Raw genomic sequence first — 57,671 nt, 5'->3', positions numbered from 1 at the left:
TGAGGGGACAAAATGTTTTACCCACAAGTTGATCAAGATGATTCATTAATTTTACATACTGATTTGTATGAAATTAATATGATGTATACCTATTTTAAAAAGGGAATAAGTGAAAGAAATTCTGTATTTGAAGTGTTCTTCAGAAAAGAACCTTTTGGTAATGGCTACGCAGTTAATGCTGGTTTAAGTCATGTTATCCAATACTTAAATAATCTTCGTTTTAAAGAGAGTGATCTAGAATATCTCAAGGAAACTTGTGACTATGATGATGACTTTATCGATTATTTACGTAATTTAGAATTGAAGCTAACTATTCGAAGTGCTAGAGAAGGTGAATTAGTTTTTGCCAACGAACCAATCATGCAGATCGAAGGACCATTAGCTCAAGCACAATTAGTTGAAACTGCAATTTTAAACATTATTAATTTCCAAACTTTGATTGCTACTAAGGCAGCTAGAATTAAGGTCGCTGTTGGTAATGATGGTTTGATGGAATTTGGTTCACGTCGTGCACAAGAAACCGATGCAGCTATTTGGGGAACACGAGCAGCATACATTGGTGGCTTTGACGCTACTAGTAATGTTAGAGCAGGAAAATTATTCGATATTCCTGTCGCTGGTACTCATGCTCACTCTTTGGTTGAAGCATTTAATAATGAATATGATGCTTTTAAAGCATATGCTGAGACTCATAAGGACTGTGTATTCTTAGTTGATACCTATGATACTTTAAGAAGTGGTGTACCAACTGCTATTAAAGTTGCTAAAGAAATGGGCGACAAGATTAATTTCCAGGGAGTTCGAATTGACTCAGGTGATATGGCATATATTTCTAAGAAAGTGCGTAAGCAATTAGACGATGCTGGCTTTCCTGATGCAAAAATTTATGCTTCAAATGATTTAGATGAAAAGACTATTCAAAACCTTAAGATGCAAGGTGCAAAAATTGATGTTTGGGGAATTGGTACTAAATTAATTACAGCTTTTGATCAACCTGCTCTAGGTGGGGTATATAAGTTAGTAGCAATTGAAGATAAAGAAGGCAATATGCGCGATACTTTGAAAATTTCTTCAAATGCCGAAAAAGTATCTACCCCAGGTAAAAAACAGGTATGGCGGATTCAAGCAAACTCTGAGAAGAAAAATGAGGGTGATTGGGTATCACGCTATGACGAAGATCCAAGAGAGTTTGATGCGCTTTTTATGTTCCATCCGCAATACACTTACATTAATAAGGTTGTTACTGATTATACTGCTCGTCCTTTACTACAAGAAATTTTCCATGAAGGAAAACTTGTTTATAAAGAACCTACTCTTAAAGAAACAAAAGAATTCGCAGCTAATAACTTAGACGGATTATGGGACGAATATAAACGTAGTTTGAATCCACAAGATTACCCAGTGGATTTATCCCAAAAGCTATATGATAACAAGATGAGCTTAATTAATGATATTCGTAGTCGAATTGTGAAAAGAGGATATTAAGATGCGTCCATTACAAGAAAAAATTGTTGCGTATGAACACGTATTACCAGAAATAGACCCTAAGAAAGAAATTAGAAAGTCAATTGATTTCTTAAAAGATTACCTAAAAGAAAATCCTTTTTTGAAGACTTATGTTTTAGGGATCTCTGGTGGTCAAGATTCAACTTTAACTGGTAAACTTTGCCAAATGGCAATTGAAGAAATACGTGAAGAAACTGGGGATAATTCTTACCAGTTTATTGCTGTTCGTCTACCTTATGGCGTTCAAGCAGATGCAAGTGATGCTGCCGATGCAATTGCTTTTCAAAAGCCTGATCAAGATCTAATTGTTAATATTAAAGAACCAGTTGATGCAATGGTAAAAGTAGTTGAAGCAACTGGTCAAAAGATTACTGACTTTAACAAAGGTAACATCAAAGCTCGTCAAAGAATGGTTGTTCAATATGCAATTGCTGGTGCTAATAACGGAGCTGTTGTAGGTACTGATCATGCAGCAGAAAACTTTTCTGGCTTTTACACTAAATATGGTGATGGTGCTGCTGATATCACTCCGTTGTTTAGATTAGATAAGCGTCAAGGGAAGGCAATGCTTAAGGAACTTGGATGTCCTAAGCACTTATATGAAAAGGCACCAACTGCTGATTTAGAAGAAGATCGTCCGGACTTACCTGATGAAGTAGCATTAGGAGTAACTTACAAAGATGTTGATGATTACTTAGAAGGTAAAGATGTAAGTGAAGAAGCAGCTGAACAGATTGAAAAGTTGTGGAAAAAGAGTGAACATAAGCGTCATTTGCCAGTAACTATTTTTGATGATTTTTATAAGCAAAATTAAGTAAATTCTTTTCTTGGGGGAAATATGACGGTTTTTGTAGTTGGACCAGATGATCGAGGTTTTTTCAAAAAGCAGCGTACTACCTGGGAATTTGAAGATGCATTAAATCAAGCTTCAGATGGGGATGATATTTTAATCAAAAGAGAGTATCAGTTCCCACTTGAGGATCAAAATTATGTAATTAACAAGAGTCTAAATATTTCTGGCGAAGATAATACTTTTATTTTAGGCGGCTTTATCATTAAAAATGGAGCCCAGGTAAAGTTAAATAATCTGACTCTGCAACACTATCACGATAAGAATAATTCTCTTCAAGTAACAAATAATAGTCAGTTAATTGCGACACATGTGTCAATGGTTAATGAGGCTACGACTGGCCAAAATTATCCAATTATTTATGTAGATGATGGTGCTACTGCTCAATTTAATGATTTGTACGTTGAAAAGGATAAAATTGGTGACGGTGCACATAGAATTTATGTTGAAAAAGGAAATCTAGAGATAAAAAATAGTACTCTTAATTGTAAAATTACTTCTATTGAAGCGAATTTAACTCTTCAGAATACTACGCTTAGCTATGGTGAAAGTAATGTACTTAGTTTATCTGCGAATACTATTGCTACATTACAAAATGTAACTGTAACGGGTGGAGTAAAAGAAAAAGATTATCCTTGCGTTTTTAGCAGCGAATCTACTCTCAATATTATCTCGTCAATTATTAAAGAACCTAATTATTCTGGTGCCCTCTATTTACAAAAAGCTGCTCAGGCAAAAGTAGATAATTCAATGATTGATTCGATATCTATTTGTGACCAAAGTAAGATAGACATAGGAAATAGTAGTAGAATTATCGAGTCAATTGCCATCGAAGATCATAGTATTTTAACTGCAGAAACTCTTTTACTTGACGGTAGAAATAACGGCAAAATCAATATTTTTGCAACAGATGAAAGTACTATAAAGGCAGACTGGATTGGCCTAGCATTTGAAAGTTCACCTAATATTAAAATTGAAGATAATGTAACTTTTAATGTTCCTGACGTTTATGTGTTGAAATTTGATTCTACTAATGATGAGTATGATTTGGATGAAAACAATCAATACACAATAGTAAAAGGTAATTTACAAAACAATATTGAGTACTTTACTACCCAGAAAAAAGAATCTAACTCTAAGCAGGCACATAAAGTAGAAAAAGACCAAAAGGATCTACAAAAAGGTTCTCAAAAATCAGGTATGCAGCAGCTTGATGAAATGATTGGTCTAGAAACGGTAAAGCAACAGGTCAAAGAATTTATTGCAGTTACCGTCTTGAATAAGAAACGAAAAGAAAAGGTTTAAGTACTAATTCTCAAACTTTGCACTCATTGTTTTTAGGAAATCCAGGAACTGGAAAAACAACGGTTGCTCGTATTGTTGGGCATGTTCTATATGAAAAAGGTGTAATAGCTGAAGATAAGTTAATCGAGACATCTCGAGCTGATTTAGTAGCAGGATATGTTGGTCAAACAGCTGAAAAGACTAGAAAAGTTCTTGAATCAGCTTTAGGTGGAATTTTGTTTATTGATGAAGCATATACCCTAGCTAGTGGTGGTCAGAATGATTTTGGTAAAGAAGCAATTGATGAAATATTAAAGTTTATGGAAGATCATCGTTCTAATATTATGATTATCTTTGCTGGCTATACTAACGATATGGAGAAGTTTTTAGAAACTAACCCAGGCTTGCGTAGTCGTATTCCGAATAAATTTGATTTTGAAGATTATACAGTTGATGAAATGGTTCAAATTGGTTTGTTTTCTCTAAAGAAACAACAATATCATGTAAATCCTTCAAGTTATGCAGACTTATTGAAGAATAATTTAAGTAAGGATAACGATAACAGTAATGGACGTTGGGTCAGAAATCTAAATGATAAGATTATAAAGAAACAAGCAGTACGCGTAGCCCTAAGTGATAGTTATTCAGAAGAAGACTTGATAAATATTACTGATGCCGATTTAGATGCTGTTAGACTTTAGTTTTATAAATTTTAACTACTATTTTTGATGATTTATGTAAAAAGAACTAAACTTGTATCGGACTAGATAGTTTAACATACTATAGATGCATAAGAGAGTAACGGCAAGTTATTGCGATAAGTTCAACAACCGAGATGGATACCTCTGGACTTATCTTAATTAGTGAGACTTATGACTGATAACTGGTCATAGGTCTTTTTTGTTTATGGGAGGATGTTTTACGGTGAAAGAGAAATACTATGCTCAAGAGATTTCTCAAATTGAGAAAGAGCTGAATACATCGTTAGACAATGGTTTGTCTGATAATGAAGCTAAGAAGAGACTAGCTTCAGATGGGCCAAATTCTTTAGCTTCAAAGAAAAAGCGTAGTATGTTTATGCGCTTTATCGATCAATTTAAGGACTTTATGATTATTGTCTTAATTGTGGCTGCCATTTTATCTGGTGTAGTTGCTAATGAATGGACTGATGCTGCAATTATTATGATTGTTGTTTTGCTGAATGCAATTTTAGGAGTAATTCAGGAAGCTAGATCAGAAGCTGCGATTGATGCTTTAAAGGAGATGTCAACACCAAATGCCCATGTAAGACGTGGAGGCGCAATTTTAGAAATTCCAAGTACAGATATTGTGCCTGGTGATATTGTCTTGCTTGAAGCAGGGGACGTTGTGCCAGCTGATATGCGACTAGCTAAGACTGCAAGTTTAAAAGTTGAAGAGTCAGCTTTGACAGGTGAGTCAGTACCTGTTGAAAAAGATAGTGACGTGTTAAAAGCTGATGATGTAGCACTAGGTGACCGTGTTAACATGGCTTATGCAAATACTAATGTAACTTACGGACGAGCAGAAGGTATTGTTGTTGGCACTGGTATGAATACCGAAGTCGGTAAAATCGCAACAATGCTTAATAATGCAGATGAAACAGCTACTCCATTAAAGGAAAACTTGAATCAGCTTGGTAAGACTTTAACGATTATGATTTTGGCAATTTGTGTGATTGTCTTTATCGTAGGAATGTTTACCAAACAGGGAAGTGAGCCAACTAATAAATTAATTATCGATATGTTTCTAGTTGCTGTCTCATTAGCTGTTGCTGCAATCCCTGAAGGATTACCAGCTATCGTAACTATTATTTTGGCTTTGGGAACACAAACAATGGCTAAACATAAGGCAATTGTTAGAAAATTGCCGGCTGTTGAGACCTTAGGAGCTACCGATATTATTTGTTCTGATAAGACTGGCACTTTGACACAGAACCAAATGACTGTTGAAAAAATTTACTATAACGGCGAGCTTCATAATGATGAAGCACCAATTAATAGTGATAATCCGGCTATGATGTCAATGATTTTAGCTAATGATACAAAGATTGAAGACGGTGGTCGGCTTTTAGGGGACCCAACTGAAACGGCCTTGATTCAATATGCTTTTGATCAAAATATTAAAGTTGAAGATCTTCTTAAGAAAGATAGCCGCGTTCAAGAAGTTCCATTTGATTCAGAAAGAAAATTAATGTCTACGGTTAACCATTATGGTAATAAATTTTTTGTTGCTGTAAAGGGAGCCCCAGATGAATTATTAAAGCGAGTAACGAAAATTGAAAAAGATGGTCAAGTAGCGCCAATTTCAGATAGTGAAAAAGAAACAATTCTTGCATCAAATAAGGGGATGGCTGAACAAGCTTTACGTGTCTTAGGACTGGCTTACAAGATTGTGGATAAGGCCTATGATGATCCAACGACTAATAATGTTGAACAAGATCTAATTTTTGCTGGTTTAGTGGGAATGATTGACCCAGAAAGACCAGAAGCAAAAGCTGCTGTTGCCGAAGCAAAAAGTGCTGGTATTAGAACAGTTATGATTACTGGTGACCACCAAATTACAGCTGCTGCGATTGCTTCTCGTTTGGGCATTTTAGAAGAAAGTTCAGATAAAAATAAAGCCGTAATTACTGGTGCAGAACTTGATAAGTTATCAGATGACTACTTTAACAAGCATGTTCAAGATTATAGTGTTTATGCTCGTGTATCTCCTGAAAACAAGGTTAGAATTGTTAAAGCATGGCAAGCTAATAACAAGATTGTCGCCATGACTGGGGACGGTGTTAATGATGCTCCTAGTTTAAAGCAAGCTGATATTGGTATTGGTATGGGAATTACTGGTACTGAAGTATCAAAGGGTGCAGCCGATATGGTTTTAGCTGATGATAACTTTGCGACAATCGTTGAAGCAATCAAGCAAGGGCGTAAGGTATTTGCTAATATTCAAAAGGCAATTCTTTATTTGATGAGTTGTAACGTTGGCGAAGTTTTAACAGTATTTATGATGACTATGCTTGGTTGGGATATCTTAATGCCAGTGCAATTGTTGTGGATTAACTTGGTTACTGATACTTTGCCAGCAATTGCTTTGGGTGTTGAACCAGTAGAGCCAGGAATTATGAAGAAGAAGCCACGTGGTAGAAAGTCAAACTTCTTCAGTGGGGGCGTTGCAAGCTCGATTATTTACCAAGGTATTTTAGAAGGTATTTTAGTTTTAGGTGCATATCAATTTGGCTTGCATGTCGGTCCTCATGTTGGAAATGCAGCTATGCAGCATGCTGACGCCTTAACGATGGCCTTTCTTACTTTGGGATTAATCCAATTGTTCCATGCCTTTAACTCTAAATTTATTCATAAATCTATCTTTAGAGCACAGATATTTGAAAATAAATGGTTTAACGGAGCAATTCTTATTTCTGCTTTGATTATGGCTGCTGTAGAGATTCCATTTTTGACTAAGATTTTTGATGTGACCGAATTAGATGGAATGCAATGGTTAGTTGTAATTGTTGCAGGACTTTTGATGATTATCATTGTTGAAATTGTTAAATTCTTTGAAAGAAGAACTGCTAGAAAATAATAAATATTATCTTCTAGAGGTAGAATAAAAATGCATGTAAAAAGGCAGCTAGTTTAAATTTTCTAGCTGTCTTTTTTACAAATTAAAATATACGTTCTAATTGCTTGTCGTGAAGGGTATAATGATGATTAAACATTTCCATAATTTTTGGTGGAATATGATGATCTATTTCAACCACAGTTAATGGCGAATTCAAGAACATTTCATGTATCTGATTTGCGGTAGTAGGATCAAGTGAAGCTGTCCCCTCGTCAACAATTAAGAAATCTTTTTCATAGAGAAAAGCGCGTGCTAATTCTATTCGTTTCTTTTCACCACCAGATAAGTTTTTTCCATTTTCTTCTATAATTGCATTTAATCCATACCGCTTAACATATGGCAATAATCCGGCCTTTTTGATAGCTTCTGCAATTTTGGAATCACTAAACTTTTTACCTAAAGTTAGGTTGAAAAGCAAAGTATCATTAAATATTTGAGAAGTCTGTTGTACCTCACTAAATGTAAAACTTTTATTAGATAATCCATTGATAAGAATATTTCCGTTAGTAGGTTTTAGTTGACCAGTTAAAAGATTAAGGAGAGTAGACTTTCCCTGACCAGATTTACCGGTAAGTAATAGCTTATCGCCTTTTTTAATTTCTAAATTGACTTTGTCTAAAACTAATTCTTCTGCCTTATATCCAAAACTAATATTGTTAAGTATTAGTGTATCTAGGTTAGAATTAGAAACATCTGTATTAAATTTTTCTGGTTTAAAGGAGTTCAGCTTATCTATCATGGGTTTTGCCGAAGACATTTGATTACGGCAGCTATTAATACTGTAAAAACTGTTAATAATCCAAGTACTGGAATATTGAACTGCCACAAATGAGGCTAGAGTGAGCATCCCTTTGATGACCATAATTATTCCTATTCCAATAGGTAAAAAGCTAAAAGAATAAACGAATATATTAACCCAAAAATTACTTTTGGCAATTGTATTATCACGTAATCTTTTATTTTCAGTAGATTGAGTAATAATTTTTTGCCCTTTTTTAATAAAGGTATCCAATGCATTGTAATTTAAAACAGTCTTAATATTCTTTAGAAAATCGGACATAAATGTTATGTAAGTTCCTGTAGAATTACTCCAATTATTTGATTGTTGAGCCGTTTTCTTGCTAAAAAATTTAGGAATAATACTTGAAAAAATAGCGAATGAAATAAAAACTAAAGTTAATAAAAAACTATTGCCAACTGCAACTATTGAAGTACCGACAATTGTTACAATCATTGAAATTAATTGAAAAAGTTGCTTAAAATAATTCTCTTCTATTAAGTTAAGATCATTTGATAGAAAAGAAATTTGTTTTGATACCTTATTTTCGCTGATTTCAATAAAGTTACTTTTCATTAGATATTCACGCACATTTTGACTAAAACAAGCAATATTTTTATTGAGCATCCTTGTATTTAAATATTTGATGACAACCAAAAAAACTTGAGCAGCAGTAATAATTGTTATCATCTTGATAGTATTAGGAATATTTTTTTCGGTAATTAGAGCGAAAATCTCTGAATATGACCAAGTTCCGAAGGGTAACTCTAAGCCACTTAAGCATGCAAGCAAGATACTTAAGATAAAATATTTTTTGTTGATAAATTTCTTCATTGTTGATCCTCTTTTCATTTAAGATGAGATAAATGATAAAAGATGCACGTAATGAAGAAGCTTTTTTTGCATAATTGATTAGCAAGTTGCATATATGCAGTTTATTGAGGCAAGATATCTATTGTTTTACTTAGATTACTTTTCTTTAAAATAGTAATAATGGTCTTTAATTGTTCTTTTTGATTTGTAAAGTAACAATGATAGTAATAACCAAGGATTTTATCGATACCTAATTCAGGATATTCTACTAATTGAGTTAAGAGTTGAATAGCTTTATTAGCTGAGCCAATATCTTGATTTTGGGATGCTGAATATAAGTAATTAATACAAAAAGATGCGACGCTTTCTTGAATTTGTAGAGTTTGTTTGCCAAGATTATTTTGATATTTATGATAAATTTGATTTAAGAAAAAAGGTAAGTCGAGAGGATTAAGAACTTCAATAAAAGTAGACAATATCGAAATTTTATTAGAATCCTTGAGCCAATGATTACCTGAAAATATTTTTTGTATAATTTTGTCTTTATTTTTAGGAAATTTATGACGACCTGATTGTAGAGTATTAAGAATAAGTTGAGCTTGTAGTTTGAGCAGATCATCATTAGATGTATTAATTTGAGTATAGATTTCTTTTGCTTTATCGAGATCTCGATCATAGTAAGCAGATAATAATTGATTGCTAAGTTTTTCATCTGAGACGTTTATATTGCTTTGATCAAGGGATGAGAAAAAGTCTGAATAAGGTATTTTGTTTTGATTCAAAAGTTCTAGAAGATCGTTTGCCGAAATTTCATGTAGATTACGTTCTATTTTTGAGTAATGTGCTGGAGACAGGATATTTTGAGTGAATTCTTTCTGAGTTAGTCCTGCACTAGTACGATATTGTTTTAATGCTTCGCCAATGTTCATTTGGTAATCTCCAATCTATAAAGCTCTATCTAGTTATGAATTATATGAAATTTTAAATGGAAAATATATAAATAAAAATAGAATAAAAGAATGTAAGAAAATAAAATTTTATCAAATAATCAAAAAAAGCTTGAGTTTACTCAAGCTTTTTTTATACCCTTAGTAATGAGTATATAATTGACAAATGTTAAATATTTGTCAACAAATCCATTTATTTAAGGAACATTTAAATGAAAAGTTTATTTTTTCGCTTATACTTATGGGGAATGAGTTTCCTTGCAAGTCTTCGACCAATTAAAGAAAAGAATATTGTAGTTTTAAATGGCTCAGGTAGATCCGGTTCAAACGGCTATTTATTTTATAAATATATTAAGGCAAAACATCCTGACTATAACATTACTTTAGTTGAGCCTTGGCCATCTTCTCACTTATCTTGGGAAACTTGGAAAAAAATTGGTACTGCTAAATATGTGATCACCACTCATCAACCTTTTAAAGTGCGACGAGATCAAGTTAACATTCAATTCTGGCATGGCGTACCTTTAAAGCGTATGGGCTTTATGGCGCATAATACACGCTATCGTGATAATAAGCGTAACCAAAAGCTATGGCATAAAAATGCGGACCTGGTAACTTCAAGCTCCGATCTCTATGAAAGTTTAATGAGTGCTTGTATGGCAATTGAAGGTAAAAAATATCAAAAACTTGGCTTTCCTAGAATTGATTACATTGATCAACCAGCAATTTCTAAGGAAAAATTACTAGCAGATTTATTTAAAACTAAGGATGATCAAGCACAAATAGGAATCTATATGCCAACTTTTCGCTATGAGTTAGAAGATAAGTTCGTTATGGAAGAAATAAAACAAGGTAATTATTTTGCTTTTCAAGATTTTGATCCTTATAAATTAAATGATGCTTTAAAAGCAAATCATCAGTATTTAATCGTGAAACTTCATCCTTATGAAATGCGGATGTTTGAAGATTTAAATAGTTACTTCTCAAATATTGCGTTCTTAAATAATAGTTATTTATTTGAAAATAATCTTGATTTATATGAACTGCTCGGAAATACAGATTTCTTAATTACAGATTTCTCATCAATTTATTTTGATTACCTGCACTTGGATAAACCAATTATTTTTATTACTAATTATTTAAAACAGTACGAGAAAGTACGTGGCTTATTGTTAAGTCCATACGAAGATGTTACGCCGGGACCTTGTGTTAACTCACAAAAAGAACTTCTGCAAGTTTTGAGACATCCTGATGATCATCAATACAAAAATCAGCGGTTTGATTGGCGTGAGTTAATTGATGAAGTTGAAGATATTGATTCTTGCGAGCCTATCTTTGACTATATGACGAAGAATTTTTAGAGGAAAAAGTAGTGAAGCGAACTTTTCTTAATATTTTATATAATGCGGTCTACCAGATTTTTCTAGTTTTAGTACCGTTAATTACCGTTCCATATTTGTCTCGAGTTTTAGGACCTAAGACTTATGGTATTTATGGCAGTGTTAATAATACTGTGCAGTTTTTAATGGTATTTTGTACTTTGTCAGTTTCTTATATTGGAATACGAACTGTTTCTCGAACTAGAACTTATGGAACACCGCAAGAATTGACTGATGCTTTTTGGGGCCTATGGTATTTTCAGGCAATTGCCGGATTAGTTACGATTTTAATTACGTTGTTAATTACTAACATTTTTCATATTCAATATTGGAACTATTTGATCTTAATGGTGCCATATTTAATCTCGGCACAAGTTGATATTTCATGGTTCTTTCAAGGATTGGCTGATTTTGGTAGAGTTGTATTAAAAAATACGATTGTTAAATTAGCCAGTGTAGTTCTGATTTTGCTCTTAATTAAATCACCTGCAGATCTTTGGAAATACTTCCTAATTATGTCAGTTTCAACGATGCTAGGATCTTTTGTATTTTGGCTTGATATTCATCGGTATGTAGGAAAACCAGTAGGACATATTTATAAATATAAGACCACTATTATTTCGATTATAACCTTGATGATTCCTCAGATTGCTACACAGATTTACACATCTCTTGATAAGCCAATTTTAGGATTCTTCAGCAATTCAACTCAGGTGGCTTTTTATGATAATTCACAGCGAATTTCAAATATGGTATTGGGAGTAATTACAAGTATTTCTTTGGTGATTATGCCGAAGATGGCTAGTGAAGAAAAGGAGACTCAAAAAGTTGTTTTAAAGAAGTCGCTTGAAGCAACTACAATGCTTGGAACTTTATTTGCAGTAATTATCATGGCAAATACTAAGCAGTTTGTACCTTTCTTCTTTGGAAAACAGTTTATTCCGATGACACCACTAATGTTCTTCTTTGCACTAACGATTATTATGATTCCGATGGGTGGGGTCTTTGCTAATCAATTTGCACTTGCTAATCGAAGAGATAAAGAATATGCGATTCCAGTTGTAATTGGGGCCATAATTGAATTGATTTTAGCAGCTATACTAGATCGACCATATGGAGCCGTCGGTGCTACAGTTGCAATTTTAATTACAGAATTTGTAGTGTTAATTTTACGCCTATGGATTGTTAGAGATGACTATAATTTTAAAGATGCCTTTTGTGATGTACCTAAATATTTCCTAATTGGAATAATTACCTTGATTGCTGGCATGTTAATGCCAAATTTAATTAAGTCAAGCTTTTTAAACATGGCAATTAAGTCAATTTTGATGCTAATCATTTATGCAGGAATTATGTTTATGATGAAGTTAAACTTTAATCAAGATATGATTGAATTTGTTACTCGCTTTTTTAGAAAGATTAAAAGATAAAAATGATTCCTAAAAAAATCCATTATATTTGGGTGGGAAGTAACCCTAAATCACCTTTAATTGAAGAATGCATTGCAACCTGGAAAAATAAATTACCGGATTATGAAATTATTGAATGGAATGAAAATAATTTCAACGTACATGGAAATAAGTATATTGAACAAGCCTATGAGGCCAAAAAGTGGGCATTTGTTTCTGACTATATTAGAGCCCGTGTGATTTATGAACAAGGGGGTATTTACTTAGATACAGATGTTAGAGTACTTAAGAAATTGGATCCGCTTTTGAATAATCGGGCGTTTATTGGTTTTGAAAACAATGATTACTTGTCGGCTGCTATTTTTGGTGCTGAAATGAATCATCCTTTTATGAAAGATATTCTTAATTATTACAATAATCGAGATTTTACTTTTGATAAGAATGATCAAATGGCAGGCGTAAATAGTATTTCAGTAACTGATATTTTAAAAGAAAAATACGGTTTAAAGACAGGCAATAAGGAACAAATATTAAAAGAAGGGCTCCATGTTTATCCGGATGGATTTCTGTGTAATCCAAGCAAGAATTCGTATTCCATTCACTTGTTTACTGGAACATGGATAGATGGGAAACAGTCTTTAAAACAAAAAATTGTGACTGATTTAAAGAGAAGGATATCTTCTCCAAAACAAGCTGGGATATATCAAAAATTAATACGAAAATAATGAATCAAGCAGAGTTACAAAAATTAGTAGAAGAAATTTCTTTACAGTATTTTCATGTTCCGTTTAAGCATGAAGTTAAAATCAATAATCGAATGACAACGACGGGCGGAAGATACTTTTTAAATGACCATCATATTGATATTAACGGCCATTTTTTAGAGAAAAAGTATCATGCAGATTTAATTGGAATAATTAAGCATGAGTTAACACATTATCATTTGCATTTAGCGGGTCGCGGTTATCAACATCGTAATCGTGATTTTAAGAATTTGCTTGCGGCTGTTGGAGGTAGTCGCTATACACCAGATATTGGTTTAAGACGAAGCCAAAATCGAAACTATATTTATGAATGCAAAGATTGCCATTTTAAATATCCTCGTGTTCGCAAAGTAAATACAAAAAAATATAGGTGCGGCAGATGCGGCGGAAGACTAACATTAATCAGAGAAAAGAAATAAGTAGAGGAAAATAATGATAACAATGAAAGATGTGGCTCAGAGAGCTGGGGTGAGCCTTGGAACTGTTTCAAGAGTTATTAATCATGCAAAAGGTATTAAACCAACAACTTTAGAAAAAGTTAACAGAGCGATTGAAGAATTACATTATGTACCAGATGAATATGCACGTGGACTTAAAACTCAATCTTCAAGAACAGTTGCTTTAATTCTGCCTTCAATTTGGTATCCATTTTTTTCAGAATTTGGTTATTATGTAGAAAAGGCTTTGGATGAAAAAGACTATAAGTTACTACTTTGTAATTCAGACGGTGATCCACAAGAAGAAAACAAATATATTAAGATGGTTAAGCAAAATAAGATTGATGCTATTATTGCCATAACTTATAGTGATATCGATCAATATATTGATTCAAATATTCCTTTTGTAAGTTTAGACAGGTACTTTAAACAAAAAGTATCATACGTAGCTTCAGATAATTATCAGGGTGGACGTATTGCAGCTCAAGAACTGGTGAAACGTGGTGCAAATAATTTAGCTTATATTGGAAGTCATAGTCGATATCCTAATGATACTATGCGTAGAAGAAAAGGTTTTTTAGATTATTTAAAAGAAAATAATATTGAAGTTCATGACGTCTTTCTACAAGAACCGGTAAAAGATTTTACACCATATGTGAAAAAATTATTAAAAAAGAATTCGCAAATCAATGGAATATTTATGCATAATGATGCCTTACTATTGAAAATAATGCCAGTAATAGAAAAACTAGGGTATCGTGTTCCAGAAGATATTCAGTTAATTGGATTTGATGGGATGGATTTAGCGGCTGATTTGCCCTTAGGTGTTAGTACCATTGTTCAATCTATAAGGGATTTAGCCTATGGAGCAGTGGAGTTAGTAGTTAAAAAAATAAAAGATCCTACAAGAGAGAATGAAGTATATACATATCCAGTTAAATTTAGGAAAGGAAATACAACAAAGTAATATTGACAAAACCGTGTAAGCGGTTTTATTATATAGATAGTAATTGAAACGTTTCAAAAAAAGATAAAAGTAACTATATTATTTTTTGAGATATAAATGAAACGTTTCAAAAAAGGAGGAAAATTATGAAGAAATGGAAAGTAGGCTTGGGAATCTTAGCAGCTTTTTTAGCAATTGGATTAACAGGATGTAGCAATAATGCTAATAAAGGTACTAAACATGTAACAATGTGGGTGCATGTTTCTAATGAGGATCCAGAAGGAAAAGCTTTATTGAAAAATATTCATGATTTTAATAGAGAAAACAAACATGGATACAAAGCTAGTGTTCAATTTATTCCACGCTCTGGTTCAGGTGGTGGCTATGAAGATAAAATCAATGCTGCGCTTAATTCAAATAGCTTACCAGATGTTTTAACTTTAGACGGGCCAAATACGGCAGCATATGCTAAAGCTAAAATTATCCAGCCAATTGGAAAATATATTACTAATCAAGATGATTTCTTAAAAACAATTAGAAATCAAGGTACTTATAATGGCAAGTTATATGCTATTGGATATTCAGAATCAAGTATTGGTTTTTACTATAACAAGACAATGTTTAAAAAGGCAGGTATTAAAGATTCAGAATTACCTACCCTTAAAAATCCGTGGGATTGGAATCAATTTGAAACAATTTGTAAGAAGCTAAAAGATTATTATCATGAACCAGTTATTAATATGAGTTTAAATGATCACTCAGAAATGTCACTTTATTCACTAGCGCCATTCATGTGGTCTGCTGGTGGAAACATCTGTAATCCAGCTGGAACAACAGCAAATGGATATTTCAACTCTAAAAAGATAGCGTCAGCATTTCAGTTTATTCAAGATATGGTAAAGAAAGGCTATACTACTATTTCTCCTAAGGATAAAGGTTTTGAAACTGGATCATATGCAATGATGATGACAGGAACCTGGGAAGTTCAAACTTTAAACAACCAATATAAAGATTTGAAGTGGGGTGTTTTACCTTATCCAGTTTCACCCAAGACTCATAAAGCTGTTTCGCCGACTGGCTCTTGGCAATATGCTATGACTAACGTTGCTAAGAATAAAGAAGCGGCAGGGGCCTTAATTAATTTCTTAGTAAATAGAAAATGTATGTATAGAAGTGATATGGCCAATACAGTTTTGCCAGCACGTAAGAGTGTTTCTAAGATGATGGTCCCGAAAGTTGATCCAGCTATGAGATTCTTTATTAAACAAAATCAAACTACTGGTAAAGCTCGTCCAGTTTTAGTAAATTATCCACAAATTACGAGAACTTTTGCGGAAACAGTGCAAGATGTAACCTTATATCAAAAAAATCCAAATGTACAAAAAGTATTAGATGCTCAAACTAAGGTTATGCAAAAGTATCTAGAAAACTAAAGGTAGGTGAGATTTTATGCAAACTAAAGGAATAAAACGTCAAATTGGTTGGCTATACGTAACACCAGCATTGTTAATTCTATGTGCATTTCTAATAATTCCATTTTTAATGTCATTTGACTACTCATTTACTGATTACAATATTTTAACTCCATGGTCAAAACATTTTATTGGATTAACAAACTATATCAACACTTTTAAAGATCCGATATTTCTACAAAGTTTAAAGAATATTGCGCAATTTGTTGTATTTATTATGCCTATACAAGTTGGTGCGGCTTTAGGATTAGCTTTAATTATTAATAAAAAACGTCCAGGAAATACATTCTTTAAAATTTCATTTTTTGCTCCACAAGTTATTTCACTAACTGTTGTATCTATTTTGTGGTTATATATTCTAAACCCAGATCAAGGTTTACTAAATGGAATTTTGAGCGTTTTTCATATTAAACCACAGCCATTTTTAACATCTCCACAGCAAGCAATGTTTGCAATCATTGGAGTTTCTGCATGGCAGGGTGCGGGATATCAAATGTTGATTTTTCTAGCTGGTTTACAAAACATTCCTAATTCATTGTATGAAGCAGCCGAACTAGATGGTGCTAATAGCTGGCAAAGATTTCTTCATATTACTTTGCCGATGCTAAAACCAACTTCAATTATGATTTTGACTACAACATTTATTGGAGCCTTTAACCTAATGATTCAGCCGATGATTATGACTCAGGGTGGACCTCAAAACGCTACTATGACTCCAATTTATTATATTTATCGTACAGGGTTTACTGATCGTCAATTGGGTTACGCTAGTGCAATGAGCGTAATTTACGGAATTATTATTATTATCTTTACTATTGTTCAAAGAAAGATAACTAAGGCTGGAGATGATGAGAATGAATAAAATAATTTCTCAAAAAAAATTCCATATTATTTGGACTACAGTTTTAATTACTATTTTGGCTCTATTTTTCATATTTCCACTTGTGTGGATGATTGTTTCTTCGATGAAACCAGAGTCACAAATTTATTCAAATATTAACAACGTTACGGCTTTTTTACCAGGGAGTTTTAATGAATGGGGAAAAGCTTATGCTGGAGTATTTAAAAGATTTAATGTTATTCGTTATATTTTAAACAGTGTATTTTATGCAAGTAGCTTAACTATTGGTTCAATCATTATTAATGCGTTAGCAGGCTATGGATTTGCTAAATTCAAGTTTACAGGTAGAAAATTGGTCTTTGCCTTAATGATTGCTTTGTTAGTTATTCCGGGAACTACCTTACTTATTCAACAATTCCAAGTAGCAAAGTTTTTACATATTTTAAACTCACCTTTAGCAGTTATTTTGCCAGGAATGTCTAGTCCATTTTATATTTATATGTTTAGAAATGCATTTGCAGATATTCCAGATAGTATTACTGAAGCAGCCGAATTAGATGGTGCAAATAATTTTAAAATTTTTTGGAAAATTTTATTACCTATGACTCTTCCAACTGTAGCGACTGTCGGAACTTTATCATTTATTGGAAGCTGGAATGATTATGTATGGCCGTTAATGGTTTTAGTAAATTCAGATCAGTTCCCATTGCAAGTAGCTATTACTAATATTAATAACACTCAACCTGTATACATGAATCAGGTTATGGCTATTTTGACCATTTCAACTATTCCACTGGTTCTAGTATATATTTTCTTCCAAAAGTATTTAACTCAAGGAATGGGTGCTGCAGGAAATGGAGATAAATAATGAAAGCAAATGAATCCTTATACAAAGAAATAAGAAATTTGGATCAAGATATTTTGAGACCTGAATTTCATTTTACTGCTCCTTATGGCTGGTTAAACGATCCGAATGGATTAGTTTATTACCAAAACTATTATCAATTATTTTATCAATATAATCCGTATGGAACTTCTTGGAACAAAATGCATTGGGGCCATGCACGAAGCAAAGATTTGCTTAATTGGCAAGATATGCCAATTGCAATGCAACCAGATCATGATTATGACAAAAGCGGAGTTTTTTCGGGTTCCGCAATTAAAAATGGCGATCGGCTATACGTTATTTATACGGGGCATGTTGAAGAAAAGGGACATGTGATAGAAACTCAATGCATTGCGTATACAGACGATGGCGTTGATTTTACTAAGTACAAAAACAATCCAGTTATAACGGCTAGAGATATTCCATATAATGTTGATGAATCTAACTTTCGGGACCCTAAAGTATTTGAACACAATGGTAAGTATTATTGTGTGGTAGCGGTGGCTATTGATGGTAAAGGAACAATTGTATTATTTGAATCTAGTGATTTATTAAATTGGAGGTTTAAAACAATTTTACTGAAAGATAATCCAACATTAGGTATTATGACTGAATGCCCTGATTTCATCAGTTTTAAAGATAATGATTATTTGATCTTTAGTTCTATTTTAGGTAAAGGTAAAAATAGTATCGTTTATAGTGCTCAAGGAAAATTGGATTGGAAAGTGTTTCAATTTAATGTAGAGAAAATTCATCGCTTAGATAGTGGAGATGATTTTTATGCTCCACAATCATTAATTAAAAATGGCGAACATATTTTAATTCCTTGGTTAAGAAGCGTAGATCATGTTAATTATTTGGATAGAACTGGTCATGTTTGGAATGGAATAATGGGAATTCCAAGAAAATTACTAGATAAAGATGGCTATTTATCTCAAGTTCCAGTTGGTAAAATCATCAAGATAGATGCGCCGGTAGATCAAAATATTGAAAATGGATTGTATAAATTAAACTTTGGTTTTCCGAAAGATAAGAAATTAGTATTACATGGGGTCAACGGAAATATCTCAATTGAGAAATCGGATGAAGACTTTCTAATTAGTATTGATGGACCTGTTTTTGAAAAGAAAATTAATTGGAATAGTAAAGTGTTCTGTTTAACCTTTGTAATTGATAATTCAACTCTAGAATTATTTAGCAAGCATGATAGCTTGAGTATAGTGACTTTTATTGGTGGAATTTATCGTTTAACTTGGGAGGAAAAATAAAAATGGTTAAAGTAAATCTCGATCACGTATATAAAAAATATGAGGGTAACGATAAAGATTCTGTATCAGATTTTAACTTACATATTGATGATCACGAATTTATTGTTTTTGTTGGCCCTTCTGGCTGCGGTAAATCTACAACTTTACGAATGATAGCTGGATTAGAGGATATTTCTAAAGGTACCCTAAAAATCGGTGGAAAAGTAATGAACGAGGTTGCTCCAAAAGATCGTGACATTGCGATGGTTTTTCAAAATTATGCCTTATATCCCCATATGAGTGTTTATGACAATATGAGCTTTGGCTTAGAACTAAAAAAGTATCCAAAAGATAAAGTTAATGAAAAGGTTCAAAGAGCCGCAAAAATTTTAGGATTAACTCAATATTTAAAGCGTAAGCCAGCAGCCTTGTCCGGTGGTCAGCGTCAAAGAGTTGCTTTAGGACGTGCAATTGTGCGTGATGCTCCAATTTTTTTAATGGATGAGCCCTTGTCCAATCTAGATGCAAAATTACGTGTTACTATGCGTGCTGAAATTGCTAAAATTCACCAAGATTTAAAGACTACTACAATTTACGTTACTCACGATCAAACCGAAGCGATGACTTTAGCAGATAGGATTGTTGTGATTAAAGATGGAATTCAACAGCAGGTAGGTACACCAATGGACGTTTACAATAAGCCAGCAAATGTTTTTGTTGCAGGTTTTATTGGATCACCAGCAATGAATTTTTTCCATGTCATTTTAAAAGATGGAAAAATTATTGATAAAGAAAACGAAGAGTTTACTATTCCAGTTCCAGGAGGAAAGCTAAAAACTTTAAAAGAAAAAGGTTATGAAGGAAAAGAGTTAATTTTTGGTATTCGGCCAGAAGATGTTCATACGGAAGAAGTATTTTTAGAGTCATTTCCAGAAAATACAGTTGAAGCTACTGTATCAGTTTCTGAATTATTGGGAGCTGAGACTCAACTTTACTGTACACTTGGTCAAACAGAGCTAGTGTCAAAAGTTGATGCTCGTGACTTTGTTAAGCCAGGTGCAAAAGTAAAGATGGGGTTTGATATGAATAAAGCACATTTCTTTGATGTAGAGAGTGAAAAGGCACTTGTTAACTAAAAATTAGGTAGAGTTATGTCAATAACAAATAAAGTAATGTTAATTACATATCCGGATAGTCTTGGTAAAAATATTAAAGATCTACAAGACGTATTGGAATCAGATTTAAATGGTGCAGTTGGAGGGATTCATTTACTGCCGTTTTTCCCTTCAACTGGTGATAGAGGTTTTGCGCCAACTGATTATACAAAGGTAGATCCGAGATTTGGTGATTGGTCAGATATAGAAAAATTAGGAAAAAAGTATTATCTAATGTTTGATTTTATGATTAATCATATTTCTCGTCACTCGATGTACTATGAAGATTTTAAAAAACATAAGAATAAGAGCCCTTATAAAGAGTTATTTTTAAGTTGGGATAAATTTTGGCCTAAAGGTCGTCCAACGCAAAAAGATATTGATCTAATCTATAAGCGGAAAGATAAGGCTCCTTATCAGGAAATAACGTTTACGGATGGGAGTAAAGAAAATCTTTGGAATACATTTGGCCCTGAGCAGATTGATTTAGATATTAGAAAAGAAGTAACACAAAATTTCATCAATACTACGCTTAATAAATTGATTAATCATGGTGCAGATATTATTAGACTAGATGCATTTGCTTATGCTGTTAAGAAATTAGATACAAATGACTTCTTTGTTGAGCCAGAAATTTGGAATTTATTACAGCAAATTCAAGACGATATTTCGTATAAAGGTGCAATAATTTTGCCAGAAATCCATGAACATTACTCAATGCCGTTCAAGCTTTCAAAACATGGTTACTTTATTTATGATTTTGCCTTACCAATGGTTATTTTATATTCGCTTTATTCTGGTAAAAGTGGACGATTAGTGAACTGGATCAATAAATCTCCAATGAAACAGTTTACTACTTTAGATACACATGATGGAATTGGCGTGGTAGATGCAAGAGATATTTTAACGCCTGAAGAAATTAAATATACAAGTGAAGAATTATATAAGGTGGGTGCCAACGTTAAAAAGAAATACTCAAGCGCTGAATATCATAATCTAGATGTTTATCAAATTAATTCCACATTTTATTCCGCATTAGGTGATAATGATAAAAAGTACTTTATAGCACGCCTATTGCAAATCTTTGCTCCAGGAATTCCGCAGGTTTATTATGTGGGAATGCTCGCTGGTAAAAATGATATTGGCCTTCTAGAGAAGACCAAGGAGGGGAGAAATATTAATCGTCATTATTATAGTCGCCAAGAAGTGTCTAAAGAAGTAAGACGCCCAGTAGTGCAATCATTACTAAACTTGTTCAAATTTAGAAATACTAATGCTGCTTTTGACTTAAATGGTAATGTAAAGGCAAGCTCTCCTAATGAAAACGAAATTGAAATTATTAGAAAAAATAAGGATAGTTCACATCAAGTTACCCTACATGTAAATTTAAAGAAATTAACGTATAGGGTAACTGCGGACAATAAAAAAATTGAATTTTAACTAGTAAATAATCTTGCTATCAGAGAAAGACAGTAAGATTATTTTATTAATTTAAAATATTTGTTTGATATTTCATAAAATATCTGGTATATTATTTAAGTACCGCGGGCGTGGCGGAATGGCAGACGCGCAAGACTAAGGATCTTGTGATCGCTTTTAGATCGTGGAAGTTCGAGTCTTCTCGCCCGCACCACTAAGAAAAGGAAGTCGCAAATGTGGCTTCCTTTTTTGTTAAAGTTATAAATTAATAAAGTAGGAAAGACTATGATTAATAAGAAGACTTTTAGAATTGCCATCAGTGCTATTTTTGTTGCAATTATTTTAGTTCAGACCTTTGTCCCTTATATTGGCTACATCCGTATTTTGCCAGGATTACCTTCTATTACAACTATTCCTTTAACAGTTGCATTGGCCGGATGTTTAATGGGACCAGGTTTTGGAACGTCGATTGGTTTATTTTGGGGCTTATTAAGTATGTTTGTTGCCTATACGCAACCAGGTGACATTGTCAGCATGCTTTTATTCCGAAATATTCTTATTGCTCTAGTTCCTCGGACAGCTGCGGGTTTTATAGCAGGAATGATTGGACAAGCAGCAAAGGACGATTCAAAATTCCAAAAGACTGTTGTTTATACAATTACGGGATTATGTACTTCTTTAACTAATACGTTACTTGTAGTTGTTATTACTAGTCTTTGGTACATGAAGGATCCATCTGTTTTACTTCATTCATTAGGTCAAACTCAAAATTCAGCTCCTTTAATTGCTATTTTAATTAGTGTTTTAGGCATTAATGGTATTGTAGAAGCAATCTTTACTGCTGTTCTTACACCCGCAATTGCGATGCCTTTGAAGCAAGTAATGAAAAGGAAGATGAGTTAAAATGTCGCGTAGACGCCGTCAAAAAAATATTCAGTATATAATTGCAAGAGCATTTGCGATTTGTTTTACTTTGGTAATAATTTTATCAGGCTTTTTGTACTGGCGTCAGCAAACTGCGAATAATGAACGATTGCGTCAGGCACAATTAGAAAAAGAACGATCTCTTCAAAGCAAAGAAAAGTTTATTAAAGTAGTGGCCCCAATTGCCCAACGATCCGACAAGCCATATGGTCTATTTCCAAGCGTTACGATTGCGCAAGCTTGTCTAGAAAGTAATTTTGGTCAGAGTGAGCTTTCTAGAAAATACAATAATTTATTTGGCGTTAAGGGAACGGATCCTAATACAAGTCGCGAATTAACAACTTCTGAGTTTGTTAATGATCATTGGGAAACTGTTACGGGACGTTTTCGAGTTTACGATACTTATGAAGAATCAATCGAGGCACATACACGACTATTTGTGAATGGGACTACTTGGAATAGAAACCAATATCAGCATGTTTTAACTGCCAAAGATTATGCTACTCAAGCGCAAGCATTAGAAACAGATGGATATGCGACAGATCCAGGTTATGCAAAAAAATTAATTGATATAATTGAAGAATTCAATTTAACACAATATGATTAAATTAAAAACGACAATAGTTAAGTAAATGCTATTGTCGTTTTTTGTTATAATAGACAAGTCTATTTTAGCGTTTGAGTTAACAGAAAAGGAAGAAGCAATGAGCGAAGAAACAATTCTTGCAGGATTAAATCCTCAGCAAAAAAAAGCCGTGCAGTGTACTGAAGGTCCACTTTTAGTAGTTGCCGGAGCTGGTAGTGGAAAAACATCAGTTTTAACACGTCGAATTGCCTATTTAATTGAAGAAAAGGGCGTTGCGCCATGGAATGTTTTAGCCATTACTTTTACTAATAAGGCTGCAACTGAAATGAAAGAACGTGTCCAAAAGTTATTAGGGCCAGCAGCTGACAGTGTTTGGATGTCAACTTTTCATGCTTTATGTGTCCGTATTTTACGTCGAGACGCAGAAAAAATTGGCTATTCTAATAATTTTTCAATTGCTGATTCTGCAGAACAATTGACACTAATTAAACGAATTGAAAAGAATCTTAATATTAATCCTAAAATGTATGATCCAAAAGCAATTTTAGGTGCTATTTCAAATGGAAAAAATGACTTACTTACTCCAAAAGACTTTAAGGAGCAAGCAGCTAGTCCGTTTGAAAAGGTAACAGCGCAAGTATATAGCGAATATCAACATCGCTTAAAGCGTGATCAAATTATGGATTTTGATGATTTAATTATGCAAACGCTCGTCTTATTTAAAAAGGATAAAGAAACTTTGCATTATTATCAAAATAAATTCCGCTATATTTTAGTAGACGAGTATCAGGATACAAATGAAGCACAGTATCAACTTTGTGTTGCTCTAGCTGCTCAATATAAAAATATTTGTGTTGTTGGGGATGCAGATCAGTCGATCTATGGTTGGCGCGGAGCTAACATGGAAAATATTCTTAATTTTGAACATGACTATCAAGATGATGAAGTTACTACTATTAAACTAGAGCAAAACTACCGCTCTACCGGTCACATTCTTGATGCAGCTAATTCAGTAATTAAAAATAATCTGAAACGTAAACCTAAGAAACTTTGGACGGATAAAGGCGCTGGCGATAAAATCAATTATTACCGTGCTCAAAGTGGAAATGATGAAGCACTGTTTATCATTTCAAAGATTAAGGAAGAAATAAAAGAACATCAAAGAGACTACAAGGATTTTGCCGTTCTTTATCGGACCAATGCTCAATCACGTAATGTCGAAGAAGCCCTAGTTAAAGCTAATATTCCGTATCGGATTGTTGGAGGACATAAGTTCTACGACCGAAAAGAAATTAAAGATATTTTGGCTTATTTAAAAGTTGTCGCAAATCCTGCTGATTCAATGAGTTTCAACCGAATTATTAATGTACCAAAACGTGGTTTGGGGCCAACTACGATGGCTAAGTTTAACGGTTTTGCTAATGATAGTGACTTTACAGTAGAAGAGACTTTTAAGAATTTGAGCTTAGCACCAATTACGGGTCGCCCAGCTAGAACGCTAGCTACTTTTGGAACGGCCTTAAAAGATGCAATCGAATATAGTAAGACGCATGGTGTAACAGGTTTAACGGAAAAAATATTAGCTGATTTCGGCTACAAAGAAGCTTTAGAAAATGAACACACAATTGAAGCAGATACTAGATTAGAAAACTTAAATGAATTTCTGACTGTTACTAAGCGTTTTGACGATAATTATGAGCCCGAAGATGAAGATTCAACAGCTTTAGGTGATTTTCTTTCAGAGATCTCATTATTAAGTGATCAAGATGATTTAGAAAATCAAGATAACCAAGTTGCATTGATGACTCTTCATGCCGCTAAGGGACTAGAGTTTCCGGTGGTCTTCTTGGTTGGAATGGAAGAGGGACTCTTCCCACTTTCAAGAGCAGTAGAAGATCCAAGTGAACTTGAAGAAGAACGTCGACTAGCCTATGTAGGAATTACACGAGCTGAAAAGAAACTCTACATAACCAATGCTTTTTCTAGAATGATGTATGGCCGTCCGCAACGTAATCAACCATCACGCTTTATTGATGAGATTGAAGATAAGGATTTAGAGTTTGTTAACCCAATGCCATCTAATTCTGTCATATCTGTTCCTTTTGCTATTAATAGAAAGGATCAAGCTAATTCTCATGTTTACCTTCCAAAGATTACAGTTGAGGAGGCTAAGAAAGCAACTGGTGCAGTTGGAGCTGAGAAAAAGTCCTGGAATGTTGGTGATCAAGTTACACATAAAGCATGGGGAAAAGGCGTTGTAGTCAAAGTTAACGGTACTGGTGAAGATATGGAATTAGATATTGCCTTTGCTAGCCAAGGAGTGAAACGCCTTTTAGCTGCCTTTGCACCGATTAAAAAGATATAATGAAATAGAACAGTTTGATTTAGAGAGGGGCTAATATAATGGCAGTTTTAACTCATAATGAGGCTTCTCAGAAAGTCGATGAATTAAGAAAAAAGCTCGATAAATGGGCAGATGATTATTATGCAAAAGATGCTCCGGTAGTTGAAGATGCAGTATATGATAAGACCTATCAGGAATTAGTAGAATTAGAAGAGCAATTTCCTGACTTAGTAACTGCCGATTCAATTACCCAACGAGTTGGTGGAGAGATTAAAAGTGATCTTTCTAAAGTTGAACATCCCGTTCCGATGCTTTCAATGGGGGATGTTTTCTCAAAAGATGAGCTTAAAGAATTTGACGAAAGAATTACGAAATTAGTGGGTCACCCAGTAGCTTATAATGTGGAATTAAAAATTGATGGATTATCTTTATCCTTAGAATATACTAACGGAAAATTAACACGTGCTTCTACAAGAGGAAATGGCCGTGTTGGTGAAGATGTAACAGCTAATGCAAAATTTATTAAAGATGTTCCTCAAACATTACCTGAACCATTAACAACTGAAGTTCGTGGTGAATGCTACATGGAGAAAGAAGCGTTTGCAACCTTAAATGCAGAACGTGATGAAAAAGGAGAGCAAGTTTTTGCTAATCCTCGAAATGCGGCTGCCGGTTCTTTAAGACAATTAGATGCTCGAATTACTAAAAAAAGAAATTTAAGTACTTTTATTTATACTTGGGTTAACCCACCAAGAAACATTACAAGTCAACATCAAGCGATTGATGAAATGAATCGATTAGGATTTCATACTAATCAGTCTGGACGACGTTTTGAATCAATGGACGAAGTATTTAATTTTATTGATGAATATACTGCTAAACGTAATGATTTAAGTTATGGGATTGACGGGATTGTTTTAAAAGTTGACGACTTAAGTTTACAAAGTAAACTTGGTAATACTGTAAAAGTACCTCGCTGGGAAATTGCTTATAAGTTCCCACCCGAAGAGCAAGAGACTGTAGTTAGAGATATTGAATGGACAGTTGGCCGAACTGGAGTAGTAACACCTACTGCAGTGATGGATCCAGTTAAACTTGCTGGAACGATTGTCTCTCGTGCGTCTTTACATAATCCAGACTATTTGAGAGAAAAGGGAGTAAGAATTGGCGATACAGTTAAATTGCATAAAGCTGGAGATATCATTCCAGAAATTTCTAGTGTCGTTTTAAGTAAAAGACCTAAAGATAGTAAGCCTTATGAAATTCCAAATATTTGTCCTTCTTGTGGAGAAACACTGGTTCACTTGCAAGACGAAGTAGCGCTTCGCTGTATTAATCCGATGTGCCCAGCTCAAATTGAAGAGGGAATTATTCATTTTGCTTCACGTGGAGCGATGAATATTATGGGACTTGGTCCTAGAATTGTAAAACAGTTAATTGATAAGGGATTTATTAATGATGTAGCTGACTTATATCATTTAACTCCAGACCAACTAGGACAGCTTGATCACTTTAAAGAAAAATCGATTACTAATTTATTATCTTCTATTGAAAATAGTAAGCAAAATTCTGCCGAATTATTACTGTATGGCTTAGGAATTGATCATGTTGGTGCTAAGGCTGCCAGATTGATTTTGGAAAAATATAAAAATTTGGAAAAGGTTAGTCAATTAACAGTGCCAGAATTAACAAGTATCGATACAATAGGAGAGACGATTGCAGAGTCATTAACAGCATATTTTAATCAACCAAGCGCACAGAAACTACTACAAGAATTGCGTGACAGTGGATTAAATATGGAATATTTAGGAACAGTTGAAGATGAAGCACCAGATAATTTCTTTAAGGAAAAGACAGTAGTTTTAACTGGAAAATTATCTGCCTTTACTCGAAGTGAATTTACCAAAAAGCTTCAAGATCTTGGTGCAAAAGTCACTGGGTCAGTTTCTAAGAAGACAGATTATTTAATCTACGGAGCAGACGCGGGCTCTAAAAAAGATAAGGCTGAAAAACTTCAAGTTCCAATGTTAACTGAACAAGAAGCAATTGCAAAAATTGAAAAATAAAGAAATAAGAAGGAAAAATAAATTGAAAAGATTTTTGCAAATAGCACTACTACTAGCAACTGGGTTAAGTTTAAGTGCATGTGGCAATTTAAAAAATTCTGATCTTGCCAATAACCCTACTACTTCTACAACAAAGAAAAAAAGCTATCAAACTACTAGTACTAGTAAAAATGGGTATAATGTTCTTTTAAAAGATGGGGAATATGTAACTAGTCCAATTGAAGGAACAACTGAAAATACTAGTGATAATAATGTAGATAGTCGTGCTTTAGAATCTGGGTTAATTGATTTATCTCACAATACTTTTTCAAGTAGTAAGTATGTTTTTCAAGAAGGACAAAAAATTTCTGTTGCTGATGCTACTGACTGGCTAGGAAGAAAGTCTAAGAGTAATCCAGAAGGTCTAAATGCGGAAAAAAGTAATAAAAAGAATTCGTATAATCCTATTATTTTAGATCAAATTTTAGAACAAGATTTTTTGACTAAATCTAATTCTAGTTACAAAATGGATGGTATGAGTGTTGGGCTAGCTCTTAACTCGGTAGATTACTACCAGAAAGTTAAAGATGGGCCCCAATATCATAAAGATATTTCTCGTGCAGAACAGGAGACTTTTGGTAAAGAAGCAGCTAATAAGTTAGTTTCTTATTTACGTAAAAAGAAGGGATTAAAAGATATCCCAATTTTGGTTGGGCTTTTTAGTAAAACCAGTAAAGATTCTCTTGTAGGTGGAAATTACTTTGCATATGGAATTGCTAATGCAAATAGTAGTAAAATAAATGATTGGAAAACAGTCAATAATCGTAGTCAAGTGCTACCGACTGTTGGAAGTGAAAAAGCAATCAATTCTACTGATGCAGCTTCATTTAGTGATTTTAAAGCAGCTATTCAAGGTTACTTCCCTAATATTAGTGGGGTAACAGCGACTGTTCATTATCAAAATAAAACTTTGACACAAATGAACATTACTGTAACTACCCAATTCTTTGGTTATGCGCAGATTGAGAGTTTTTCAAGACTTGTATTGTCAGCTGCTAAGAAGTACTTACCTAAGGATGCACCAATAGAAATTAAGATTAATTCTGTTAATGATACGCAGGCATTAATTGCTAAGAATTCCGCAGACGATAGTTATTATGTCCACGTCTTTGGCGGTGAATAGGAGGCAAACGGTGAAAATTACAAAAGATGAAATCAATCACGTTGCAGCACTATCTCGACTTGAGTTTGGTGAAGACGAAATTGATAAGTTTACTGAACAAATGGGTGACATTATCAATATGGCACATCAATTAGCCGAAGTTGATACTGAAGGAGTTCCTGAAACTGTTCAAGTTGTTGATCGAGAGACTGATTTTAGAGAAGACAAGCCTGAACATTGGGAAAGTCGCGCAGAATTAATGAAGAATGTTCCTGAAAAAGCTGATGGCTTCATTAAGGTGCCAGTAATTATTGATAAGGATGATAATGAATAATGAATTACTTAAATGAAAACATTGACTCATTAAATAAAAAATTACAAGATGGCGAAATAACAGCTGAAGACCTAGCTAAGGAAACAGTTAAAAACATTAAAGAAACAGACAAAAAGATTAATGCCTGGATTACTGTTGATGAAGAAGCAAAGCCAGCAGAAAATTTAGATTTTAATAAAAATAAATTAGCTGGTATTCCTATTGCTATCAAGGATAATATCATTACTAATGGTATGAAGACTACAGCAGCTAGCCACATTCTTTACAACTATATGCCCGTTTATGATGCTACTGTAATTAGTAAATTAAAGAAGGTTCAAGCAACTTTTGTTGGTAAGACTAACATGGATGAATTTGCAATGGGTTCATCCACTGAACATTCTTACTATGGTGAAACACATAACCCATGGAACTTAGATAAAGTTCCTGGTGGTTCATCCGGTGGTTCTGCAGCTGCAGTTGCGAGTGGTGAAGTTGTTGCAGCTCTTGGATCAGATACTGGTGGTTCTATTCGTCAACCAGCTGCCTTCAATGGTATTTTTGGTATTAAACCAACCTACGGTAGAGTATCACGTTGGGGACTTATTGCTTTTGGTTCTTCATTGGATCAAATTGGTGTAATGAGTAAGCGTGTTAAGGATTCAGCTGAAGTATTAAACGTAATTGCTGGTCCTGATGAACATGATGCAACTGTTTCTGAAAAAGAAGTACCTGATTACACTAGCTTCTTAGGCCAAGATGTTAAAGGCTTACGTGTGGCTGTTCCTAAGGAATACATGGATGCTGTTGACGGTGAAATGCACGAAGTTATCCAAAAACAGATCGATGTTTTGAAGGATGCCGGTGCAATTATTAATGAAGTTTCATTGCCACATACTAAGTATGTTGTTCCTACTTACTACATTGTTGCTTCTAGTGAAGCTTCTTCAAACCTTCAAAGATATGACGGTATTCGTTACGGCTATCGTGCAAAGGATACTAAGAACTTATTAGATGTTTACGTAAAATCAAGAAGTGAAGGCTTTGGTGACGAAGTTAAGCGTCGTATCATGCTTGGTTCTTTTGCTTTATCAGCTGGTGCATATGATGAATTCTTCAAGAAAGCTGCACAAGTTAGAACATTGATTTGCCGCGACTTTGAAAAGATTTTTGAAGAAAATGATGTTATTGTTGGACCAACTACTACTGAGCCAGCATTTGGTATTGGTGAAGAAATCTCTGATCCAATTAAGATGTACAATAATGATATTTTAACTATTTCAGCTAATTTAGCTGGTATTCCAGCCGCTAGTGTACCAGCAGGCTTAGTTGATGGTATGCCTGCTGGTCTTCAAATTATGGCTAAGCGTTTTGATGAAGGAAATGTATTTAAAGTTGCTGATTTCATTGAACGTAATAATAAATTCTACGAAAAAACACCTACAGGAATGGAGGATTAATTAATGAATTTTAAATCGACTATTGGTCTAGAAGTCCACTTCGAATTAAAAACAAAGAGTAAGATTTTTTCTCCATCACCAGTTAGTTATGGTGCTGAAGCAAACACTGAAACTAATGTTATCGACTGGGCTATGCCTGGTGTCTTACCTCGTTTAAACAAAGACGTTTACCGTCTTGGGATTATGGTTGCTTTAGCAACTCATTCACATGTTTTACCAGTAACTCACTTTGATCGTAAGAACTATTTCTACCCAGATAACCCTAAAGCTTATCAGATTACTCAATTCTTCCAACCACTTGCTCGTGATGGTTATATCGAAATTGAAGTTCGTGGTAAGAAGAAGCGCATTGGTATTCATGAAATGCATATTGAAGAAGATGCTGGTAAGAATACACACGGTGCTAACGGTTATTCATACGTTGACTTAAACCGTCAGGGAGTTCCACTTCTTGAAGTTGTTTCTGAACCTGATATGGAAGATCCAGAAGAAGCTTATGCATATTTGACTAAATTACGTCAAATTGTTCAATTTACTGGTGCTTCTGACGTTAAGATGGAAGAAGGTTCAATGCGTGTTGATACCAACATTTCTATTCGTCCTGCAGGTCAAGAAAAGCTTGGTACCAAGGTTGAAATGAAGAACTTGAACTCATTTGACCACGTACGTCGTTCTCTTGCTTATGAAGAAAAACGTCAACAACAAGTATTACTTTCTGGTGGTAGAGTTCAACTTTCTACTCGTCGTTTTGATGAAGCAACTGGTAAGACTGTCCTAGAACGTGTTAAGGAAGGTGACGCAGACTACCGTTACTTCCCAGAACCAGATATTGCTCCTTACCATATTAAGCAAAGCTGGATTGACGAAATTGAAGAAAGTTTACCTGAATCACCATTTGAACGTCGTAAGCGTTACGTTGAAGAATATGGTATTAAAGAATACGACGCAGACGTTATTTTACAAACTAAGGAATCAAGTGATTTCTACGATGCTGCAGTTGCTGCTGGTGCAGATCCAACATTAGCTGCTAACTGGTTAAACACTCAAGTTAATGGTTACTTGAATGAAAACCAAGTTGGTATTGCCGATATTAAGTTAACTCCAGAACACTTAGCTGAAATGATCAAGATGATCAAAGATGGTACTATTTCTTCTAAGATCGCTAAGAAGGTCTTTAAGGAATCAATTGAAAACGGTACTGATCCTAAGAAATATGTTGAAGATAAGGGTATGATTCAATTATCTGATGTTTCTGTTCTTGGGCCAATGGTTACTAAGGTCGTTGATGACAACCCACAATCTGTTGAAGACTTTAAGAATGGTAAAGATCGTGCAATTGGATTCTTAGTTGGTCAAATCATGAAACAAACTCGTGGTAAAGCTAACCCTAAAGTTGTTAACCAATTGCTTAACAAGGAACTTCAAAGTCGTTAATCATTTTAGGGAGGCGAGAGGCGATGACGAAAAAAGCAAGATTGATTTATAATCCTGTCTCGGGTCACGAGCAAATGCTTCAAAATGTAGCAGATATTTTAAATGTATTAGAACAGGCTGGTTTTGAAGCCAGTGCTTTTAGGACTACGCCAGAACCTCTGTCTGCTCAAAATGAGGCAAAAAGATGTGCCTTAGCAGGTTTTGATTTACTAGTTGGTGCTGGTGGAGATGGTACTATTAATGAAGTAGTCAACGGAGTAGCTCCATTAGAAAAACGGCCAAAACTTGCTGTTATTCCAGCAGGAACTACCAATGATTTTGCTCGTGCATTAAAGATTCCGAGAGATGATTTAGTTGAGGCAGCTAAAGTAATCCTGACAGGTAAAACACAAAAGATGGATATTGGGCGTGCGGGTAAGCAATACTTTATGAATATTGCTGCTAGCGGTTCATTAACTGAACTTACTTATGGAGTACCTTCAGAAGTAAAGTCTGTCCTGGGTTATAGTGCGTATTTGCTTAAAGGTGCAGAAATGCTACCAAAAATCAGTAGCAATAAGATGCGTTTAACTTATGATGAAGGAGTCTATGAGGGAGACTTATCAATGTTTCTTTTAGGGATGACCAATTCAATTGGAGGTTTTGAACGTATTATGCCAGATGCTCAATTATCAGATGGGCTATTTCAGTTAATTGTAGTTAAAACTGCAAATCCAGTAGATGTTTTACGTTTAATGGCCATGGCTTTGAATGGAAATCATGTTAATGATCCACAGATTATCTATACTAAGACTAAAAATTTAAAGGTAGAATTATTAGGTGATAGTAAAGATAAGGATCCTATTCCTGTGAATTTAGATGGTGAGATTGGTGGTCATTTACCAATTGATTTTGAAAATCTAAAACAGCATATTGAATTTTATGTTGGTTAATATAAAATAGAGACTAATAATTTATTAGTCTCTATTTTTGTTGGAGAAGAAATGAAAAAATTTATTCATAATTTAAGTACAGATGTTAATGGAATTGCTGAATGGGCAATTATTTTTTACACTGTTTTCCCCTTAGTGGGCTTTATTGCGAGTCTTGTATATTTAATAAAAAAAGAAAAAATTAAAGCTAATGCAGTGTTCTTTTATGCACTAATGGGATTATTAATAAATGTAATTTTCTATATGATTTTTGGAAGATAGGGTAATTTATGACAGTAAAACTAATTGCGGTAGATTTAGATGGAACTTTATTAACTAGTGGAAATACAATTTCACCTGAAACTCTGAGGACTTTACAGGTAGCACATGGGATGGGAATTAAGATAGTGCTTGCTTCTGGTCGTCCTCTCTCTGGAGTAATGCCTTTTGAAACTCAACTAGGACTTGAGGGGCCAGAAGAATATGCAGTTGTCTTTAACGGCGCAGTTGTACAAGATTTATCTGGAAAAGTTCTAATGAGTCAAGAGATGAATTATCGCGATTTTGAAATAATGCTTCGCTTGCAGAGACTTGCTCACGTGAATTTACACTTTGAAACAACTAAACGTTTTTGGACTTTAGATCGTGACCTTTCAGTACAAATGCAAATTAATGCTGCTTTAACTGATAATGAAATTAGAGTTCGTGAACGTAAAGAAATCCCACAAGATTTTACCTTTAACAAGGTAGGATTTACTTGTGCAAAAGATAGTGATCAAATTGAAAAACTATGGAATTCGATTCCATACTGGGCCTTTGAATCCTATGATATAGTTCGTAGTTTAGATAACTGTATTGAGTTAAATGGAATTGGGGCTTCAAAAGGAAATGCTTTAATGGATTTGGCTCAACGTTTAAAGATTAGCCCAGAAGATGTCATGGTCTTTGGTGACCAAGGAAATGACGTTTCCATGTTTGAAAACCCAAGTTTCAAGAAAATTGCTATGGGAAATGCAATTGAAGATATCAAAGAAAAAGCTGATTTTGTAACCGATGATAATAATCATAATGGGATTGCTAAAGCCCTTAAAAAGTTTGTAATTTAATAAATTAAGGTTATCTTATAAAAATTAATAATTAAAAATACACGATTCTATAAGAGAAGAATTTTATAGAATCGTGTATTTTTTTTGATATTTTAATACTAAGATTTTAAGTAACCTTACTGTGATTTGTTTTATATAATATTCATTATTTTTGACTATAGGCTTAAGCTAAAAATAACTATTTTATCTGATCTTAGAAGCGATTATCCTTAATATCAAGTGCGTATGCTTTAATTTAATTACAAAAGATATATTATAGATGTGTATAGTAGTGCGTTATTTATATGCTCAATTAGTATTTTTTATATTTTGTAATTTATGATGTGGATTTGGAAAAAAGCATGGAAGAGAAAAATTTAAAAAATAAAATAAAAGAAAAGATAGTCAAAAGAAAAAATATGTAGACCCGAATAGATTAAAAGCTCAGAGTAATAATTCAAAGTCCTATATTAAAGAACTTGCTGCATTAGCAGTAATTTTAGGTACCGGAACAACTGGTATTGCGATTTTACCCAATGATCGTGTATATGCAGCACAAACTTCCGTGGATGCTAAATCTCAAATTGTGGGATCAGTATCAGAAAGTACCCAAACTGGGGTTTCAAATAAAGTAAATAGTAAATCTACTGAAAAAGAAAATAGCATTAGTAATTCGGAAGTACAAAGTCTATCTACTTCTAAGAGCCTCAAAATTTCAGAAAGTGTTTCTGATTCTATAAGTCAGTCTGAAAGTATTTCCGGTATCGTATCTCAATCTCAGAGTCTCTCACATTCACTGAGTCAATCTGAAAGTATACTTAATTTTCTAAGTTTGGCCAAAAATAAATCAACAGAAAAAATGTCTAATACTCAACAGTATTAAAAAGTAATAAAAACGTTGAAGCAAATTCTACAGATATTAATAGATCAGCTAATACATCACATGTAAGTCAGTCTGCAATTACTTCTGCATATCACTCAACTTCGAACAATGTTCCAACTACACTACAAGCTAGTTTAGAGTTAAATAAAAATATTTCTTCTCTTAACAATTTGCCTCTTGCTACAAATAATACAATTCAACGAAATAATTCGACTACGAATTCACAATTACCAGTTTCCTTAGGTGTTAATTTTGTAACTTTAGCGACAACAAATGATGCAGTTATTAAACCTACTTTTTCTGGTACAGTAATGATTAAAAATGCTGACGGCAGTAATGTTAATGGAACAGACTTTAAAGATGGGGCTGTACCTACCTATACATTTCGTTTATCAACATATGGAGATTCAAACGCTACAAATCCTCAATTTATTATCATGATTCCAAAAGGATTTACTGCTACTACTGCTGATCTTTCTACTTTAACTAATACTCAAGGTACTGATATCTTTAGTGGTAGAGGATTTGCAGGACTGTCTAATGGAAAATCAATAATAAAGGAATTAGGAAACTATGGTCCAAATGGTGAACAACTATTTATGATCACCTTAACTGGTGCAACACTAACGTGAGGAAATAACTTTGGTGGTCAAGTCAAATTAACCTTAGATGCAAATGCAAAAGGTGTAGTTTCGTATAATGTATATGGCGCTCCTTTTGTTTCTGAAGTATCTAATTATGCGGTAACAAATGGGACAAGTGCTTATGGAGGTGGTTCATATACCTTTAACGTAAATGGGCAAGCAATTGAGGTTGTTAAAAACTCTACTGGGATTAATAATCAGCAAGGTTCAATTAATTATATTCTTAACAACACTGTAGAATTACCTTAATTTACAGGAACTGCTTCTTTTGATAATTTAAATTCATCTGGTGCTTTTGTTTCTGGAAATAGTATTAGCTACACTAACAATACTCCACAATCACAAATACCCGTCCTTTCTGTTCGCCTTTCTACACTTGGTGATTCTACCGTTAATAATCCACATTTATTGTGATGATTCCAAAAGGTTTTACATCAAGTAAATCTGATTTTAGTTTGATAGACAAAAATGTTGGTAATTATTTTGGCGGTCAATTTAATGTGTCTAATCAATATTCGACAAGTAACTATTCAATTGAAGATTTAGGAAAAGTCGGACCAAATGGAGAGCAGTTGTTTAAAATCCAGTTAGACTTTAATCCTGGCTGGAATGCGGCACGGAACTTTGGTGGACAATTTAAGTTAACACTAGATCCAACTCAGACAGGAACCTATAACTATGGAAACAATGGGGTTCCAATAGTTTCAGAACTTGCAAGTGATGCGACACCAACTGCTGGTACTTATACTTTTGTAGCTAATGGACAGAATATAGCTGTGGTAAAAAGTGGCTTCAGTTCAGATATTAACTATGCGATTAATACAAATTTGATTCCTACGTTTACTGGTACTGCAATTCTTGATGCAAATGGAAAAACGTATAGTGGAGATTCAGTTCCAACTTATAGTTTTCGTTTATCAACAACTGGGGAATCTACAGTTCAAAATCCTAAATTTATTGTAATGATACCCGATGGATTTACAGCTACTACAGGTGACTTCAGCTTTAACACTAGTGGCTATTCTGGTACGGCATCAGTTAAAGAGTTAGGCAATTATGGACCAAATGGAGAGCAACTCTTTGAAGTATCATTAACTGGGACGACGCCTAACTTTACAACAAATTCAGTAATGGGATCAGTTAAACTGAGTCCAAACTTTAATGGTCAAACCGGTGGTAGTCATACCTATTCAAATGCAACTGCGCCTTTGGTGGCAGAAGTTTCTAACTATTCTAATACAACTTATGGAACGTATACTTTTAATACAAGTGATGGAGCGGTCACTGTTGTAAAAAGCCCACAAACTGTTAATTGGACTGATCCAAGTAACCAAGCTGCTAATAGTAGTGGAAGTGTTACTTATACAATACAGGTAGGGAAAGAGCAATTACCGACTACTGCCTATACCATCAGTAATATTAAAGTGACACCAGTTGCTGGAGAAACCAGTAGCGATGCTGGCTATGAACAGCTTGCCTTTTCAATTACTCCAAAACAAACTATGCAAGATGGTCAATATATTGACGTCCATTTAGGACTACCGGATAGTAATGGGAATATTGAAGATTATGATAGTAAATTAGCGGCTAATCTGTCCTTAATGACCCCTAATAAACTTCAAATAGCCACTGCATATAATATGGATACATATTATAGAATAGTTTTTAATTCAGAAGCGACAGACTATACTAGTGATAATAATAAATTAACTCTTAATCCAATATTAAGATGGGGAATCCACAGTCTCAACAACCATCCATTAGTACTAATCAAAGTAATACCAATACTTCTAATTTAGGAAAAGTTTATGTTTATCAATATACCGATGATGAATCTAGAAATGGAACTCTATTTGCTTATACTCCTACCAATGATGTAACAATAAATGGCCAACATTATGCTAGTGGTCTTCAGATTCAAGGACAATATGTCTATGATAAGCAGTATCTTGATTATACCAATACTACTACGGCGGGTATTTTTTATAATAACAATAGAGTATGGGGACCAAATAATAGTGTCTACATAAATACTAATTGGGTCAATGTTATAGGATTTAATATTGCTATTAGTGGAGCAACTATTTCTGAAGCTAATACGGGTTCTAATTTTGATATCGCAATTGCTGTAGGAAATAGTAAAGAATTTACTTATAGCTGGCTTACGGATAGTCAGATGGAAGACCGAATTAAAAGCATCTATGCATGGTATGTAAATAATGAATTAAGCAATGAAGTTGCTGGAAGTTCTTCTACGAATGTTTACTTGAAGAGTGGGATAAATAAAGTTAGTCAAATGACTTCACCGGTTACAGTAACACATGAAGAAACCATCACAGATAATGGTGAAATTAAAATGGTTTATCATGTTCAAATTGCGGACTCTTCAATTAAATTAAAAGGAGTGATTGTTCCTTTAACAGTAAGTGCAAATGGTTTTACAATGCCAGATGATATCAAGTCCTATCAGGAAGATCTGGATAAATCAGCTACAGTAGATAAGAATAACTATGAAAATACTCCTAATATGGGTGCAGCTACAAGTAATGCAGCCTTACAAGAGGCATTACAAAATACGGCGCACCCGCTTATGACTATTACAAATAATGTTACAGGAGATACAGTTCCTTTACCACATACTATAGATTGGAATACTTGGAAGGCTGGTATTAGCTATGGTGTTAACGGAGATGTTACCAATTCAAGTGATGCTACTAATACAAGGACTGCTATACTTGAATTTATTAATGATACTAATCCTTCAAATCCAATTACACTTACGCAAGCCACTAATAATTTCCAAGGACCTGCTGAAGGAAAAATTGTCTTTTCTAATGCTACTACGACTTTAGAGAACCTAGAAAAACAAGGATATACTCTTGAAAAGGTAGTTGACAATCAAACAGGAAAGATAATTACTCCTCCTGAAGGAGTATCGCCAACAAATTTGAGTGCTTATTCTTATGGAAATTTAATTGATGGACCAAACGAATTTACTGTTATTTACATTAGACAGATATCCAGAGTATAAGTACGGTAGTCCAAGAAAGCATTAGTGAAAGTGTAGAAATTAGCCAAAAGCTTTCACAAAGTGAAAGTATGGCTATATCTAAGTCATCTAGCTCAACAAGTACGATAACTTCAACAACTAGTACTAACAATAATGGTTCTAAAGTAACGCCAAACAATAGTGGTACTAAATATACAATTTCTACTAATACACTTAAGCCTCAAAATGAAAATGCTGAATCTGTAGATAAGACAGTTAAGAGACATTACCGTAGAGGTAAATTGCCTCAAACAGGAGCAGAATCAAGTTCCAACTTGTTAGGATTAATGATTGCTGCTCTAGGTGGCTTACTCGGCTTCAGACGTAAAAAACGTAAAAATAAAGATTAATAAGTCTGTTGAAATGCAGATATCGTTAACGATAGTGGTAATGCGATGTGTGAGAGAAGAGACTTCTGAGTTTACGCATAGAAATTTAACTAAATCAAATGGTGAATTGTACCAAGTCATAGTTCCGGAGATAAATGTAAAAATAGGATAACCATGCTAATCCTCTCTCTTAATTGATAAAGAAATGAAAAACTATAACTTTAATGAGAAGTCACGTAGGTATAGATTAGCTATTGATCTATTTTCTTTTACATGTTGAAACTTATTTTGAATGAATTAGCTGATTAGGGGAAAATAGAATATAAATGTTATATAATGTATTTTTAGTAGATAATATTATACAATTTGTAAAAGTTAGATGTTTAAATATGGCGGAAATGAGTGATAAGTTTGAAAATAATTGTATTAAATGGAGATTATGGATTTTTAGATAAAATTGAAACAACAATTAAATCAATTATTTATCATAATCAAAAAGTAAAAATCTATGTTATCAATCCTGATATTCCACACGAATGGTTCATTAATTTGAATCAATATCTCAGTCAAATAGGGTCACGAATTGTAGATAAAAAAATTGATCAGGCATATTTAAATGACGTTAATTCTTCTTTTAAAGGAATTAAAAATATTGCCTTTGCGAGAATACTAATTCCTGAATTAATTAAAGAAGATAAAGTACTATATTTAGATTGTGATATAATTGTGAATGCCAATTTAGATGAATTATTTAATATTGATTTAGAAAATAAATGGGTTTGGGGTGTGCGTGACTACCAAGTTCCTTCAGAATTTAATTCAGGAATGTTATTGATTAATAATAAAAAGTGGAGAGAAAGTAACATAGTTTCTAGCCTTTTAGAGAAAGCAAAAGATACTCATCTTCGAAATGGTGATCAAACTGTTATCAATGAAGTATTTAAAAATAAAATTCAAGAATTAGATCCATCTTATAATTACCAAATTGGTTTCGAAAGAGCAGCTTTTTGGTTAAATTTGCAAAAAACTACACAATTTCTTGATAAAGTTAAAAAACCCAAAATAATCCACTTTATTACTGAAGACAAGCCATTTAATATGGTTTCTGTTGGTAGCCTGCGAGAGAAATGGTGGCATTATAGAAGATTAGAGTGGTCAGAAATTATTTCTAAGTATAGTAATTTTGATAAGAGCAAGATTAAAGATTTGTCTTTTGATGGAGAGGCGTTTTTGTTTACTCGTTTGGCTGAAACCGAAAATATTGAGCAATTGATTCAAAAATTGCCAAATATAAGATTCGATATTGCTGCGTATACGCCTATGGCTTTTCTTTTATTGAAATTAACACAATATGATAATGTGAGACTTTTCCCAACTATTATAGGAAAAATTTTGGATAGAGAAATAAATGAAGCAGATATTTATTTAGATATCAATTATGGTCCTAAAGCTGATGAAATAATTGAAAGAATTATGAAGAGAAGGGTACCTATCTTTTCTTTTGATCAGACTAAGTCTCAAAATTTGGATTATGATAATTATCAAGTCTTTTCGGATAATCAAATTGATGAAATGGCAGAAGCGATTAAAGAGACGGTCAAAACTAATGCTCCAAAATATAATATTAGAGTAAAAGATATGGATGAATCCTTAAACTTGATTTTGCAAGATAATAAATCTGTGATTCGCTTTGGGGATGGCGAATTTGATTTAATTAGAGGAGCCTCAATTCCCTATCAAACATATGATTCAGAACTTGCCAAGCGACTAAAAGATATTATTTTGCGGGGTCAAGTTAATAATACCTTGGTTTGTTTACCGGATATCTTTACCAAACCAGAGCGTTATCAAGATTTTACTCAATCATTCTACAAAACATCCTTCTTTCCAAATAATGAAAGTTTCTTAAAAGAAATTGGACAGACTGGTAATTGGTATGGTTCAACTTTTATTTCAAGACCATACATTGATTTGTTTGATAAAAGTAAAAGTGCAGCATACTTTGATAAATTAAAACAACTTTGGAGTGGTCGTAATCTGCTAATAGTAGAGGGAGCACTAACGCGTTCGGGAGTGGGAAATGATTTATTCGCTAATACTAAATCAATTAAAAGAATTATTGCTCCATCAAAGAATGCTTACCAAAAGATTAGCGAAATAGAACAAATGATTCGAGAAAATGCAGAAGATAGATTGATTTTGTTGATGCTCGGGCCAACAGCTAAAGTAATTGTAGATGATTTGCAAGATTTAGAGAATCAAATCATTGATTTGGGACATATTGATTCAGAATATGAATGGTTCAAGATGGGAGCTACTCATAAAGTTAAGCTTAAAAATAAGCATACTGCAGAGTTTAATTTTGATGAAAATATTAATGCTGTTCATGATAAAGCTTATGAAAATGAAATTATTGGGAAGATTGAATAATGAAGACAATTGCTTTAAGTGTAGACTATGGCTGGATTGATAAAGTAGAGACAACTTTAAAGTCAATCTATGCGCATAATCAAGATATCAAAACCTATATTATTAATCCCGATATTCCGCATGAGTGGTTTATGAATATTAATCAATATTTAAAAAGGCTAAACTCAGAAGTTATCGATTTAAAAATTGATCTTAGTCGTTTTAAAGATATGCCAAATCCTGAAAATCGAATTTCTAAGATGGTATATGGCAAATTTTTGATTCCAGAATTAATTAAAGAAGATAAAGTTCTTTATTTAGATAGTGATGTAATTGTGGACCAAAATTTAGATCAGCTTTTTGAAACTAATATTGAAAATAGGCCTTTGTATACTGTAGTGGACTACTTTAATCCTGATCAATTTAATTCAGGGGTCTTATTAATCAATAATAGATTTTGGCATAACAACAATATTGGAAATCAATTATTGGATTTAGGAAAGAGATATAATCTAAATAATACTCAGGTTATGATGAATGAAGGATTTGCGCAGAATTATGGAAAGCTAAATCCAAAATATAATTATCAAATTGGCTATGAGAGAAAAAGTTATTGGAATGATAAAGACAGTTTCTATGCATTCTTTGATCATATAAAAGAACCTGCTATTATTCATTTTACTGAGCGAGATAAGCCATTTAACATTACTGATACAACTGAACTAAGAGAGAAATGGTGGGAATATCACAATTTAGAGTGGTCAAAAATTGTTTTCAGAAACTTTGAATTAAATGACAATTATTATGATAAGACCTTTGACGGAGAGGCCTATACATTTACGAATGTTGCTGAAATTCAAAATTTAGAAGAGCTAGTAAAAAAATTACCTAATATTCACTTTAGTATTGCAGCATTTACTCCAGTTGCTTTTTTATTAAGTCATTTATCTCAATATGATAACGTCACTATATATCCAAGTGTTACGGCTAAAAAACAAATTGAGCTTATTAATATGTGCACCGTTTACCTTGATATTAATTATGGTGATAAAAATAAAATGGTGCTCGATCGGATTGTACATCGCCAAGTTCCTATTTTATCTTTTAGTTCATCACAATCTAAAAAATTAGATTATGAGCACTATCAAGTATTTGAAGACGATCAAATTAATGAGATGGCTAATAGAATTCAGAAAGTAGGAAAGAGTATCACTCAACAATTCGTTCCTCAGCTTTTTAATATACATGTCAGAGGAATGGATGAATCGCTAGATCGACTTATTAATGAGAAAAAGTCCATTATTCGTTTTGGGGATGGAGAATTGAGTTTGATTAATGGAAAGGGTATTACTTATCAAGCATATAATAAGGATCTGTCGAGAAAATTAAAACAGATACTTTTTGCGGGCGGTAATAATAAATGCGATGTAACCCTTCCAGATGTATTTGAAAGTTTAGAGGATTATGGTCAATACACAAAAGATTTTTACGAAACTAATTTCTTTTTTAACAATCAGCATCTTCTAAAAGAAATAGAAAAAACAGAAAATATTTATAGTAATACTTTTATTTCAAGACCATACATTGATCGAATTGATAAATCTAAAAGTGCACACTGGTTTGATAAACTCAAACAAATTTGGAAAGATAAAGATATCTTAATCGTTGAAGGAAATTTTACACGTTCAGGATTAGGAAACGATCTATTTGCTAATACTAAATCAATTAAAAGAATTATTGCTCCATCAAAGAATGCATACCAAAAGATTAGAAAAATAGAACAAATGATTCGAGAAAATGCAGAAGAGAGATTAATTTTGTTAATGCTTGGGCCAACAGCTAAGGTAATTGTAGATGATCTCCAAGATTTAAATAATCAGTTAATAGATTTGGGACATATTGATTCAGAATATGAATGGTTCAAGATGGGTGCTACTCATAAAGTTAAACTTGAAAATAAGCATACGGCCGAATTTAATTTTGATGAAAATATTGAAGCAGTTCATGATCAAACTTATGAGAATGAAATTATTGGCAAAATTGAGTGATAAATAATGCAAACCAAAAAAAGCTACTAAATCAAGGTTTCAACACCAAGATTTAGTAGCTTTTTAAGTAGAATATTAATTTCTATCGCTAAATCCAAAGATTTGTAAGAATTGTAAGAATAAGTTAACGAAATCTAAGTAAAGTGCTAAAGCACCCGCAACTGCCAAGCCGTCAACAGAAACTTGACCACTGTAGTTTTCGTAGATTTGCTTCATTCTTTGTGCATCCCAAGCAGTTAAAATAGTAAAGATGATAACTGCAATAAATGAGAAAATGTAAGAAACCATTGGATTTCTTAAGAACATGTTGATTAGCATTGCAACAATTAATCCGATTAAAGCTGCAGAAGCATATGATCCCAAATTATTTAAGTTCTTTTTAGTTGTGGTACCAATTACAGACATTGTAATGAATACAGTAGAAGAAGCTACGAATGCAGAAGCAATGCTGCGCCCAGTGTAAGCACCAGCAATTAATGAAAGCTCAACTCCATAAACAATTGCCATGATTATTAGCATTACAAAGCTTGCCACCGGATTTCTTGTTGCTCTAAAACTAATTCCAAAAGTTAAAGCAAGTGGAACTAACAATAAAATCCAAGTCATAGCTGGATTGCTGGCAAATAAAGTCATAACTTGTGTTCTAAAGACAGTCATTGTTAAGTAAGCACTTAAGGCAGATACTAAAACAGCAATGGTCATCATGCCGTACATTCTGCTTAAGAATCTATTTAAGCCAGTTACGTCGACAATTGTACGGCGTTCTGGTTCTTGTGAAAAGTTATTCATAAAGCTCTCCCTCTTTCTTTTTATTAGTATATTTTAACTTATCTTTGCACTAAAAGAAACTTTTATACAAAAGGATTATAGAAACGTCCTGAGTTAACTTTAAAGAGCAAAATGACAACTAGCACAAGAATGAAGGCTAGAGTAGTAACTAGATAATCAGCTAAGTTAAAATTTTCTGCCACATACCAGGTACGTTTCTTTTTAGAACCGAATCGTCTAAGCTGCATTGCGGTACTAATTGTATCAATACGATCAAGACTTGAAAAAATAAGTGGGGTAACAATATTTAAAGTTCCATGAATTCTTTTTCCAAGAGAAGCTTTTTTAGAAAGTTCATTTCCTCTTGCTTGTTGAGCTGCGGAAATTGACCAGTAACTTTCTTGAATATTAGGTATATAGCGCAATGCCAAGGAAACAGCATAGGCGACTTTATAACTAACTCCAATTTTATTTAGACTAGCTGCAAATTTACTAGGATTAGTAGTTAATAAAAAGAGTAGAACTAAGGGGATAGAACAGATATACTTCAAAATTACGTTAAATAAATAAAATAGTTCCTGTGCAGTTAAAGTGAAGTATCCTGCATTGATTAGAACCGTTTTTGAATGGTAGAGCGTCTCACCATAAGTTGGTTGAAAAATAAAAACAGCGATGATATTAATAATGGCAAAAACAATAATGAATTTAACAATAAAAGAAACTTGCTTCCACTTGATACCAGCAACTTTTAACAAAATTAAGGATAGGATACAGATAGCAATCAAGAAGCGAGTATCATAGGTAACCATACAAGCAATGGAAACCAGAATTAAAAAGATCATCTTTGTAGTAGCATTGAGAGCATGAATAAAACTATTACCTGGCTGGTAGCCCAAAATTTTACTATCATTCATAATCTTCATCCTTCCAGTTTTGTTGTTCAAAATTAATATAAGCCTGCACAAATTTATTTGGATCAGGTAAGTTATAATGTTTTGCTAAGTCATAAAAACTAGTTCGTTTTAATGAGGCTTCTTTAATTAAATCTTGATTGGTTAATAATTCAATTGGGGTAGTATCTGCAATTAATTTTCCCTTAGCAAATGCCAAAGATCGACTAGTATACTCAAGCATTAAGTGCATATCATGGGTGATAATAATGATTGTTTTACCCATAGTGTTTAGATGCTTTAAAAAGCCCATAATTTCCGTATAGGTCTTCCAGTCTTGACCGGCAGTTGGCTCGTCTAAAATAATAATCTCTGGTTCTAAGACCAAAATTGCAGCAATTGTAACACGCTTTTTCTGCCCAAAACTTAATGCGGAAATTGGCCAATGTCTAAAGGGATAAAGTCCAAAAATTTTCAACGTTTGGTCAACTTTTTGCTTAATTGTTTCTTCATCAACATTGCGTAAACGTAAACCTAGAGCAATTTCATCAAAGATCATTTTTTGAGAAATCATTTGGTTAGGATCTTGCATTACATAACCAATCTTTTTGGCCCTCTCTTTAATCGATAAGTCACTTAAATTTTGGCCCTTAAGAGTGATTTTTCCTTCGTTAGAGATAAAACCACAAATAGTTCGGCAAAGGGTAGTTTTACCTGCACCATTTTGTCCAACTATTGAAATAAAATCGCCTTGATTAATAGTAGTAGAAACGTCCTTTAAGGGATAGGGCTGATTTTTACTGTATTGATGGCCAACGTGATCTAATTTTAATAATGGTAAATTATCTGATTCTTTTTTGGTGATTTTAGTTTGTTTAGTCCAAGTGGCTAATTTATCGCTAATTTGTTCAGAAACAGGTAGGGTTGATATTTTGGCTAATTCTTTAATAGAACTTAGATTTATATTAGCAGCTGTAAGGGCCTTTAGGTATAGTGGCTCTCTAACACCAATTTTTTCTAAGGTATTTGAGTGGAGCAACTGATTAGTAGGCTGGTCGGCAACAATGGTACCATCATTTACTAATACTATTCTGTCAATTGGTTGACTGAGAACTTCTTCTACTCGATGTTCAATAATTATAACTGTTGAGTTAAGTTCCTTTTGGATTTTATCGATAATTTCCATCGTTTTAAGTCCAGAAGCGGGATCTAGATTAGCAAGTGGCTCATCGAATAATAAAATAGGTGACTCGTCAACTAAAACTCCAGCTAAGGCAACAATTTGCTTTTGGCCTCCAGAAAGACTTTGTGGAGATTGAGTAAGTAATTCTTTGATTTTTAATTCATCCGCCCACTGGTTTACAGTTTGATGCATTTTATTCTTAGGTTGACAGTCATTTTCTAAAGCAAAAGCGATATCTTCACCAACTGTTAAGCCAATGAATTGACTATCAGCATCTTGTAAGATAGTTGAAGTAGTGAATGAAAAATCAAAAAGACTTGTGCTAGTAATATCTTTTCCATTCACTAAACATTTTCCTTCAACTTCACCTTGATCGATATTTGGAATAAGACCATTAAGGCAGCGACCAATTGTGGATTTGCCGCTGCCTGAAGGTCCAGCCAAAAGAATTTTTTCTCCTTTATTAATCTTCAAATTAATATTTTTAAGAGTAGGTTCTGCTTGGCTATTATATTTAAATGAAAAATCTTTAAATTCAATAATAGGCTCTGTCATTAATTGAGTAACCTTTCATAATTAATCTCTACGTAAACTACCTTTTTTAACTTTAGTCGCTGCATAAGCTTTGAGCAAGATAGTTCCTAAAATAAGGATAGAGATTGAGTTAGTGATGGTTGCAGTTGCTCCTTGCAAGAAAACTTTGTTTTGAGGTTCACTGTAAATCAAAATATCTCCAACTGGAGCGATGATTAACCAAGAAACAACATTAGCAATAATTTGGACAAGATTAAAACCAATCATTTGTTTAGTAGTGAAAACACCGTTCTCTAGATCAAGACGCATGCCGTAAAGTCCGATAATTAAGCCTAGAACAGCAGTTGCAAGGACCCAGCTCCACCAAGTTTGGCCATACATTAAGAAATCACTTAGGGCATGACCAATGAATCCCACTGAAAAACCAACAACTGGTCCATAAATGGTTGCAAGCAATGCTAAAAATGGATACACGATTTCAATGTTAGTGTTTGGAATACCAGTTGGAATTGATGTGAAACGAGCTAAAATAACATAAATGGCAGCTCCAATACCAATTGCAACAACACTTTTTACTGATAAGCCTTTTTGATTATTCATAATTTTCCCCCGTAAATAAATTATTCTTTTATTAAATCAATTTTCCAATCATTTCCTGTATCAATATTATACGTATCCGCAAATGAAGCTTGGTTTAAGGCAACGCCGACATTAACTAGTGAATTAATATAGATTAAAGGATCATTGATTGATGCATCGGCAAAAGATCGGACAAAAGGTATTGTATCATGATAATAAACTTGGTCTTGATAAGTAATAGTAACAGTAAGTTTATCACCGCGTTGAATATTCGTCTTTTTAATTGGGTCATAAGGAATATTAGTCCATAAAGAACCAAAGCGAATATCTAAAACATCAATTGATCCGCGTAGATGATCCTTTTCTAGACTAGCCTCAGTAAGTGGTAGTTTAACAACCGAAGTTGGATCTAATGTTTCGCCTAAATCTTCAAAAGATTTTTCTCCCTCAGCCAGTAATGCCCCATTGTAAGTATAGATATCACGACCATGAAAAGTGTTACTTTCTGAAGAATATGGAAGACGATTCTTTTGTTCGTCAATCTCTCGTACTTCTTCTAGCCCCATATAAGTTGCAACATGAGCTAAGGAACCATTATCTGGCGTAATGATGAAGTGGCCGCTTTTAGTCTTAGCAGCAATACTTTTTCGGTTAGATCCTACTCCTGGATCAACAACTGAAACAAAGGTTGTGTCTTTTGGCCAATACTTAATAGTTTGATATAGACGATAAGACGCAGCCCAAATATCATAAGGCGGAATCTCATGAGTTAAGTCGGACACAATAACATGTGATGCAATCATATGTGCTACTCCGTGCATGGCACTAATAGCCCCATCTTTTAAGCCAAAATCAGTTTGTAGTACTAGAAACTGATTTGTTTTCATCAAATTCCTCCTCTTTAATATTTTTTTAATTACTAATAATTTACAATGTAATAAAAAATCCGTCAATAAAAAAATCCGTACTATTTTGTTATGTAAGCGCATATAGTACGGATTTAATGAGAAGAATTATTTTTTAGGATTTTTTTGCCATTTTAAACCAATTCCTGTAACTCCTGAAAGAATTGAGAAAAGTGGAGAAAGTAAACTAAAGAAAGTAAATGGAATAAAAGCTAAAACTGGAACCCCGAGAGTAGAAGCAGCAAAAGAGCCTGCTACTCCCCATGGAATTAAGTAGTTAATTACACTTCCTCCGTCTTCAAGAACCCGGCTTAAAGCAAGCGGGTGAAGTCCAATTCGATCGTAAGCTTGTTTAAAGGCACGCCCTGGTAGAATTACTGATAGGTATTGTTCACCAACAAATAAGTTGATACAAATGCCTGAAAGAATAGTAGTGATTACTAAACGACCTGGTTTTTTGAGATGTTCAACTAGCGGTTCCATAGCAGTTTGAACAATATTGAATTTCATGAGGAGTCCACCAAGAGATAAGGTGGCAATAATTAAACCAACTGTATCCATCATGCTGGAGATACCACCTCTGGTTAAAAGGGCATTAACAGATGAATCACTAGTTTTTGCTACAAAGCCATTCATAATTAAGTTAGTTAAGTCAGTAATAGATTGGTGCGGATTTTGAATAAAAATCATAATGACTGTAACAGTAATGTTTAAAAATAAGGTAGGAATTGCAGGAATCTTTCGCCATGCACAGATTAACATCAATAAGATTGGTACAATTGCCCACCAAGTAATAGTAAAGTTATGCTCTAAGATAGAAACGGTATGATTAATTTTTGAAGCATCAATTGAACCACTGTTTCCTAGAATCCAAAAAAGGATTAAAGAAACAACAAAGGCAGGAATGGTAGACCACATCATGTTCTTTATGTGGGCAAATAATTCACTTTCTGCAACTGCAGAAGAAAGATTAGTTGAATCAGATAAAGGAGACATTTTATCCCCAAAAACTGCTCCAGAAATGATTGCACCAGCAACAAGAGCTGGATTAGCATTCATACTAGCCCCAATTCCAAAGAGAGCAATACCGACAGTTGAAATTGTTGTAAAGCCACTTCCGATAGCAAGACCAACAATTGAGCAGACAATAAAGACAGATGGAACAAAAAATTGACCGCTAATTAGGTGAAAGCCCAGTACCATGATTGATGGGATAATACTTCCTTTAATCCATAGTCCGATTAAAGCCCCAATTAAGATAAAAATAAAAATTGGAATAATAGCTACGCCAATTCCTTCTTTGATTCCGTCTTGAATTGAAGACCAGTCATTTCCGCAAATTCTAAGCCAAAATAATAATAAACATACTGTAAATAGAACGGGAACTTCCGGCATCAGTTCAAACTTAATAACTGAAATACCTAAAATAAGTAGAAGCAAGAGTAAGATAATAATCGCTTCTGGAAAAGAAACTTTCTTTTTCATAAAAATCCTCCAATAAAAAAGTCCTGTTGAAATTAATCAACAGGACGCATTACCGTGGTACCACCTATTTACTGCAGATTGCAGCACTCTAATCAGGTGGTAACGGCACTGATTGTGGCCGAATAAAGATGAATCGTTGTAATTCGTAACTCATGCCTGACTGGTTCGCACTTCACCACCAGCTCTCTGACGCCTAACATAAGCACTACTGTGACGATAATTATTGCAATTATGATAGCAAGCTTAAAAAAAGATGTCAATGAATTTATTAATAAAAATAATAAGATTTCGAATTATGTAGTCTGAGCGGTAAAATAGATAGGTATAGAAAAACTAAAAATTTAAATTGAGGGATTAAGATGAATGATATTTTAACCACCAAAGAATTAGGAACAAATTTTAAACATAAGCGTGTTCTAGATCAAATCAATCTTCATGTTCCTACTGGCAAAATCTACTGTATTATGGGACCAAATGGAGCTGGAAAGTCGACACTATTAAAAATAATTAGTGGAATTGAAAAGCCAACTGAAGGAGTAGTTACTTTCAAAGATAAAAATTGGAAGAGAGAAGATTTAAAAGTAATTGGTTCCTTAATTGAAGAACCGGGACTGTTTGATAATTTAACTGTTGAGGAAAATATCAAATTAAAACTAAAACTTCACCGTGTTGAAAATAAAAATCAGGAGCAAATTTTAAACACTTTGGGCTTTGGAGACCATAATCAAGAGAAGGTCAAAGGTTTTTCTACAGGGATGAGACAACGCTTGGGAATTGCCTTGGCTTTTATGGGAAATCCTGATTTAGTTATTTTGGATGAACCAACAAATGGGCTTGATACTTTTGGTATTCATGAATTGCGTGAACTTTTGATGTTAGAGAAAAAGCAAGGAAAAACAATAATTATAGCTAGTCATATGCTTTCTGAGATTCAAAAGGTTGCAGATCGAATTGCTATTTTAGGTGATGGAAAATTGCTCCTAGAAGAAGACTATGAACCAGAAACAGATTTAGAAGAATTATTTATCTCAACTTTAGAAAAGGCAGGCATAAAGCATGACTAATATTTTAAAAGTTGAATTTTTAAAAACGAAACATAGTGTAGTTCGCTTACTAGTATGGCTACTACCATTAATTGCCGTTTTGATGATGGCTGCTGTTTTCTGGGATAACCAATATCTAGTTCAATTAATGATGGGACAATGGGGTTATTTCTGGTTGAATATGTCAATCGGACTACTTGTCGGTATTAGTACTTATTATCAAAAACAAGCGACAAAATTTAGAGAAATATTGACGTCCCCACAAGACTTATTAAGCTATGAAATTGGTAGAATTCTCCATGGAATTATTCAAGCATGTATCATAAGCGTGATTTTTATAGTTTTGATGATCTGTGTTCGTTTTATTTTCTCAAGTACCGAAGAAATAGGCTTCATGATTTGTTCAGTAATTGGAGTTTTATTAGCATCTTTATGGCTGGTACCATTTTATTCTTGGCTTGTGAGAATTACTAACCTATATTTTGCACTAGGAGTTGGTTTTTTAGGATCAATTTTAGCCATGTTTTTAAGTCGTACAACTTGGAGCATGTGGTGGCCGTTTGACTGGGGAATGCTTTTAAATAATCTTTGGATAAAAGGCGACTTCGTTTGGGGATCATGGAGCTTAATCATTTGCGGCTTAATTTTAGGAATTATCTTAAGTATTTTTAGTGCGTACTTTTTTAAAAAGCAATAACATTTTTTAGTAAAATAGTAACAAGTATCTAAATATTGAGGATTGAATTATGCAAAAAAATCAAATAGTTGACTTAGAAATTACAGATTTATCTTATGAAGCAATGGGTGTTGCTCATTTAGATGGGATGACAGTTTTTGTAAATAACGCTCTTCCGGGTGAAATTGTTTCTGCCAAAATTTTAAAAGTAAAGAAAAATTTTACTTTTGCTAAAATTGAAAAAATTAAAAAAGAGAGTCCAGATCGGATTAACGTGAAACTTCGCCAATGGGTTCAAACAGGGCTTGCATCACTGGCTCATATTAAGTATGATAAACAGCTTGAATTTAAACGTAATCAAGTTGTTAATTTACTGCATAAAGCAGACTTAGATAATGTTAAAGTTGGTCAAACGATGCCTAGTCCAGAAGAAACGGGTTATCGGAATAAGGCACAAGTGCCAGTACGTGAAGTTAATGGCAAGCTTGATATTGGCTTTTTTAGAAAGCATTCTCATGACTTGGTGCCGTTAACTAACTTCTTTACTACGGATCCAGAAGTTGATCGAGTTTTAATTAAAGTACGCAACATTTTGAGAAAGAATCATGTTCCGGCTTATGATGAAAATCGTAATAAGGGAGAAGTGCGCTATCTTGAAGTTCGCCGCTCTAAAGCAACAGGCGAAATTATGGTTATTTTAGTATGCTTACATAAAGATTTTCCACAATTAAAAGAAGTTACTAAAGAAATTAGTGAGATCAAAGGCGTTACTAGCGTAGTTTTAAATCATAATCCTAAAAAGACAAATGTGATCTTAGGTAAAAAGGATTACTTGCTTTGGGGAGAACCACAAATTACCGATAAAATTGGGGATGTTAGTTTCAAAATTTCTCCACAAAGTTTCTTCCAAATTAATTCTCTACAAACTCCACGTTTGTATGATTTAGCTATTCAAAAAGCTGATCTTAAGCTAGATGATGTCGTAATCGATGCTTATTCTGGTATTGGTACCATTGGTCTTAGTGTAGCTAAGCACGTTAAGGCAGTGCGGGGGATGGAAGTCATTGAGCCCGCTGTTGAAGATGCTAATGCCAATGCTAAATTAAATGGCATCACTAATGCAGAATATGTTGTAGGTAAAGCAGAAGAAGTAATGCCGCGCTGGGCTAAAGAAGGGTTGAAAACCGATGTCATCTTCGTTGACCCACCTAGAAAGGGACTTACTCCAGAATTTATTGAAGCTGCTGTAGAAACAAATCCGAAGAAGATTGTTTATATTTCATGTAATCCAGCAACCATGGTGCGTGACTTACAACTGTTCAAGGAACAAGGTTATGACTTTGACGAAATTGATCCAGTTGATATGTTCCCGCAAACCCCTCATGTTGAAGCTGTAGCAGTCCTTGAACGTACAGAAAAATAGGTTATAAATGCCGGCGTAACGGCATTTTTAGGTGATCGGAAGTGTACTAATTCCTCTTTTGGTGATTGGAATTAGTACACTTTTTGCTTGTTGAGCTAGAGGGTCGAGTGGACAACGTGTTGGATTTTTAGGTTGTGTAGATAAGTATGTGTTTTGGGGAGTTGAGTTGGTTAAGTTGATGAGAGAAGCAGTAATGGTTGACATGACGATAAGATAATGGATGTTAATTATTAAAGATATTTATAATCAAAGATTTAATTTATTGATTTTAATCAATTTTTGTAAAATGCTTTTATGCCAAATTTATATCGCAATAATCAAATGGAAGGATGAGAAATATGGTCGACTATATTGCAAAAATTAAACCAATAAATGCGGATAAAATTGAAACACAGGCGCATGGAATAGCAACATTCAGTGAAAATGGTAATAGCCTTCATATTCATGTGGAAATGTTTGATACGCCTGCCAATATTGAACATTGGGAACATTTCCATGGATTTCCAGATGGAAAACAAGCTCATGTTCCGACGCTAATGCAGGACGTGAATCATGATGGCTTTATTGATTTACCTGAAACAGAGGCAGTATCTGGGACAACGATGGTTCCTTTTGATGATGCACCACAAGAAATGAACATTCCCCATGATGGCTACCCGGTTGCAGATAAATACGGTCATTATGAATATGATAAGGATGTTCCATTAAAAGATTTACAAGCAAAATTTAAGCAAGCATTTGGTAGTGACGATCTACAATTAGACAAACGAGTAGTTTATGTTCACGGCGTACCAGCGGATCTTAAATTGCCATCTAGCGTTGCCGGTAATGTTATGAGTTATGATGCACATACAACTTTGCCAATTGCTGCTGGAGAGATTAAATTAGCACATTAATTTTATAGAACTGAAATTTGAAAGCCAGAGTCTATGCTTTTTGCATGGTTTCTAGTCTTTTTTGTATATTCTCTCTTTTATTAAACAAAATTTACACGATAAAACTGTGATTTTTTGCTTAAAAGATAAATATAAAAAGACACTAGTATCTTGATAACAGTCAAGTCACCTAAATTGTTTTTTACCTATAATGTGTAGTGTCAAGAAAGGGAGAGGTGAAAAATGATTAAGTTACAACAATTTTTTATGAGGTACAAAAAGCAGCTTTTGCTTGTTAATACTATTCTGCTGTTGCTTGCTGAAGGATCTAAATGGCTATTGCACATAAATTTACCATACCAGGCTTTAATGCTTATCGTGGGGATTGTCGGAGTGCTTCCAATTGCTTTGATGGCTATTTCATCTTTAAGGGTTAAATTAATTTCTATTGATGTTTTAGTATCGCTGGCAGTCATCGGTGCTTTCATTATTGGTAAATTTAATGAAGCAGCCATTGTTACTTGGCTATTCATGTTAGGAGATGTACTGGAAGAATTAACCCTAAAGAAAACGCGGTCAGCCGTTGCTGATTTAACCAAAATGGCACCACAGACTGCGTTAGTTGTTCAAGATGATGGCTCAACTGAGAAAGAAGACGTCGATTTCATTGATCCTGGTGAGAAGATTTTAGTTAAAACTGGTGATCAGGTTCCAGTCGATGGCAAGGTTATTTCAGGTTCTGGTTATCTTAATGAAGCCAGTGTTAACGGTGAATCTAAATTAGTTAATAAAAAAGCCGGTAATGAAGTATATGCAGGAACTATCCTTGAAAACGGTACATTGACTGTCGAAACTACCGCAGTCGGTGAAGATACGACTTTCGGTAAAATTATTGAAATGGTTGAAGAAGCACAAGATACAAAGTCACATACAGAAAAGTTAATTAACCGGTTTTCCAAATATTACACTCCTGCCGTACTTGTAATTGCGATTGCTGTGGGCCTAATTACTAAAGATCTTAAGTTAGCTATTACGGTCATGGTGCTGAGCTGCCCAGGTGCTCTAGTTATTGGTGTACCAGTATCTACAGTTGCTGGTATCGGTAATGGTGCTAAAAGCGGCATTATGTTTAAAGGATCGCAAGTAATGGATCAAACTCACCGGATTGATGAAATTGCTTTTGATAAAACCGGCACTTTGACTGTTGGACATTCAGAAGTTAGTGCAATTGAGGTATTAAATGGGTCCAAAGATGAAATTATTAAATTAGCTGCTCAGATTGAGCGTCAAAGTAACCACCCCTTAGCTCAGGCAATTGCCAAATTAAATAAACAAAAGCCAGCTTCAATTAAAGTGGAAACTGTTAAGGGTAAGGGAATCATCGCCATTTTAAATAATCAAAAATATTATTTAGGTAACCAAGACTTAATCGTTGAAAATACCCGTACCAATGCAAAATTGGATAAGACAATTAATCATTTGAGTCAATTAGGTAATTCAATTGTCGCTTTTGCTAATGAAGACCAAAGTCAATTAGCTGTTTTTGGCATTAAAGATCAATTGCGCCCAGAAGCTAATGATGCTTTAACCCACTTAAAAGAATTAGGGGTTAAAAAGTTAGTTATGCTTTCTGGAGACAATCAAGAAACTGCTGAACGAATTGCGGCGAAGTTGTCAATCGATGAAGTTCATGGTCAAATGTTGCCACAAGACAAGGCTGCTTTTGTTAAAAAAGAAAGAGCCAAGGGACACCATATTGCTTTTATTGGTGATGGGATCAATGATAGTCCGGCCTTAGCTAATGCTAATGTTGCAATTGCCGTTGGTAGTGGAACGGATGTTGCCATTGAAGTTTCAGACATAGTTTTAGTTAAAAATGACTTGCGGAAGATCGCTTATGCCCTTGGCTTATCCAAGAAGACAATTTTGAACATGAATGAAAATATCGTGATGGCTTTACTGACAGTCTTATTGTTGTTCATCGGTTTGTTTGCGGGTTATGTTGAAATGGCAAGTGGGATGTTTATTCATGAATTTAGTATCTTAATTGTTATCTTGAACGGGATGAGATTAATCAAATTTCAGCAAAAAATTGACGATCATCAAGTTTATAATCAACAAAACAAAGTAGCATTAGATATGTAAATTAATAAGGAAGAGGTAATTTAATCATAAAAAAAGTACTGATGAAAATATCTGGCATGACCTGTCCTTCATGCTTAAGCAAAATTGAAAGGGCGGTTGGTAGTTTGGATGGAACCGACCAAATAAAAGTTTTATTCAATGCAGGAAAGCTAAAATTTACGCTGGATCCTGATAAGACTAAAACTGTTGACGTCAAGACAGCGATTGAAAAAATGGGTTATGAAGTACAAGGAATTAAGGAAAAGGAGCTTAACTGATGAATGCAGAAGAAAAATACCAGGCGGAATTGAAGCAAAGCGACCTTGATCACCATCAGCCAACCGCAGCTGCTATGACTGGTCACATTATTTCTAACTTGTTAATCCATTCTTTAAAGATTAACCAAGCTAACTTATTTGCTAAAGGATCTGCTAGTCTTTTTTTAGCCGAAAAAGCTGCTGGTTGGATTGCTTATGAACGTCAGGAATTTGACCAATTGAATCACTTATTGGTTAATAATGGTGAAAGTATTCCAACAATTACAGCTCAATTTAAGGAATATACTATGCTAGAAGAAGATGGCAGTAGTAAATATTTAGCAGGTGATAAGCAATTGTTTGCCTTGGTAAAAGATTTTGATACGCAAACGCTCTTCATTACTAAGGCAATTGCTTTAGCTAACAATGAAAGTTGGCTAGAATTATCTGCTAATTTAACTAATTTAATGGCTTGGATTAAGGAGCAAATTCGGGTAACTCAAGACTTCTTAGATCATGAACTAAAAGAAGGATTGTATGTCGAAGACGACGATGATGACTTTTAATTAAAGGACGATGAATTTAATGGCTGATTTATGTGTTAACTTAGTACCACTATTTAATGCTTTACCTCAGGATGAGAAGATGCAAATCGAAAAATTAGTTCAGCATAAAAACTATCAAGAGGGTGAAGTGATAATTGATCCAACGATAAATGATAATTTAGTAATTGTCGCTGATGGTAACGCTAAGCAGTACACCTTAGATGAAGACGGCTATGAGAATGTTTTGCAAATCTTGCATACAGGTGATTATATTGGTGAGGATTGGCTTTTTGGTCAAAAAAATATCAATAATTACGTCGAGGCTACGGAACACAGTAAAATTTGTTTATTAAAACGACAGGATCTACTGAAGTTAATGCATAAACAGCCAGAATTAAGTATTCGATTATTGGAACTAAATATTGTTAAAGTTTCGGAAATGCAAAAACAAATTCACTTGTTGGCTTTGCCGAAGGTTGAAGACCGGTTATTAAAGTATTTACAAACATATGCAGATGAAATTGGTAAAAATAATTTTACCTTACCCTTAAAAATGAAGGACTTAGCCTTATACCTTGGAACAACACCTGAGACCCTGTCTCGTAAATTTGCTTTATTAGAAAAGCAAGGTCAACTGAAACGTCAATTACGTCGAATTGAATTATTCGAAAATTAGTTTAATTAGGCAATTATTGCTTAGTTGATAATATACACGTTATATCAGTTTAGAAAATAAGAGAAAGGCGGATCATATTATATGCAAAGTGAATTTCAAAAAATTTTTCAAGAAATTCAAGCAGATCCTGATAATGAATCTTTTACAAAGCAAGGGATCAAGCCACTTTACTATGCTTCTTCATCTACCAGAATAAATATCATTGGTCAAGCACCAGGACGAATTGCCCAAGAAAAAATGAAATTCTGGGATGATCCTAGTGGTGATCGTCTTCGGACCTGGTTAGGGGTTTCGAGAGACGTTTTCTATAA

Annotated in this window: 48 protein-coding genes, 1 tRNA gene and 2 pseudogenes (1 of these 51 running past the window's edge); 43 read left to right on the top strand and 8 right to left on the bottom strand. The window is 33.7% G+C overall.

Annotated elements, in window-relative coordinates; genetic code table 11:
- Nucleotides 1-12 precede the first annotated feature (12 nt).
- From GTO82_RS07760 to GTO82_RS07745, 4 genes and pseudogenes are all read left to right on the top strand, one after another.
- Nucleotides 13-1,485, top strand: a complete 1,473-nt coding sequence (locus GTO82_RS07760; RefSeq protein WP_180873123.1) for a nicotinate phosphoribosyltransferase — start codon at nucleotides 13-15, stop codon at nucleotides 1,483-1,485.
- 1 nt (nucleotide 1,486) lies between these two features.
- Nucleotides 1,487-2,320: an ammonia-dependent NAD(+) synthetase gene (gene nadE, locus GTO82_RS07755; RefSeq protein ID WP_180873122.1), complete on the top strand. Its 834-nt coding sequence runs from the start codon at nucleotides 1,487-1,489 to the stop codon at nucleotides 2,318-2,320.
- 24 nt (nucleotides 2,321-2,344) lie between these two features.
- Nucleotides 2,345-4,341: pseudogene (locus GTO82_RS07750) on the top strand (AAA family ATPase).
- Nucleotides 4,342-4,564: 223 nt separating this feature from the next.
- Entirely contained in the window at nucleotides 4,565-7,240 is a 2,676-nt protein-coding gene (locus GTO82_RS07745; RefSeq protein ID WP_260983145.1) for a calcium-translocating P-type ATPase, PMCA-type, read from the top strand.
- Nucleotides 7,241-7,322: 82 nt separating this feature from the next.
- On the opposite strand, the gene GTO82_RS07740 is transcribed toward GTO82_RS07745, so the two are convergent.
- On the bottom strand, nucleotides 7,323-8,891 hold the full coding sequence (locus GTO82_RS07740; protein WP_180873120.1) for an ATP-binding cassette domain-containing protein: 1,569 nt from the start codon (nucleotides 8,889-8,891) through the stop codon (nucleotides 7,323-7,325).
- Nucleotides 8,892-8,992: 101 nt separating this feature from the next.
- On the bottom strand, nucleotides 8,993-9,799 hold the full coding sequence (locus GTO82_RS07735; protein WP_094499435.1) for a helix-turn-helix domain-containing protein: 807 nt from the start codon (nucleotides 9,797-9,799) through the stop codon (nucleotides 8,993-8,995).
- Nucleotides 9,800-10,029: 230 nt separating this feature from the next.
- Between GTO82_RS07735 and GTO82_RS07730 the strand changes: the two genes are divergently transcribed.
- From GTO82_RS07730 to GTO82_RS07590, 30 genes are all read left to right on the top strand, one after another.
- A complete protein-coding gene (locus GTO82_RS07730) occupies nucleotides 10,030-11,178 on the top strand; it encodes a CDP-glycerol glycerophosphotransferase family protein (RefSeq protein ID WP_180873119.1) in 1,149 nt (382 codons plus the stop codon).
- A gap of 11 nt (nucleotides 11,179-11,189) precedes the next feature.
- Entirely contained in the window at nucleotides 11,190-12,626 is a 1,437-nt protein-coding gene (locus GTO82_RS07725) for an oligosaccharide flippase family protein (RefSeq protein WP_180873118.1), read from the top strand.
- Nucleotides 12,627-12,628: 2 nt separating this feature from the next.
- The gene (locus tag GTO82_RS07720; protein WP_180873117.1) at nucleotides 12,629-13,330 is read left to right on the top strand and encodes a glycosyltransferase family 32 protein; all 702 of its coding nucleotides are present in this window, start codon (nucleotides 12,629-12,631) and stop codon (nucleotides 13,328-13,330) included.
- A complete protein-coding gene (locus tag GTO82_RS07715; RefSeq protein ID WP_180873116.1) occupies nucleotides 13,330-13,788 on the top strand; it encodes a SprT family protein in 459 nt (152 codons plus the stop codon). Before GTO82_RS07720 ends, GTO82_RS07715 begins: the two co-directional genes overlap by 1 nt.
- Before the next feature lie 13 nt (nucleotides 13,789-13,801).
- On the top strand, nucleotides 13,802-14,773 hold the full coding sequence (locus GTO82_RS07710; protein WP_180873115.1) for a LacI family DNA-binding transcriptional regulator: 972 nt from the start codon (nucleotides 13,802-13,804) through the stop codon (nucleotides 14,771-14,773).
- A gap of 125 nt (nucleotides 14,774-14,898) precedes the next feature.
- Entirely contained in the window at nucleotides 14,899-16,185 is a 1,287-nt protein-coding gene (locus tag GTO82_RS07705) for an ABC transporter substrate-binding protein (protein WP_180873114.1), read from the top strand.
- 16 nt (nucleotides 16,186-16,201) lie between these two features.
- Nucleotides 16,202-17,086 (top strand): carbohydrate ABC transporter permease, encoded by an 885-nt coding sequence (locus GTO82_RS07700; protein WP_135352368.1) that lies wholly within the window; start codon nucleotides 16,202-16,204, stop codon nucleotides 17,084-17,086.
- A complete protein-coding gene (locus tag GTO82_RS07695; RefSeq protein WP_180873113.1) occupies nucleotides 17,079-17,933 on the top strand; it encodes a carbohydrate ABC transporter permease in 855 nt (284 codons plus the stop codon). The genes GTO82_RS07700 and GTO82_RS07695 overlap by 8 nt, the downstream gene beginning before the upstream one ends.
- Entirely contained in the window at nucleotides 17,933-19,219 is a 1,287-nt protein-coding gene (locus tag GTO82_RS07690; protein ID WP_180873112.1) for a glycoside hydrolase family 32 protein, read from the top strand. The genes GTO82_RS07695 and GTO82_RS07690 overlap by 1 nt, the downstream gene beginning before the upstream one ends.
- A gap of 2 nt (nucleotides 19,220-19,221) precedes the next feature.
- Nucleotides 19,222-20,334 (top strand): ABC transporter ATP-binding protein, encoded by a 1,113-nt coding sequence (locus GTO82_RS07685; RefSeq protein ID WP_180873111.1) that lies wholly within the window; start codon nucleotides 19,222-19,224, stop codon nucleotides 20,332-20,334.
- A gap of 15 nt (nucleotides 20,335-20,349) precedes the next feature.
- Nucleotides 20,350-21,792: a sucrose phosphorylase gene (gene gtfA, locus GTO82_RS07680; protein ID WP_180873110.1), complete on the top strand. Its 1,443-nt coding sequence runs from the start codon at nucleotides 20,350-20,352 to the stop codon at nucleotides 21,790-21,792.
- Between the two features lie 104 nt (nucleotides 21,793-21,896).
- Nucleotides 21,897-21,985 (top strand) — tRNA-Leu (locus GTO82_RS07675).
- A 71-nt stretch (nucleotides 21,986-22,056) separates the two neighbouring features.
- Entirely contained in the window at nucleotides 22,057-22,674 is a 618-nt protein-coding gene (locus GTO82_RS07670; RefSeq protein ID WP_180873109.1) for an ECF transporter S component, read from the top strand.
- Nucleotide 22,675: 1 nt separating this feature from the next.
- On the top strand, nucleotides 22,676-23,302 hold the full coding sequence (locus tag GTO82_RS07665; RefSeq protein ID WP_180873108.1) for a glycoside hydrolase family 73 protein: 627 nt from the start codon (nucleotides 22,676-22,678) through the stop codon (nucleotides 23,300-23,302).
- Nucleotides 23,303-23,399: 97 nt separating this feature from the next.
- The gene (gene pcrA / locus GTO82_RS07660; protein WP_180873107.1) at nucleotides 23,400-25,646 is read left to right on the top strand and encodes a DNA helicase PcrA; all 2,247 of its coding nucleotides are present in this window, start codon (nucleotides 23,400-23,402) and stop codon (nucleotides 25,644-25,646) included.
- Nucleotides 25,647-25,684: 38 nt separating this feature from the next.
- Nucleotides 25,685-27,691: an NAD-dependent DNA ligase LigA gene (gene ligA, locus GTO82_RS07655; protein WP_180873106.1), complete on the top strand. Its 2,007-nt coding sequence runs from the start codon at nucleotides 25,685-25,687 to the stop codon at nucleotides 27,689-27,691.
- Between the two features lie 22 nt (nucleotides 27,692-27,713).
- Nucleotides 27,714-28,853 carry a CamS family sex pheromone protein gene (locus GTO82_RS07650; RefSeq protein ID WP_004897864.1) on the top strand — a complete coding sequence of 380 codons (1,140 nt, stop codon included), beginning with the start codon at nucleotides 27,714-27,716 and terminating at the stop codon, nucleotides 28,851-28,853.
- Between the two features lie 10 nt (nucleotides 28,854-28,863).
- Nucleotides 28,864-29,166, top strand: coding sequence for an Asp-tRNA(Asn)/Glu-tRNA(Gln) amidotransferase subunit GatC (gene gatC, locus GTO82_RS07645; RefSeq protein ID WP_004897863.1), 303 nt, complete (start codon nucleotides 28,864-28,866; stop codon nucleotides 29,164-29,166).
- Nucleotides 29,166-30,605: an Asp-tRNA(Asn)/Glu-tRNA(Gln) amidotransferase subunit GatA gene (gatA, locus tag GTO82_RS07640; RefSeq protein ID WP_180873105.1), complete on the top strand. Its 1,440-nt coding sequence runs from the start codon at nucleotides 29,166-29,168 to the stop codon at nucleotides 30,603-30,605. The genes gatC and gatA overlap by 1 nt, the downstream gene beginning before the upstream one ends.
- Nucleotides 30,606-30,608: 3 nt before the next feature.
- The gene (gatB, locus tag GTO82_RS07635) at nucleotides 30,609-32,039 is read left to right on the top strand and encodes an Asp-tRNA(Asn)/Glu-tRNA(Gln) amidotransferase subunit GatB (RefSeq protein ID WP_180873104.1); all 1,431 of its coding nucleotides are present in this window, start codon (nucleotides 30,609-30,611) and stop codon (nucleotides 32,037-32,039) included.
- A gap of 23 nt (nucleotides 32,040-32,062) precedes the next feature.
- The gene (locus tag GTO82_RS07630) at nucleotides 32,063-32,971 is read left to right on the top strand and encodes a diacylglycerol kinase (protein WP_014567762.1); all 909 of its coding nucleotides are present in this window, start codon (nucleotides 32,063-32,065) and stop codon (nucleotides 32,969-32,971) included.
- Nucleotides 32,972-33,022: 51 nt separating this feature from the next.
- Nucleotides 33,023-33,232: a hypothetical protein gene (locus tag GTO82_RS07625; protein WP_004893496.1), complete on the top strand. Its 210-nt coding sequence runs from the start codon at nucleotides 33,023-33,025 to the stop codon at nucleotides 33,230-33,232.
- 8 nt (nucleotides 33,233-33,240) lie between these two features.
- Nucleotides 33,241-34,056 (top strand): Cof-type HAD-IIB family hydrolase, encoded by an 816-nt coding sequence (locus tag GTO82_RS07620; RefSeq protein ID WP_180873103.1) that lies wholly within the window; start codon nucleotides 33,241-33,243, stop codon nucleotides 34,054-34,056.
- Between the two features lie 544 nt (nucleotides 34,057-34,600).
- Nucleotides 34,601-34,918, top strand: coding sequence for a hypothetical protein (locus GTO82_RS09670; protein ID WP_222125471.1), 318 nt, complete (start codon nucleotides 34,601-34,603; stop codon nucleotides 34,916-34,918).
- A gap of 170 nt (nucleotides 34,919-35,088) precedes the next feature.
- Complete coding sequence (locus tag GTO82_RS09785; RefSeq protein WP_260983144.1) at nucleotides 35,089-35,550, top strand: hypothetical protein; 462 nt, start codon at nucleotides 35,089-35,091, stop codon at nucleotides 35,548-35,550.
- A 512-nt stretch (nucleotides 35,551-36,062) separates the two neighbouring features.
- A complete protein-coding gene (locus tag GTO82_RS07610) occupies nucleotides 36,063-37,361 on the top strand; it encodes a hypothetical protein (RefSeq protein WP_180873102.1) in 1,299 nt (432 codons plus the stop codon).
- Nucleotides 37,292-38,593: a hypothetical protein gene (locus GTO82_RS07605; protein ID WP_180873101.1), complete on the top strand. Its 1,302-nt coding sequence runs from the start codon at nucleotides 37,292-37,294 to the stop codon at nucleotides 38,591-38,593. Before GTO82_RS07610 ends, GTO82_RS07605 begins: the two co-directional genes overlap by 70 nt.
- A gap of 68 nt (nucleotides 38,594-38,661) precedes the next feature.
- Nucleotides 38,662-38,961 (top strand): LPXTG cell wall anchor domain-containing protein, encoded by a 300-nt coding sequence (locus GTO82_RS07600; RefSeq protein WP_180873100.1) that lies wholly within the window; start codon nucleotides 38,662-38,664, stop codon nucleotides 38,959-38,961.
- Nucleotides 38,962-39,351: 390 nt separating this feature from the next.
- A complete protein-coding gene (locus GTO82_RS07595; protein WP_180873099.1) occupies nucleotides 39,352-41,370 on the top strand; it encodes an SP_1767 family glycosyltransferase in 2,019 nt (672 codons plus the stop codon).
- The gene (locus tag GTO82_RS07590; protein WP_180873098.1) at nucleotides 41,370-43,397 is read left to right on the top strand and encodes an SP_1767 family glycosyltransferase; all 2,028 of its coding nucleotides are present in this window, start codon (nucleotides 41,370-41,372) and stop codon (nucleotides 43,395-43,397) included. Before GTO82_RS07595 ends, GTO82_RS07590 begins: the two co-directional genes overlap by 1 nt.
- A gap of 75 nt (nucleotides 43,398-43,472) precedes the next feature.
- Here the strand turns inward: GTO82_RS07590 and GTO82_RS07585 are convergent, their stop codons facing one another.
- From GTO82_RS07585 to nhaC, 6 genes are all read right to left on the bottom strand, one after another.
- The gene (locus GTO82_RS07585) at nucleotides 43,473-44,186 is read right to left on the bottom strand and encodes a Bax inhibitor-1/YccA family protein (RefSeq protein WP_180873097.1); all 714 of its coding nucleotides are present in this window, start codon (nucleotides 44,184-44,186) and stop codon (nucleotides 43,473-43,475) included.
- A gap of 62 nt (nucleotides 44,187-44,248) precedes the next feature.
- Complete coding sequence (locus tag GTO82_RS07580) at nucleotides 44,249-45,079, bottom strand: energy-coupling factor transporter transmembrane component T family protein (protein ID WP_180873096.1); 831 nt, start codon at nucleotides 45,077-45,079, stop codon at nucleotides 44,249-44,251.
- On the bottom strand, nucleotides 45,072-46,793 hold the full coding sequence (locus GTO82_RS07575) for an ABC transporter ATP-binding protein (RefSeq protein WP_180873095.1): 1,722 nt from the start codon (nucleotides 46,791-46,793) through the stop codon (nucleotides 45,072-45,074). The genes GTO82_RS07580 and GTO82_RS07575 overlap by 8 nt, the downstream gene beginning before the upstream one ends.
- 21 nt (nucleotides 46,794-46,814) lie before the next feature.
- Nucleotides 46,815-47,372, bottom strand: a complete 558-nt coding sequence (locus tag GTO82_RS07570) for an ECF-type riboflavin transporter substrate-binding protein (RefSeq protein WP_180873094.1) — start codon at nucleotides 47,370-47,372, stop codon at nucleotides 46,815-46,817.
- A gap of 20 nt (nucleotides 47,373-47,392) precedes the next feature.
- A complete protein-coding gene (locus tag GTO82_RS07565; protein WP_180873093.1) occupies nucleotides 47,393-48,238 on the bottom strand; it encodes an SAM hydrolase/SAM-dependent halogenase family protein in 846 nt (281 codons plus the stop codon).
- A 126-nt stretch (nucleotides 48,239-48,364) separates the two neighbouring features.
- Nucleotides 48,365-49,741: a Na+/H+ antiporter NhaC gene (gene nhaC / locus GTO82_RS07560; RefSeq protein ID WP_180873092.1), complete on the bottom strand. Its 1,377-nt coding sequence runs from the start codon at nucleotides 49,739-49,741 to the stop codon at nucleotides 48,365-48,367.
- Nucleotides 49,742-50,100: 359 nt separating this feature from the next.
- Here nhaC and GTO82_RS07555 point away from each other — a divergent pair, with 359 nt between their 5' ends.
- From GTO82_RS07555 to GTO82_RS07515, 9 genes and pseudogenes are all read left to right on the top strand, one after another.
- On the top strand, nucleotides 50,101-50,805 hold the full coding sequence (locus tag GTO82_RS07555) for an ABC transporter ATP-binding protein (protein ID WP_023599872.1): 705 nt from the start codon (nucleotides 50,101-50,103) through the stop codon (nucleotides 50,803-50,805).
- Nucleotides 50,798-51,481 carry an MFS transporter permease gene (locus GTO82_RS07550; protein WP_180873091.1) on the top strand — a complete coding sequence of 228 codons (684 nt, stop codon included), beginning with the start codon at nucleotides 50,798-50,800 and terminating at the stop codon, nucleotides 51,479-51,481. The genes GTO82_RS07555 and GTO82_RS07550 overlap by 8 nt, the downstream gene beginning before the upstream one ends.
- Nucleotides 51,482-51,530: 49 nt before the next feature.
- Nucleotides 51,531-52,883 (top strand): 23S rRNA (uracil(1939)-C(5))-methyltransferase RlmD, encoded by a 1,353-nt coding sequence (gene rlmD, locus GTO82_RS07545; protein ID WP_180873090.1) that lies wholly within the window; start codon nucleotides 51,531-51,533, stop codon nucleotides 52,881-52,883.
- Between the two features lie 338 nt (nucleotides 52,884-53,221).
- Nucleotides 53,222-53,779 (top strand): hypothetical protein, encoded by a 558-nt coding sequence (locus GTO82_RS07540; RefSeq protein WP_180873089.1) that lies wholly within the window; start codon nucleotides 53,222-53,224, stop codon nucleotides 53,777-53,779.
- A gap of 222 nt (nucleotides 53,780-54,001) precedes the next feature.
- Entirely contained in the window at nucleotides 54,002-55,903 is a 1,902-nt protein-coding gene (locus GTO82_RS07535; RefSeq protein ID WP_180873088.1) for a heavy metal translocating P-type ATPase, read from the top strand.
- A 26-nt stretch (nucleotides 55,904-55,929) separates the two neighbouring features.
- Nucleotides 55,930-56,160, top strand: coding sequence for a heavy-metal-associated domain-containing protein (locus GTO82_RS07530; RefSeq protein WP_180874113.1), 231 nt, complete (start codon nucleotides 55,930-55,932; stop codon nucleotides 56,158-56,160).
- On the top strand, nucleotides 56,160-56,705 hold the full coding sequence (locus GTO82_RS07525; RefSeq protein ID WP_180873087.1) for a DNA-binding protein: 546 nt from the start codon (nucleotides 56,160-56,162) through the stop codon (nucleotides 56,703-56,705). The genes GTO82_RS07530 and GTO82_RS07525 overlap by 1 nt, the downstream gene beginning before the upstream one ends.
- A gap of 19 nt (nucleotides 56,706-56,724) precedes the next feature.
- Complete coding sequence (locus GTO82_RS07520; protein ID WP_180873086.1) at nucleotides 56,725-57,360, top strand: Crp/Fnr family transcriptional regulator; 636 nt, start codon at nucleotides 56,725-56,727, stop codon at nucleotides 57,358-57,360.
- An 81-nt stretch (nucleotides 57,361-57,441) separates the two neighbouring features.
- Nucleotides 57,442-57,671, top strand: a pseudogene (locus GTO82_RS07515) (uracil-DNA glycosylase family protein) (its annotated part continues 280 nt past the right edge of the window); the annotation flags it as partial.

Origin of the sequence: Lactobacillus johnsonii (assembly GCF_013487865.1) — a bacterium.
Classification (GTDB): domain Bacteria; phylum Bacillota; class Bacilli; order Lactobacillales; family Lactobacillaceae; genus Lactobacillus; species Lactobacillus johnsonii_A.
The sequence above is the reverse complement of the archived record's forward strand: the minus strand, read 5'-3'. Positions and strand labels throughout refer to the sequence as shown.

What these genes read in the sequence shown, in the direction of transcription:
- GTO82_RS07760 (WP_180873123.1), top strand. Translation starts at nt 13, where the DNA reads ATGTTTTACCCACAAGTTGATCAAGATGATTCATTAATTTTACATACT.
- nadE (WP_180873122.1), top strand. Translation starts at nt 1,487, where the DNA reads ATGCGTCCATTACAAGAAAAAATTGTTGCGTATGAACACGTATTACCA.
- GTO82_RS07740 (WP_180873120.1), bottom strand. Translation starts at nt 8,891, where the DNA reads ATGAAGAAATTTATCAACAAAAAATATTTTATCTTAAGTATCTTGCTT.
- GTO82_RS07735 (WP_094499435.1), bottom strand. Translation starts at nt 9,799, where the DNA reads ATGAACATTGGCGAAGCATTAAAACAATATCGTACTAGTGCAGGACTA.
- GTO82_RS07730 (WP_180873119.1), top strand. Translation starts at nt 10,030, where the DNA reads ATGAAAAGTTTATTTTTTCGCTTATACTTATGGGGAATGAGTTTCCTT.
- GTO82_RS07720 (WP_180873117.1), top strand. Translation starts at nt 12,629, where the DNA reads ATGATTCCTAAAAAAATCCATTATATTTGGGTGGGAAGTAACCCTAAA.
- GTO82_RS07715 (WP_180873116.1), top strand. Translation starts at nt 13,330, where the DNA reads ATGAATCAAGCAGAGTTACAAAAATTAGTAGAAGAAATTTCTTTACAG.
- GTO82_RS07710 (WP_180873115.1), top strand. Translation starts at nt 13,802, where the DNA reads ATGATAACAATGAAAGATGTGGCTCAGAGAGCTGGGGTGAGCCTTGGA.
- GTO82_RS07705 (WP_180873114.1), top strand. Translation starts at nt 14,899, where the DNA reads ATGAAGAAATGGAAAGTAGGCTTGGGAATCTTAGCAGCTTTTTTAGCA.
- GTO82_RS07700 (WP_135352368.1), top strand. Translation starts at nt 16,202, where the DNA reads ATGCAAACTAAAGGAATAAAACGTCAAATTGGTTGGCTATACGTAACA.
- GTO82_RS07695 (WP_180873113.1), top strand. Translation starts at nt 17,079, where the DNA reads ATGAATAAAATAATTTCTCAAAAAAAATTCCATATTATTTGGACTACA.
- GTO82_RS07690 (WP_180873112.1), top strand. Translation starts at nt 17,933, where the DNA reads ATGAAAGCAAATGAATCCTTATACAAAGAAATAAGAAATTTGGATCAA.
- GTO82_RS07685 (WP_180873111.1), top strand. Translation starts at nt 19,222, where the DNA reads ATGGTTAAAGTAAATCTCGATCACGTATATAAAAAATATGAGGGTAAC.
- gtfA (WP_180873110.1), top strand. Translation starts at nt 20,350, where the DNA reads ATGTCAATAACAAATAAAGTAATGTTAATTACATATCCGGATAGTCTT.
- GTO82_RS07670 (WP_180873109.1), top strand. Translation starts at nt 22,057, where the DNA reads ATGATTAATAAGAAGACTTTTAGAATTGCCATCAGTGCTATTTTTGTT.
- GTO82_RS07665 (WP_180873108.1), top strand. Translation starts at nt 22,676, where the DNA reads ATGTCGCGTAGACGCCGTCAAAAAAATATTCAGTATATAATTGCAAGA.
- pcrA (WP_180873107.1), top strand. Translation starts at nt 23,400, where the DNA reads ATGAGCGAAGAAACAATTCTTGCAGGATTAAATCCTCAGCAAAAAAAA.
- ligA (WP_180873106.1), top strand. Translation starts at nt 25,685, where the DNA reads ATGGCAGTTTTAACTCATAATGAGGCTTCTCAGAAAGTCGATGAATTA.
- gatA (WP_180873105.1), top strand. Translation starts at nt 29,166, where the DNA reads ATGAATTACTTAAATGAAAACATTGACTCATTAAATAAAAAATTACAA.
- gatB (WP_180873104.1), top strand. Translation starts at nt 30,609, where the DNA reads ATGAATTTTAAATCGACTATTGGTCTAGAAGTCCACTTCGAATTAAAA.
- GTO82_RS07630 (WP_014567762.1), top strand. Translation starts at nt 32,063, where the DNA reads ATGACGAAAAAAGCAAGATTGATTTATAATCCTGTCTCGGGTCACGAG.
- GTO82_RS07625 (WP_004893496.1), top strand. Translation starts at nt 33,023, where the DNA reads ATGAAAAAATTTATTCATAATTTAAGTACAGATGTTAATGGAATTGCT.
- GTO82_RS07620 (WP_180873103.1), top strand. Translation starts at nt 33,241, where the DNA reads ATGACAGTAAAACTAATTGCGGTAGATTTAGATGGAACTTTATTAACT.
- GTO82_RS07605 (WP_180873101.1), top strand. Translation starts at nt 37,292, where the DNA reads ATGGGGAATCCACAGTCTCAACAACCATCCATTAGTACTAATCAAAGT.
- GTO82_RS07600 (WP_180873100.1), top strand. Translation starts at nt 38,662, where the DNA reads ATGGCTATATCTAAGTCATCTAGCTCAACAAGTACGATAACTTCAACA.
- GTO82_RS07590 (WP_180873098.1), top strand. Translation starts at nt 41,370, where the DNA reads ATGAAGACAATTGCTTTAAGTGTAGACTATGGCTGGATTGATAAAGTA.
- GTO82_RS07585 (WP_180873097.1), bottom strand. Translation starts at nt 44,186, where the DNA reads ATGAATAACTTTTCACAAGAACCAGAACGCCGTACAATTGTCGACGTA.
- GTO82_RS07580 (WP_180873096.1), bottom strand. Translation starts at nt 45,079, where the DNA reads ATGAATGATAGTAAAATTTTGGGCTACCAGCCAGGTAATAGTTTTATT.
- GTO82_RS07575 (WP_180873095.1), bottom strand. Translation starts at nt 46,793, where the DNA reads ATGACAGAGCCTATTATTGAATTTAAAGATTTTTCATTTAAATATAAT.
- GTO82_RS07570 (WP_180873094.1), bottom strand. Translation starts at nt 47,372, where the DNA reads ATGAATAATCAAAAAGGCTTATCAGTAAAAAGTGTTGTTGCAATTGGT.
- GTO82_RS07565 (WP_180873093.1), bottom strand. Translation starts at nt 48,238, where the DNA reads ATGAAAACAAATCAGTTTCTAGTACTACAAACTGATTTTGGCTTAAAA.
- nhaC (WP_180873092.1), bottom strand. Translation starts at nt 49,741, where the DNA reads ATGAAAAAGAAAGTTTCTTTTCCAGAAGCGATTATTATCTTACTCTTG.
- GTO82_RS07555 (WP_023599872.1), top strand. Translation starts at nt 50,101, where the DNA reads ATGAATGATATTTTAACCACCAAAGAATTAGGAACAAATTTTAAACAT.
- GTO82_RS07550 (WP_180873091.1), top strand. Translation starts at nt 50,798, where the DNA reads ATGACTAATATTTTAAAAGTTGAATTTTTAAAAACGAAACATAGTGTA.
- rlmD (WP_180873090.1), top strand. Translation starts at nt 51,531, where the DNA reads ATGCAAAAAAATCAAATAGTTGACTTAGAAATTACAGATTTATCTTAT.
- GTO82_RS07540 (WP_180873089.1), top strand. Translation starts at nt 53,222, where the DNA reads ATGGTCGACTATATTGCAAAAATTAAACCAATAAATGCGGATAAAATT.
- GTO82_RS07535 (WP_180873088.1), top strand. Translation starts at nt 54,002, where the DNA reads ATGATTAAGTTACAACAATTTTTTATGAGGTACAAAAAGCAGCTTTTG.
- GTO82_RS07525 (WP_180873087.1), top strand. Translation starts at nt 56,160, where the DNA reads ATGAATGCAGAAGAAAAATACCAGGCGGAATTGAAGCAAAGCGACCTT.
- GTO82_RS07520 (WP_180873086.1), top strand. Translation starts at nt 56,725, where the DNA reads ATGGCTGATTTATGTGTTAACTTAGTACCACTATTTAATGCTTTACCT.